This window comes from Actinoplanes sp. NPDC048988 (assembly GCF_043197815.1).
GTDB lineage: Bacteria > Actinomycetota > Actinomycetes > Mycobacteriales > Micromonosporaceae > Actinoplanes.
This window is the reverse complement of record NZ_JBICTW010000013.1, coordinates 173037-229638: the sequence shown is the minus strand read 5'-3', so window position 1 is coordinate 229638 and position 56602 is coordinate 173037. Positions and strand designations below refer to the sequence as shown.

Genomic DNA, 56602 nt, shown 5'->3' with positions numbered 1-56602 from the left:
GATCGTCTGATACTGCTGGTAGTGCTCGACGAAGAGGCCGTAGAACGTCACGTTGTCGCCGTCGACGATCAGGCCGTTGCGGCCGGTGTTGACGGTCCAGCCGACGGTGCCGCCGTTGCCGTGGTCGGCCCGCCAGATCCAGGCGTGGTCGCCGATCACGTTGTTGCTGTTGATCTGCATGCTGACGTTCGCCTTGCCGGCGATCGAGCCGCCGACCCGGATGAAGACGTCGGACAGCACCGTCGGGTTCGCCGCGTGCGAGGCCGACGAGCCGGCCGGGCCGACCTCGAGCAGCGTGTTCGAGCTGGTGGTGCCGGCGTCGAAGAGCACACCGGCCAGCCGTACGCCGTCGACGTCGGCCACGTGCATCGCGTCCACGCCGCCGACCGGCACGAACGTGGCCAGGCCGAGACCGAGCACCACCGTTCCCGCGCGGGTCACGTTCAGCGTCTGGTTGAGGTTGTAGACGCCCGGCGTGACCAGCAGGTTCTTGCCGGCCGCGAGGGCCGCGTTGATGGTGGCCGCGGTGTCACCGGACTTGACCACGTAGAACGTGCCGATCGGCAGCGACGTGCCCGCCGGGGTGCCGTTGGCCCAGGTGGTGCCGCTCGCGTTGGTTCGCACGGCGGGGACGAAGACCTGGTACGCGCCGGCGCTGTCCACGTACAGATAAGGCTTCTCCGCGATCGTCGGCGACGAGCCGATCGTGGTGTACGGCGGTGACGGGAAGCTCTGCGCGGGCGCCCCCGGGCTGCCGACGAAGACCTGGTTCCAGTTGGAGCCGTTCCAGCTGCCCATCTGCGAGTTGCGGGTCAGGAACTGCTGCTGCGAGCCCGACTGGATCTGGCCGTCGATCTTCGAGTCGGCGATGAAGCCGCCCGACGACCAGCCACCGTCGGAAAGGGCCAGGTTCCCGCGTACGTGCATGCGGCGGTACGGGGCGGCCTGCGACACCGCCCAGCGGTCGAGCCCGTCCGGCGGGGTCACCGACAGGCCCTCGGCCGAGCGCCAGAAGTTCTGGGTGGCGTTCTGCGAGCCGTCCGGCCACCAGTCGGCCTCGGCGTGCACGTGGCCGTTGATGGTCACCTGGTCCGGGTTGAGGCCGAGGCCGGCGACCTGGGTGAAGAAGCCGACGTTGGCGTCGACGTTGTAGCTGCCCGGCTTGAACAGCAGGGCGTAGCGCGCGTTGCCGAACTGGTTGCTCACCTGGCTGGTGAAGACGCTGTTCAGCTTGTTCTGGATGGTGGCCTGCGACATCGACGGGTCGAAGATCGTCACGTTGGGGCCGAGGTCGGGGTTGTTCGGGTTCGGCGGCACGGTCGTCGGGGGAGTGGTCGGGGTGCCGGAGTAGTTCCACTTCTGGTTGGCGCCGCCGCCGCACGTCCACAGTTGGAGCTTGGCGCCGTCGGCCAGGTTGTTGTCCTTGATGTCGAGGCACTTGCCGGCCTTGACGTTCACCAGGTCCTTGGCCGCGTTCAGCGTCCACTGCTGGCTGGTCAGCCCGGCGTAGCAGTCCCACAGGTGCACGACCGCACCGTCGGTGACGGCGCCGTTGGCCACGTCGAGGCACTTGCCGAGGCCGCGCACCGAGCCGTCGTCGCCGAACGTCCACGTCTGGTTGGCGCCGGGGGAGCAGGACCACATCTGCGGCTGGTTGCCGTTGGCGGTGCTGCCGTTCGTCACGTCCAGGCATTTGCCGTTGGCCGCGCTGACCACGGTGCCCGTCGACGCCGCGAAGGCGGTGGTCACACCGGCCACGCCGATGCCGGCCACGACGACGCCCAGGGTGGCGCCGATAAGTATTTTGCGCATTCTGTCCCCTTAGGCCGGGTTGTTGGCGTGCGTCAGCGTCTCCCAGGCCACGAACAGGTTGTTCGTGCCCTGCGGCCGCTTGGACTCGGTGTACGTCTGGGTGTTCGCCATGGCGTACCCCAAGCGGTTGGAGAGAGCGTTGAAAGCGACCTCCGTGACCGGGCCGAGTCCCTTGACCACCGACCCGCCGCAGATGGCCGACGGCACCGCGGTGCCGTTCTCGAACTTGGTGTGGAGCCCGAGGGCGTGCCGCTCCCGGTCGGCCAGCGACGGCCAGAGGTCCTCGCCCTGAACGCGGCTGGTCTCGGCGATGTGGCTGATCGCGGACAGGCCGTAGCCGGTGTGCGTGAAGTCGCGGCACGTCTCCTGCGACAGCCCGTCGACGAAGGTGCTCTGCCCCTGCCAGAAGCTGATCAGCTCGGACCGGGTGTCGACGCCGCCGACCGGCGGGTACTTGGGCTGGCTGCCGTCGGCGGCGACGTAGACGTACGCCTCGGCCCGGGCCTTGAAGCGGGTGATCGCGCGGTCGTAGCTCGCCTTGTCGTCGAGGTGGACGGCGATGCCGACGGCCGCCTCCATCATGGACAGCTCCCAGTTGCCGTTGCTGGAGCTGCCCTGGATGACCACGGGCAGGTACACGGTGCGCAGCATGGTGGCGAACCGGGCCTGGTTGGGCCAGCTCGAGTACGTGTACTTGATGATCTCGGCGGCGCGCGGCCAGACCGAGCCGGCCCAGCCGGTCTGCAGCGGGGCGTTGCTGTTGGTGTGCGACTTGATCGTGGCCGACCAGGCGTCCATCAGGGCGATGGACTTCTGGGCGTACGCCGCGTTGCCCGTGATGTACCAGGCCAGGGCGTCGGTGTACGCGGCGATGGCGTCCTCGCGCTCGTCAGTGCACCCGTTGTTGGGGTTGGAGTAGGAGCCGCACTCGACAGTCGCCCGCGGCGCGGGGGTACGCGAGAGCGAGGCGTAGCGGCTGGCCATCATCTGGTTGTAGGCGCTCAGCCAAGGCTGGGCGCCGGCGGTGACCTTGCCCTTGACGAAGTCGAGCTGGGCCCGGCTGACCAGGACGCCCGGATGGGCGAAGGTGATCGGGGCGGCGTCGGCGGTCACGAGGCGGACGCCGAAGGTCGCTGTCGCGGCGACCAGAGCCGTGAACGCGGCTAACAGGGCGCGTCTGCGCATAGGGGATCTCCCGGGTGGGGGTGGGGAACCGGAAAGTGACTTAACAGTTCCCACGGCACCGGGGCGCGGTCAAGCGGGCATCGATTGACTTAAGTCTCTCGTGACCGTTTCGTTGCCTTAGTTCGCTCCTTAGTTGAAGTATTTTCGGGCCGCGAACCTGAATAAATTTCGTAATGTCCGGTACATTGCCGGGTCATGAACGCTGACGTCATCGTCGTCGGTGCCGGTCTCGCCGGCCTGGCCGCCGCCCATGAGCTGATCCTCGCCGGCAAACGGGTCGCGCTGGTCGACCAGGAGAACGCCGCCAACCTCGGTGGGCAGGCGTTCTGGTCCTTCGGCGGGCTGCTGTTCGTGGACAGCCCCGAGCAGCGGCGCCTGCGCGTCAAGGACTCGTTCGACCTGGCCTGGAGCGACTGGCAGGGCAGCGCCGCCTTCGACCGCCTCGACGACGAGGACTCCTGGGCGGTGAAGTGGGCCCGGGCGTACGTCGAGTTCGCGGCCGGCGAGAAGCGGGCGTGGCTGTCGTCGCTGGGCATGAGCTGGCTGCCCACGGTGGGCTGGCCGGAGCGCGGCGACCTGCGGGCCGACGGCCACGGCAACTCGGTGCCCCGCTTCCACGTGACCTGGGGGACCGGCACCGGTGTGGTGGCGCCGTTCGTGCGCTCGGTCCAGTCGTCCCCGCTGGTCACGTTCCACTTCCGGCACCGCGTCGACGAGCTGATCGTCTCGAACGGTGCGGTCACGGGCGTACGGGGAAAGGTCTTGACGCCGTTCGACGGCGCTCGCGGGGTGCCGTCCCCGCGCGAGGAGATCTCCGATTTCTCCCTCACGGCCCAGGCGGTCGTCGTCGCCTCGGGCGGCATCGGGGCCAACCACGATTTGGTACGCCGGTACTGGCCCCCGTCCCTCGGCACGCCCCCACAGTCGATGATCACGGGCGTGCCCGCGCACGTCGACGGCCGGATGCTGGGCATCTCGGAGACGGCCGGCGCCCGCCTGGTCAACCGCGACCGCATGTGGCACTACACCGAGGGCATCCGCAACTGGGACCCGATCTGGCCCGGCCACGGCATCCGCATCCTGCCGGCGCCGTCGTCGATGTGGTTCGACGCGCTCGGCCGCCGCCTGCCGGCACCGTGCCTGCCCGGCTACGACACGATGAGCACGCTGCGGTACCTGCGGACGACGCCGGACATCGCGGCCTACGACCACTCCTGGTTCATCCTCACCCAGAAGATCATCGAGAAGGAGTTCGCACTCTCCGGCTCCGAGCAGAACCCGGACATCACGGCCGGCGACCGCCGGGCGTTCCTGAAGGAGCGCATCTTCGGCAAGGGCGCGCCGGCCCCGGTGGAGGCGTTCAAGCAGAAAGGCGAGGACTTCGTGGTCGCGTCCTCGCTGGAGGAGCTGGTGGCGGGCATGAACGCGCTGACGGACGAACCATTGCTCGACGTGGCGGCGATCCGCGACCAGATCGAGGCCCGCGACCGCCAGATGGACAACCCGTACAGCAAGGACGCCCAGGTCCAGGGCATCCGAAACTCCCGCCGCTACTGGGGCGACAAAATCGGCCGCACGGCCAGTCCACACCGCATCCTCGACCCGGCGGCGGACCCGCTGGTAGCGGTGCGGCTCCACATCCTGACCCGCAAAACCTTGGGCGGCATCCAGACAGACTTGAACTCCCGCGCTTTGTCGCCCACCGGCGCCCCGGTCCCCGGCCTGTACGCCGCAGGCGAGGCAGCAGGCTTCGGCGGCGGCGGCGTCCACGGCTACAACGCTTTGGAAGGCACTTTCCTGGGCGGCTGCCTCTTCAGCGGCCGAGCCGCCGGCAAGTCCCTGGCCGCTTCCCTCTAGACCGCCCCCGCCCTTCTACACCGGCCTCATCCACCACGCCCCATTCACGCGCGGTGTCGCTTTCACGCGCAGTGTCGGCTTCCCGCGTGGTGTCGGCTTCCCGCGTGGTGTCGGCTCCTCGCGCGGTGTCGCCTCCACGCGTGGGGGCGGCTTCACGTGGGGCTTCTCGCGCGGTGTCGCCTTTACGCGTGGGATCGGCTTCATGTGAGGGGGTCGGCTTCACGTGAGGGGGGCGGCTTCTCGCGTAGGGGTCGGCTCCTCGCGCGGTATCGCCTTCACGCGCGGCGCCGCGCTCAACTGCGGAGTTTCCCCCCGTCCGCAGCGCTGGCTGCGTCGGCGGTGTTCGCTCGCTCTGCCGGGTTCGCGCCGTCCGCCCTGCCGGCTTCGTCTGCCGCGCCGGCGGTGCCGGACGAGTCCACGCTGGCGGCGGTCCCGGATGAGCTGGCCAGAACAGCGGCGGCGCCGACCACGGCAAGGATGCCCAGCGCGGCAGGCACGGCCCAGCCGTGGCGGATCTCGTCACCCAGCAGCGGAACCGCCACGGCGGCCGGCACGATCACCTCGACCGCCCACAGCAGCGCGGTGACCGGCGCGACGCCGCCCCGGCGCAGGGCGGCCGCATAGGCCGCGGTCCCCGCGATCCCGCTGCAGACGACGACCCACAGCAGCGGCTCCGCCAAGGTCGAGACCCAGGGCGTACGAACGTACACAGCCCGCCCGGCCAGCGCGGTAGCCGAGTACGCGAGCCCGGCCAGCCCCGCCAGGAGCAGCCCTCGCCGATCGGTCCGGGCGGCGAGCAGCACCGCCACCCCCGCGATCACCGCCACGGCGAACCCACCCACGGTCAACACCACTGTCGTCCCGTGGGCCGGCGTCGAGGCCGGCTGTTCCCGGCTGGACAGCCCGATGACGGCGAGCGCGGCCACCATCACCCCGACGGCCACGTAGTCCCGCCGGCGCAGGCGCGTTCGCAGGACCACTCCGGCCAGCAGCACGGTCAGCCCGACCGACCCGGCGAGAACGGCCTGAACCACGTACACCGGAAGGCCCCGCAGAGCCCAGAGCGAAAGCAGCCACCCGCCGCCGTCCCCGGCCAGCCCGGCCAGGTAGAGCGGTGAGGCCGCCAGGGCGAGCACCGTCCCCGGCCGGCGCGCGGCCGCCGCCTGGAGCACGGATCCGCCCGCGTAGGCCACTGCGGCGAGCACAGCGATCAAAAGACTCACAAGTTAGAGAAGCACAAACCTCCTCGTTCCCGGCTATGGAAGTGACCAGCGTTGCTTCGCCGAACCGTCACAGTTCACGACCTGCACGCGGGCCCCCGACCACCGCCCGCCGGACGGATCGGTCAGGCACCCGTTGTTCGAGGCGTTGACCACCAGCTGCCCGGAGACCCGCCATTGGGCCGTGGTCCGCCCGTCGCAGCCGACGATCTGAATCGAGCCGTCCCCCACGACCAGCGCGCACTTGCCGGCCACCCGCAGGGTCCCGTCGGACGCGAAGGTCCACGTCTGCGCGAAGGACCGGTTGCACCCGAACACCTGCACGTGATTGCCGTCGAACGGCACCCCACCGTTGAGGTCGAGGCACATCCCGTTCTGCCCCCGGACGACACCGACCCGCTCAGCCGCCGGCGGCACCGGCGCGATCCCGGCGGGCACACTCGGCGTGGCACCGGTCCCACCCGGCACCGTGGTCGTCGTCGCCACAGGCGAGGCCGGCGAGGACGCGATGACCGGCGCCCCACTGGCCCCTGAGCTCGCCGGCGGCGTCGACGCGGCCGGCGCCGATTTCGTCCCGGCCGCCGTAGTCGGCCCCGACCCCGGCCCTGATCCGGCACCCGCGGTCGACCGCGTGCCGCCACCCGGCCCGCTTCCCGCCGCCGACGGCAGACCCGCATCGGCCGGCGCCGACCCAGCAGTCGCCGCAGGCCCGGAAGCCGGCGGCAGCGGCCCCTCGGCGAGCCCTGTCACCTGCGGCCGCACATCCGACCGCAGCGCCGCGTATCCCGCCGCCGCAGCCCCGAGCAACACCACCACGGCGGCCACGGCCACCACGACCAGCCGCCGACGACGGCCGCCCGGCCCTCTCAGCCTCCCCGGCCCTCGCAACCCGCCCGGTCCTCGCCGTCCGCCGGGCAGAATGATCACGGCCGTGGCGTCATCCGCGCCGTCCCGAGTCCGCCGAGCCTCAGCGTCTTTCGCCGCCGCCGGCCAGGTTTGCTCCGACCCGCCGCGGTCACCGCTGCCCGCCGAAACCCCCAGCGCGCCCGAAGCATCCGGCGCAACTGAGGTGTCCGAGGTGTCCGGCGCTTCGGAGTCGCGAAGCACGAACGGCCGGACAAGCAGCGGATCCCGCTCGTCACCCACGTCGTCGCCTGTCACGAAACCCCCGCCGCCGTCGAGCCCTCAAGAGACGATCGACCGACCAACCTACCCGCGATGATCGAGCCCACACCGCCCGCCGAACATCCGACTTTCCACCCGTTGCGCCCGCCCGGACAGCGAACGCCCTCGTTCCGTCGACAAGCCGACACAGGCACAGCCGTCACCACGCTCACTTCCCCGGCGGCGCTCAAGATCGCCAAAAACCTACCTCGTGACCCTCCACGCCCGACACTCGCACCCTTCGTGGAGTCAGCGTTTCCAGAAGGCCTTTCGTGTCGGAGCCGGACCGGGGTCAGCGGGCGGCGGCGTGGCCGCGGCGCCGGCGAAAGCGCTCAAGGTCTGGAGAGCGGCCTCCCACTTCTCGTCGACCGCGGTGTCGCCTCGCAGTAGTGCCACCAGGTCGGCCAACGGCCGGAACGTCTCGTCGCCGGCCGACCCGACCAGAACGTCGAGCCGGCTGGCCAGGTCGTCGAGCAGATCACGCCGCTCCCAGACCGGAAGCCCGGCCGCGTCGCGGAGGCGCTGGACCTCAGTCGCCGCCAGCGAGCGCATCTCGTCGACAGACGGAGCCGAACTGCCCGTACCGGCCAGCTTGGCGAACGACGCCCTCGCCCTCGGCGAGGCGAAGCCCGAGGCGGCAGCCGTCCGCCGGCCGCCGGGCGCGCCGCCGAGCACCGCCCCGGCGCCGGCACCGGCCGACGTCTCAGCGGCGCCGTCGAAGCTCAACAACGCGGGACCGGCCGGCGCCGGCGCGCCCGGCGGCATCGGCGGAGCGAACGACGCCGCCGCCATGCGAAGCATCGCCGGCGCGACGTCGCCCGGCCCCTCCCAGCCCTGGGGAAGCTCGACCGGCTGAGTCACCCGCCGGGTCTGGCCGCCCTCGTTGACGACCCGGCTGTCCACCGCGACGAACGCGGTGAACCGGCACAACACGCCGTACCGCAAGGAGGTGGCGACGATGCGCTGCTCGAGGCTTCGATCGCCGGCCGCGTACGCGTCTTCGAGGTCGCGCAGCCGGGCCCGCGCCCACTGTGCCGTGATCGCGCTTTCCGACCGTTCCTCCAGGGCGATCGTCGTGCTGAACTCACGGTCGTCGCGGGTACGGCCGGTCACCGTGAACCGCCCGCCGGTGGCCGAGCCGGCGTAGCGGCCGCTCACCACGAGGGGGACTCCCGGGTAGATTCCCGGCAGCCGGGCCGGGGTGCGCTCGTCGTCGATCAGGCGCAGTCCCTCGGCGCTGACCCGCAGGCCGGACACGACCGGCGAGCCGATCCGGCGATGGATGTGCTCCATCGCCTCGTCGAGCCGGTCCTCGCTCTCCACCAGTTCGGCCCGGCCCGCGCCCAGGGCGGCCAGCCGGCCCAGGAATCCGGCGTTGACCGCGCGGTCGATGCCGATCGTGTGGATGCGGGTGGTGCCGATCAGCGGCGTGATGTCGTGGACGATCTGGTCCTCGTTGCCGACCTGGCCGTCGGTCACCAGCACGAGCACACGGTCGCGGTCCTCGCTGGCCCGGAGCAGCCCGAGTCCCTGCGACAGCGGGCTGAGCAACTCGGTGCCACCGCGGGCGCCGGCCCGGGCGAGGTGTTCCACGGCCCGGAAGCGGTTGCGGTCGGACGCCTCGACCAGGCCCTCGCCGAGGTCGTCGGGCCGGTCGACCTGGTGGTCGAAGGTGAGCACGGCGAAGCGGTCGGCGCCGGTCAGTGTGTCGACGACGCGGGCGGCGGCGCGGCGCGCGGCCACCATCTTCCACCCGCCCATGCTCCCCGAACGGTCGAGGAGCAGCACCACGTCCTTGGGGCGGGCGGGCGCGGCCTCGGCCGGCGGTAGAACCACCAACTGGTACACGCCGCCGGGCTCCTCGGCCCTCTCGTCGGGCACGCCGATCGCGGTCTCGCCGCCACCCGCGTACGGCAGCCGCAGAATGAAGTCGCGGTCGGCCCGTTCGCCGGGCTTGATGCTCAGCGTGCCGTCCTGGTCGACGACGGTGTGCAGGCTTGACGTGACCTGGCCCAGGGTGAGGCCGGCGGGGTCGATGTCGACGCCGACTGACAACCGCAGGGGGTTGGGGAAGCCGGGCAGCAGAACCGGGGGAGTGATGCGGGAGGCGTCCGGCACGGCATCGGTGTCCTGCGCCTGCCCGTCACCGGCCGACGGGCCGGGCAGCGGGGTGCCCGGGATGTAGCGCGGGGCCACCACGAGCGGGAAGCGGAACGTGGCGGCGCCGTCCTCGAACGGCAGCGGGCCGACGAGGCTCAGCCGGATCGTCACCCGCTCGCCGGGCAGGATGTTCCCGACCCGCATGGTGAAGACGTCGGGCCGTTCCTCCTCGGCGATGGAGGCGCGCTGACCGGCGGCGACGGCTTTGTCGTACGTCTCGCGAGCCGCCGCCCGCTCCTGCAGCTCCGCCTCGATCGTGCGCTCGTCGGCGGTCATGGTCATGCCGGTCACGGCCGCGCGGTCGGGCAGCGGAAAGACGTAGGTCGCCTCGAGCGCGACCTCGTGCACGTTGACGAATTCGGTGACCACGACGGTACGGGCGCCCAGCCCGCTGATGTGCGCGCGGACGTCGAGGCGGTCGAGTGGCAGGGCGCCGCGGTCGGTGCGCAGGCAGCCGAAGCCGGAGTCGGGCAGGATCCGCACGCGGCTGATCTCGCCGGGGCTCATCGGGGCGACGGAGAAGGTCATACGGAACTCCCATCAATAAGGCCACGTGCGGCGAGCAGATCGATCAGTGGCGCGGCGGCCGCGGCGATGTCGTCGCGGTCGCGCTCGGTCAGGGGGCGGGGGACGATGAGCAGGACGCCGCCCTCGAGGGCGACGCCGGAGACGGGCTGGGCGGTCGCCCGGCGCGCCGGGCGGTCCCTCGCCTCTTCGACGATTGGCGGCGGTCTGTGGAAGGCCTGCTGCCCGGGCGGGTCTGTCCAGAAACGCGGGCGGGTCTTGGTGGCGTCGGGCGGTGGGCCGTCGCCACCCTCACCGTCACTGTCACCGAGCAGATGCTCCGGGATCTGAGCGGCGACGCGCAGGGCCTCCGGGGAGATCCAGGCGAACTCGGCCTGAATCTGCGCGAGGCTCTGGCCCAGTGCCTGGCGGCGCTTGATGGTCACCAGCTGTTGCAGGTGCCGAGGACCGTAGAGGGCGGTGCGCCCCCGCATGCCCGACGGCTTGTCGACCAGGCCGATGGTCGTATACCACCGGATCGCCCGCCGGTCGGGCACGTCGCGGACGCGGGCATTGGGCGCACCGGGGTATTCGGCCGCGAGGGCTTCGCGTACCCGTTCCACCAGCTCGTCGATCGTCCACATGCCAACGAGTTTGACACTGTCATCGTGACAGTGTCAATGTGTGTGCATGACCCGATCCGCCGGCAGTTGGGCGCCGCCCCGCCTGATCAGCCTGTCCCACCTCAACGACCCCGACACCACCGTCGTCTATCCCGGCGACCCGGCTTTCGAGCTCGAGACGGTGGCCACCATCGGACAGGAGGGGTTCTACCTGCGCCTCGTCCACGAGGGCGAGCACACCGGCACCCACTGGGGTGCGCCCGGCCATTTCAGTTCCGGCCAGCCGCTGGCCGACGAGCTCGACCTGGAGGACCTATGCCTGCCGGCGGTGCGGATCGACGTGCGGGAGCAGTGCGCGCGCGACGCGGACTACGAGGTGACGATCGCCGACGTCGAGGAGTGGGAGCGGCGGCACGGCCGCATCCCGGACGAGTCGATGGTGATCATTTGGACCGGGTGGGACCAGCGCTGGGGCACGGAGGCCTTCCTCAACGCGGATGCCGGAGGAGTGCTCCACCAGCCGGGCTTCGCCCTCGAGACGGTGCGCTGGCTGATCGACACGGGCCGGCTCGGCCGCAGGGGTGGCACGGGGACCGACACCTTCGGCCCCGACCCGGGCCGGGACACCGGTCTGGCGGTGTCCCGGTTGGTCTATCAGCGTCATCGGATCAGCCTGGAGTGCCTGGCCAACCTGGCCGCGCTCCCGCCGACGGGCGCCTACGTCCTCTGCGGCGGCCAGATCAACAAGGCCGGTTCCGGCTCGACCGCGCTCATCTACGGCTTGCTGCCGCCTGGCTGAAGCACGCCGTTGACCGTCAGGCGGTATGGCGCGTACTGCTTGATCTTCTCGGTCGGCTCGTCGTAGGACACGATCGCCACCACTTGGGGATAGGAGGCGAGCCGGGCGAACTCGTCCAGCGTCACGATCTCCACCCGGTCCTCGCCGAGCCCGACGAGCCGCACGTGCCAGTTGTGCACCGCGACGGGCCTGATCGACGTGGGCGAGGTCCATCCGTCCAGCGTGGAGCCATCGCTGAGCGTCTGCCCGTCCAGCGTGATCGTGCCGATCCGCCATCCGCCCCGGCTACCGCCGGCGTCAGTCACGAACCGCAGACCCAAAAGGACGTTCTTTCCCGCGTACGAGGTGAGGTCGTACCGCGCGGAGACGACACCGTTGCTGGTTCCGGTGATCCCGAAACCCAGCGGCCCGACACTGGTGCGGTCGCCGCGCAGCGCCATGTAGGTACGCCCGCCGTCGGTCGACACTGTCACATAGCCGTAGTCGTATCGGTCCTCCAGCGCGTAGGAGGTCTCGAGCGTCAGCGCGGGCTTGCCGGCCGGGACAGTGACGGCCCGGACGGCGTGCGAGTCGAGGTCGTCGGTGTTGCCGGAGAAAAGCGTCTTCTCGGCCACCCGCCAGCCGGTCGGCAGCGGTGGCAGGTGCGTGGCCCCGGCGAAGCTGAGCGACCGGACGGGTGTCGGCAACGGCACGTAATCGGCGCCGTTGGGTGCCGCTCCGGGCTCGGCGTACAGGGCCTTGTTGCCGAGGTTGACCGTCGATCGCAAGCTTTTGGCCGTGACCTTCCCGGCCTCCGTCCCGATCACCGTGCCGCCGGGCTCGCCGGCGATCCGGTCGACCAGCGTCATCGTCTGAAAGTCGTGCAACACGTCGTACAGCGGCACACCGGTCGGCAGCGCCGCCTGGATCGCGGCCAGGCCCTGGCGCATCCCGTCGCGGTGCAGCAGCGAGATCGTCCGCAGGCCGAACCGGTCCCGCAGATACAGCATGAGCTGATAGACGAGGCCGTAATCGGCCAGCACCTCGCTGGGCGTGCCCTCATCCCACAGATTCGGCGAGTTCTGCGGGCCGCCGCAGTCGCGCGGGTTCGCGTTGTACTTCGTCTTGACGGGGCCGAACCCCTGGAAACACATGATGTGCGTGTCGTTGCCGGGCTCGTCGACCTTGGAGCGGGCGTCCACGTAACCGACGAGGGTCTGCGCGAAATCGGCCAGCCCCTCGTTGAGCCACTTGGCCTCCCGCGGGTCGGCGTAATACTCGAGCAGGTGCTGCCACTCGTGGGCGAACGTCGACTCGTACATCCGCGGCCGGGCGGGCCGGCTCGTGCACAGGTCACCGGCCGGATCGTGCGCCGGGTCGGCGCCGAGGCGGTGCTTCCAGTCGTACGCGTCGATGGTCATGACGTTGCGATCGAACAGCTCGTTGAGCTGCGACGAGAAGAATCCGGCGGTGTAGGTGACCGCCTTGGGGAAAGTGAAGAAGTTGGCGTCGCGGACGTTGTCGACCAGGGTGACCGTCTTGTCGCCGTCACCGGTGAAATCGCCGGCCGCCGTGGCTTTCGTGCCGTCGCGGCTGGGTGGCGTGCTGAAGACCGCGGTCTCCAAGGGGTAGATCTTCCGGTCGAACTCGTCGATCAGATCGGCCACCTGCGCGTCGGTGACCTCCACCGAGTTCTTGCGGCAGTCCGTCGCCGGGAAGGCGAGGTCCTCGGCCACCCACACCTCGATGTGCCGGCCGACCGCCCGCAGCGTGTACTTCTTGCCGTAGAACTGGCCGCTCGTGTCGTCGAGTCCCAGCCAGTTCCGCGCGGTGCCCACCGGTGGTGTCGGCTTCGGCTCGGCCGCCGCCCGGGACCGCACGTGCGGCCGATATCGGGGTTCCTTCGGCAGCACCCGCCCGTCGAAGGTGAACTGGGTGCGGTCGAGCTCGCGGGTGTCCGCGGCCGCGCCGGCCTGGTCCCGATCGGCCATCGCGGGACTGGGTGCGACGGCCAGGGGGATGAGAAGGGCGATCGCCGCAAAGGCTGCGAAGCGGACGCGGTCCATGAACGGGGACGCTACCCGTCACGTGCCGGGCGGACCGGCAACATGCGGCTATTCGAACACCGAGTGGTCGCGATCGCCCTCGGCGCGGCGGCGAGCCCGCCGACGCAGCTGGACGACGACCATGTCGACCACCGCCACGACGGCCCAGGCGAGCAGCAGCCAGCCCGGAACCGTCCAGCCCGAGCGGAACAGCAGGATCGCCAGCACCGTGCACACGACGAAACCGAACGCGGCGAGGACGAGCCGCAGGTTCAGCGCGCTGTAGGGCTGATCGACCGTGCCGCGACGGCCGGGCGGCTGGGCACCGATGGGCATGCGCCACGGTACCCCCGCCCAGCCGCCGGCAAACTACGAGACCTCGCGGCGCAGGACGCGCCACACGCCGAGAGCGAGCGGCAGCACCACCCACACCGCGGCGGAGACACCGACCCGGGCCCACTCGCCCGAGGTCATGCCCGGCTCCGACATGGCCGTCGTCGTGGTGTTGATGTCGATCCACTCGGCCGCGGTCCGCAGGGCCTTGATCGTCCCGCCGAGGATGCTCCAGACCATCGGCACGGCGAAGAAGGCGACGATCGCCAGCGGCGTGTTCAGCAGCAGGGCACCGAAACCGATGCCCATCAGAACGAAGATCACCTGCAAGGCGACGCCTTGCCAGATCACCGAGCCGTCGATGGTCCAGGAGCCGTCGCCGCCGAGGGCCGCCCCCAGCAGGTTGGCCACGGCGCTCAGCGCCAGCGCCGCCGCGGTCGACGCGACGGCGATCAGCACCCCGGCGATCAGCTTGGCCCCGATGACCCGGCCGCGCGCCGGCACCAGGGTGAACGTGGTCAGCGCGGTGCGCTGCGACCACTCGCCGGTCATGGACAGGATGCCCAGCACCGGCAGGAGCACGGACGAGGGCAGCAGGCCGAACTGGAAGAACTCCTGGAACGTCTGCTCCTCGTCGGGCGCCCAGCCGATCATGATCGCCGAGGTGGCGGCCGTGGCGAAGGCGATCACGATGAGCAGCCACAGCCCGGCCCGGGTGTCGGCCAGCTTCCGCAACTCGATCACGGTGAGCCGGCCGATCGGCACCGGACGGGTGCCGGCCCGCTCGATCTGCGGCGGGGTCTCGAGCACGGCGGTCATCGGACAGCCTCCTTCACGGAATCACCGGCGGTCAGGGTGAGGAACATCTGCTCCAGCCCGCCGCTACCGGCCGGGCGGAGCTCGATCAGTACCAGTCCGGCGTCGGCCGCGGCCCGCCCGATCGCCTCGGCGCCGGCCTGGACGACGACGCCCCCGTCGGTCGTCTTCGTCCCGGCCAGACCGGCGCGCTTGAGCACCAGGTCGAGCCCGGCCGGGTCGAGCGCCCGGACCAGGGTGCCGGAGGCGGCGAGCAGCTCCGCCTTGTCGCCCTGGGCGACGATGCGGCCGCCGCCGATCACGACCAGGTGGTCGGCGACCGCCTCGACCTCGCGGAGCAGATGGGAGGAGAGCAGTACCGTGCCGCCCCGGTCGGCGAACTCCCGCAGCAGGCCACGCATCCAGAAGATGCCTTCCGGGTCGAGGCCGTTCGCCGGCTCGTCCAGAATCAGCACCGCCGGGTCGCCCAGCAGGGCCAAGGCCAGTCCGAGCCGCTGCCGCATGCCGAGCGAGTACGCCCGTACCCGGCGCTTGGCGGCCGTCGCGTTGAGCCCCACCCGGTCCAGCGCGCGGGGCACCTCGCGGGTGTCGACGCCCATGGTGAGCGCGGCCAGGCTGAGGACCTCGCGGCCGGTCCGCCCGGCATGCTGGGCGGAGGCGTCGAGCAGGACCCCGACGTGGCGGCCGGGGTTGCCGAGCCGCCGGTACGGGAGCCCGCTCACGGTAGCCGTTCCGGACGACGGCGGGGTGAGGCCGCAGATCATGCGCATGGTGGTCGACTTGCCGGCGCCGTTCGGCCCGAGGAAACCGGTTACCGTGCCCGGCTCGCAGGAGAACGACACATCGTCGACGGCGGGATGGTTGCCGTACCTCTTGGTGAGATGTTCGACCGTGATCATGCTTCCAGCGTGGCGGTGCCGGCCGGGCCGGCGCGTCGGCCGGAGGTCGCCGGCAAGAAACCTTGGTAGGGGCCGAACACCTACTTTGGTAGGTATCGGCCGACGCGCACCGGCTCGTAAAGTCGCCTTCGTGGGAATGCTGAAGCCTGAGTATCAGTGGCTGTTACCGGCCGGGCTGGAGTCGGCCGTCCCGACGCGCCGATCCACCCGCGACTGGGTGATCGATCTGCTCTGCTTCACGCTTGGTTACGGTTTCACGCTGCTCGTCACGATCGACCTGTTGCAGACCGACCCGAGCGTGGTGCCGGAATGGGACGGGGCGACGATCTGGATGATCTGGCTCGACTTCGCGGCCGGCACCATCGCGGGGCTCGGCCTGTGGTGGCGGCGTGGCCGCTGGCTGATTCCGCTGGCCACGTTCGCCATGCTGGTCTCACTGTTCTCGGTGGCCGCGGCCATCACCTGCCTGATCGTGCTGTTCACCGTGGCGGTGCATCGCCGGTTCGTGGTCATGGCGGTGTTCGCCGGCGCGGCGGTGCTGACCAACGCCGCCTTCCCCGTGCTGCGGCCCGAGGGCAAGGACCCCTACTGGGAGTCGACGGCATGGGGTGCGGTCATCATCGTGATCGTCTGCCTCTGGGGCATGGTGGTCCGCTCCCGACGCCAGCTGGTGCTGTCGCTGCGCGACCGCGCGGAGCGCGCCGAGTCGGAGCAGCAGCTGCGGGTGGCCCAGGCGCGCTCGCTCGAGCGCAACCGGATCGCCCGCGAGATGCACGACGTGCTCGCCCACCGCATCTCGCTGCTGAGCCTGCACGCGGGCGCGCTCGAGATCAAGCCCGACGCGGCGCCGCATGACGTGGCGACCGCCGCCGGCGTCATCCGGGCCAGCGCCCACCAGGCGTTGCAGGACCTCCGCGAGGTGATCGGCGTGCTGCGGGCCGAAGGGCACGAGGGCGCGCCCGAGCCGCCCCAGCCCACGCTCGGCGCGCTGCCCGCCCTGGCCGACGAGTCGCGCTCGGCGGGAGTCAAGGTCCGCTTGGATGTACGGATCGAGCCCGCCACCGTGCCGGACGGTACGGGCCGGACGGCGTACCGGATCGTGCAGGAAGGCCTCACGAACGCTCGCAAGCACGCGCCCGGCACGACGGTGGAAGTCGCTGTCGACGGCGCCGCGGGCGATGGCCTGACCATCAACATCCGCAATCCCTGGCCCCTGCTGAACCCGTCGGTCGCCATCCCCGGCACAGGGACGGGGCTGATCGGCCTCACCGAGCGGGCCACCCTGGCCGGTGGTCGCCTGAAACATGGGCGCACCCCCGACAACCAGTTCGCGCTCACCGCGTGGCTTCCGTGGCCCTCGTGAGCTCCGCCCGCGGCCCGATCCGAGGAGTGCGTCGGTGAGTGACAACGCCGGGCCGGCGGGGGAGGCGATCCGGGTGCTGGTCGTCGACGACGACGCGCTTGTTCGGGCTGGGCTGACGATGATCCTGTCGGCGGCCGCCGACGTGGCAGTGGTGGGCGAGGCCTCGGACGGTGCCGAAGTGCCGGGGGCCGTGGCGGCGCACCGGCCCGATGTGGTGCTGATGGACATCCGGATGCCGAAAGTCGACGGGCTCGCGGCGACCGAGACGCTGCGGGCGCGGAGCGGGGCGCCCGAAGTGATCGTGTTGACGACGTTCGACGCGGACGAGTACGTGTTGCGGGCCTTGCGGGCCGGGGCCAGCGGGTTTCTGCTCAAGGACACGCCGCCGGTGGAGATCCTGCGGGCGGTTCGGCGGGTGGCGCAGGGTGAGGCGATGCTGTCACCCACAGTGACGCGGCAGCTGATCGCGCATGTGGCGGCGCCGGCGCAACCGTCGCAGGTCCGTGCCGCCGAACGGCTCGACCGGCTCAGCGAGCGGGAGCGGGAGGTCGCTCTCGCGCTCGGGCAGGGGCGGTCGAACGCGGAGATCTCCTCCGACCTGTACATGTCGATCGCCACCGTGAAGGCGCACGTGTCCCGCCTCCTGATCAAGCTGGAGCTGAACAACCGCGTCCAGGTCGCCCTCCTGGTTCACGACGCCGGCCTCGTCTGAGCCCGGCAAGCCGGAGAACGGGCGCCGCGACCGCGCTGGGCGAGGCGAAGCGGACCGCGCATGCGCCGAGTGCGCCTGTGCCCGACGGCAGTCGCAGCGGGCCTGCTGTGGACGAAGCGGGTGGGTGGGAGCGCAGCGGGCCGGCTGCGTCTGAGGCGGGGGCGCGGCGGGTCGGCCGTGTCCGAAGCGGGTGGCGGGGCGCAGGTGGCCGGCCGTGTCCGAAGCGGGTGGGCGGGAGCGCAGCGGGCCGCCGGCGTCCGGAACGGGTGTGCGGGGGCGGCGGGCCCGCTGTGTCCGAAGCGGGTGGGCAGGGGGTGGCGCGGCGGTTGCTCGGCCGTCTGTGGCGGCGGGGCTCGCGATGCGGCCAGTGGACAGCGTGAAGTGGCTGCGTGAAGTGTTCTCTCATGTCACCCGATCGAGTGACAAGTGCTGGTGGTGGGGTTCGTGGGGAAGGGGAGGCTGGGCTGCGTCAACGGTGTTGATTCGGGGTGGAGCTTTGTATGCCGGGTGGTGCATGTGACTCAGTGCGATCTCGTGCGCACGATGTGAAACTGTCGCGCAGCGGGAAGGATCCGGGAGCTGGAGGGCCATCATGAACCACGGTGAGCGGCGGCTGCAGGACACGCTCGGTACTCGGGAGCGGGCGGACGCCTTTGCGGAGCGGCAGACCCTGCACCGCCTCAATGACAGGATGCGGCAGTTCATCGGGCGGCAGGAGATGATGTTCCTGGCGACTGCTGATGCCGGTGGGGAATGTGACAGCACCTTCCGGGCCGGGCCGGCCGGGTTCGTGCGGGTGCTGGACGAGGAGCACCTCAGCTGGCCCGAGTATCGGGGCAACGGGGTCATGGCGAGTCTGGGCAACATCACCGAGAACGGGCACGTCGGGCTTCTCTTCGTCGACTTTCAGGACTCGATCGGGCTGCACGTCAACGGCACGGCTGAGATCGTCGAGGACCCCGGTGTGCAGGATGATGTGCCGCCGGGGCTTCGGGCGCAGGTGTGGGTCGTGGCCCGGGTTCAGGAGGCCTACATCCACTGCGCGAAGCACATTCCGCGCATGATGCCCGTTCCGCGGCAGCGTGGGCGGGAGGCCGCCGTTGAGCAGCCCAAGAAGAGCGACTACTTCGTGCCGGCCCCGGCCCGGCTGCGCCCGATTCCGCCGGCCGACGCGGCGGCGTGAAGGCCAGCGGCGCAAAAGCCAGCGGCGTGAGGGGCTGCGGGCGTGAGGGGCTGCGGGCGTGAAGGGCTGCGGGCGTGAGGGGCTGCGGGCGTGAAGGGCTGCGGGCGTAAAGAGCAGTAGCGGAAAGGGCGGTGGCGCCCCACTTGCACTGGGGGCGCCACCGGGATGCCGTCAGCGGGCCGGCGACAAGGGCCAGAGAGGCTCCTGGGCCAGGCGCTCTGATTCGCGCAGGACACGGAGGATGTTGCCGCCCGTGAGTTTGTCCAGTTCCGGGCCTGACCAGCCACGGCTGGACAGTTCGGCCAGCAGGCGCGGGTAGCCGGAGACGTCGCGCAGGTCGTCGGGGAGTTCCGTGGTGCCGTCGAAGTCGCCGCCCAGGCCCACGTGGTCGACGCCGGCCACGTCGCGGGCGTGCTCCACGTGGTCGGCCACCAGCGTGGCGGGTACCGGCGGGCGGGGATTGGCCGACAGCCACGGGGTGAACGACGGGTGCTCCATCGGGTCGGGGCCGGGCCAGTCCTGGACCGCCGACGGCTCCTCGCCGGGGCGGGGCGCCCGGGGCCAGCCCGCCACCGGCAGGCCCAGTCGGGCCAGTTCCTCGTCGGCGGCGGCCGACCAGGCGCGGGCCTCGGCCGAGACGAACGGGGCCACGAACGTGAGCTGGATGACGCCGCCGTTGTCGCGCAGGCGGGTCAGGACGTCGTCGGGGACGTTGCGCGGGTGATCGTGCAGGGCCCGTACGCCGGAATGGCTGAAGATCACTGGGGCGAACGCCGTGTCCAGGGCCGCGTGCATCGTCACCGGGGCGACGTGGGACAGGTCGACCAGCACGCCGATGCGCTGCATCTCGCGGACCACCGCTCGGCCCTCGTCGTTCAGGCCGCCCACCTGGGGTTCCCGCACCGCCGCGTCGGCCCAGGACAGGTTCTCGTTGTGGGTGAGAGTCACGTACCGTACGCCCAAGCGGGCGAACGACCGCAGAACGCCCAGCGACGACGCCAGGCTGTGGCCGCCCTCGATGCCGATCAGCGACGCGATTTTTCCGGCCTCGATGGCGCGGGTGACGTCGTCCGCGCTGTAGGCGATGGCGAAGTCGTCCGGATACGCCGCCACCATCCGGTAGACCGCGTCGACCTGCTCCATGGTCGCCACGACCGCCTCGGGCTCGCTCAGGTCGCCGGGCACGTACACCGACCAGAACTGCCCGCCCACCCCGCCGGCCCGCAGACGGGGGAGGTCCGTCTGCAACTCCGGCCGCGGCTCGTCGAGCCCGTCGACCGCGTATCCGTAGCGTCCGCGCAACTGCATGGGCAGGTCGTTGTGCCCGTCGATGATCGGCATCATCCTGTCTGGCTACCTGAGCGAGGCCGAGAAGCGCAAGTTGAGGAAAACCGCCTCCGCAACCTGACCGCACCGTCCGGGGCACCGGGCGCGCACCGGGCGGCCTGGAATCTCTTTCCCATGCCCGGCCACGAAGGTGCCGGACACAGCGGGGGAGTTCGTCAAGTTGCGTCGTTCGAAGCTGCAGAGGTATTCGGTCCTGACCGCCGTGCTCGCTGGTGCGGGCGCCACCGCCCTGACCGGCACCACGGCCGTCGCCGGCACCAGCGCGACGATCAAGCTCGCCGCCGGTGACGACACCTACGTCTCCACGGTCCGCACCGGCACCGTCTTCGGCGCCGAGGACAAGCTGGTCGCCGGCGTGATCGGCAAGGAGACCAAGACCTCCTTCCTCAAGTTCGCGGTTCCGGCCGGCACGAACGTCGCGTCGGCCCGCCTGACCCTGACCGCGCAGGCGAAGTTCGCCGGCCAGCTCAGCGTCCGCAAGGTGACCAGCACCGCCTGGACCGAGGGCAAGCTGACCGGCGCCACCGCGCCCACGCTCGGCGCCGTCGTCGGCACCGCCACCCCGAGCGGCACCTTCTCCGTCGACCTGGGCAAGTCGATCACGGGCCCGGGCACGTACGCGTTCGCCCTGACCTCGGCGTCGTCGGCCATGCGCTTCAACTCGGCCGAGGCCAAGACCGGCGCCCCGGTCCTCGAGGTGACCACGGAAGGCGACACGTCGCCGCCAGTGCCGGCGGCCGGAAAGGACTGCACGACGGGTGACAAGCTCGTCCCCACCTGCGGTGTCCTCTGGGGCGCGGCGGCCGGCGGCTTCACCGACGCCCCGCGCGACCAGGCCCTCAAGGACTGGGAGAAGCTCAGCGGCCGCACCTCGACCATCTTCCACACGTACCACAAGGGCGACGAGCTCTTCCCGACCAAGGCCGAGATCGCGATGACCGCGGACGCCGCGAACCCGCGCGTGCTCCTGACCAACTGGAAGATCGCGTACGGCTCGAACTGGGCCAAGGTCGCCAGGGGCGAGCAGGACAAGCGCATCGACGCTTTCGCCGCGCGCGCCAAGGCGTACGGCAAGAAGTTCTTCCTCGCCATCAACCACGAGCCGGAGAACGACGTCGTGGCCCGGGCCGGCTCGGGCTTCGAGGCGAAGGACTTCGCCGCGATGTACCGCCACACCATCGAGCGGCTGCGGGCCAAGGGCGCCACCAACGTGATCAACGTGATGGCGTACATGGGCAACGAGAAGTGGATGGCGCAGAGCTGGTGGAAGGACCTGTACCCCGGTGACGACGTCGTCGACTGGATGGGTCTCGACTCGTACGTGAGCGCCGAGAAGGGCTACTACCACTACGGCAAGTTCAACGACCTGCTCGACCGCGCGCCGACCGGCGGTGGCCTCGGCTTCTACGAGTGGGCCACCACCAAGCACGCCGCCAAGCCGCTCATGGTCGCCGAGTGGGGCGCCTACCACCGCGTGGGCAAGACCGCCGACAAGGCGCCGGTCTACCAGAGCGTCCTGCCCGAGCTGGCCAAGCGGCCGGCCATCAAGGCGATCGTGTACTTCGACACCGCCAGGGACGACGAGGGCGACCGCGACATCAGCATCAACAGCACCGCCCCGGCGCTCGCCGCGTTCAAGAAGCTCGCCGCCGACCCGGTCTTCCAGGTCAAGCTGGGCTGATACAGGCGTGGTGGGCGAGGTCAACCGAATCCCAGGTGTCCTGTGACACCCATTGTTCACACTCGTTTGACTTCCCGTAGTGCTCCCTTTCCGTACCGTTAACCACTGACGTGGGAATGCTGGAAAGGGGGTCCGCCATGGCGAAGAAGTCCAAGAAGGACAAGAAGGACAAGAAAGACAAGAAAAAGAAGAAGAAGTAATCTTCGCGCGGCGGCTCTCCCCAGGGAGCCGCCGCGTTTGTCTCAACTGCCCCGCCCGGATCCCGATCATGCGGGCATGCGGATCCGGGTGGCCCTCGGCTTCGTCGACGCGCTGCTCATCACGACGTCCCTGTTCGTGATCTGCTGGAACCTGGTCATCCAGCCGGCGCTCGCGGCCGGTCATCCGTACGCGATCAGCCATCCGGTGGCCGACGTGATCCTGGGCACGGTGGCGCTGTGCGCGCTCGCCCTGGTGCCGTTTCTTCTCGATCCTGTTGATCGTGGCTCGACGCCGACGCGACGGTCCGCTTCCCGAGCTCGTCGATCGAGCGGATCTTCGGATACCGCGTCGGTGACTCGGTCGGCGTCCGGCTGACCGACGTCACCGGCCCGCTGGTCGCGGAGAAGATCGCCGAGGTGATGCGGGGCGCGACGACCACGTTCGAGGTGATGATCCGCCATGCCGACGGGGTCGAGCGCCGAGCCGAGATGACCATCACGAATCTGCTCGACGACCCGTACATCAAAGGTCTGGTCCTGAACACCCGTGACATCAGTGAGGCCAGCGGCCTCCAGGAGCGTCTGCGCCACGACGCCGGTCACGACGCGCTGACCGGCCTGGCCAACCGCAGCCTGTTCCGCGAGCGGCTGGCCGCGGCCGTCGCCGAGGGCGAGGTGGCGATCCTCTTCCTCGACCTGGACGGCTTCAAGGAGATCAACGACAGTCTCGGACACGCCGCCGGCGACCAGCTGCTCGTGCAGGTGGCGCGGCGGCTGCGCGCCGCCGAGCCGCATCTGGTCGCCCGCCTCGGCGGCGACGAGTTCGCGGTGATCGTGCCGACCGGCTCGCCGGTGGACGTCGCCGACCGCGTCCTCGGCGAGCTCGAAGCCCCGTTCGTGATCGACGGGCGCGAGGTCCGCGCGGGCGCGGGCATCGGCATCGCGTCCTCTGTGGACGCGAGCGACATCGAACAGTTGCAGCGCAACGCCGACCTAGCCATGTACCGGTCGAAGGAGGCCGGCGGCGGCAGATGGACGGCGTACCACCCGAGCATGCACGACGCGCTGATGCGGCGGGTGTCGCTCGCCGACGACCTGCGCCATGCTCTCGACCGCGACGAACTGGTCCTGCACTACCAGCCGCCGGTCGACCTGCGTACCGGCGAGGTAGTGGGTTTCGAGGCGCTGGTCCGCTGGCAGCATCCGGTGCGCGGCCTGGTTCCGCCGCTCGACTTCATCGGCGTCGCCGAGTCGACCGGCCTGATCGGGCCGCTGGGCCGCTGGGTCATGGCCACGGCATGCCGACAGGCGGTGGCCTGGGGCGGCGTGCACATGGCGGTGAACGTCTCGGTCCGCCAGTTCGAGACGGGAGACCTGGCCGGCACGGTCGCCGAGGTTCTGGCCGAAACCGGCATGCCGCCGCACCTGCTCACCTTGGAGATGACCGAGAGTGTCCTGCTCACCGACACCGAGGAGCTGAGCATCCTGCGCGACATGGGCTGCGACTACGCCCAGGGATATCTGCTTTCCCGCCCGCTGCCGGCCTCGGAAGCCCTGAAGTTTCTCGCTTGCCCTTTCGAACTAGCCTCCTAGGAAGTTGTACGCGTCGTCGGCCACCCCACCGCATCGGCGCCCTTCCGGGCCCGGCGAAGCGGACTGAGTGCGACACCGGGCCGTAGCGCCGGCATCCGGGCTGAAGACTCTGGTCACCCTGGCCACCCGAAGCCGTGGGCCGGCGGAGCCCCGCGTCCGGCGGGACGCGGGGCTCCTGTACTGCATTCGGCCGGTCCGGAGGATCAGTTGGTGGCGGTCTGAGTCAGGTCGTAGACGGTGGTGTTGCCGACCGTGGTGGCGGTGTAATGCTCGGCCACCCAGGCAGCGATCTTGCCGGCCTCCGTGGTGGTGCCGCCCATGCCGCCTCCGCCCATGCCGCCGCCGGAGATGTAGTAGTGGATCTGGCCGGCCGCCACATAGGCCTCGAACTGCTCCAAGGTCGGTGAGGCGTCGCCGCCGTTCCAGCCGCCCAGGGCGATCACCGAGGTGCCGGTGGCCAGTTCGAGATCGGCGGCGGAGGTGGCGCCGCTGACGGCGGCGCTCCACTTCGTGGTGCCGGCCTCGAGGAGGGCGTTCAGCTCCGAGTTGCTGCTCGTGCCGCCACCACCGGGCCCGCCGCCCGCGGTGGCGCCGTCGCTGGCCGCCTCGCCGCCGGTCGCCTCGCCGCCGGTCGCCTCGCCGCCGGTCGCCTCGCCGCCGGTCGCCCCGTCGCCGGTCGCCCCGTCGCCGGTCGCCCCGTCGCCGGTCGCCTCGCCGCCGGCCGACGAGGGTCCGGCCGGCGAGCCAGTGGATGACGAGCTGGACGAAGAGGACGAGCCGGGTGGGGTGCCGTTGGGAGTGAAGGCGCCACCCCGCGTACCGCCACCGAAACCGCCACCGCCCATGCCGCCGGCGGCGGACGACGGGCCCGACGTGGGGATCGAACCCGTGTGAGCCACCGTGGCCGTCGCCGCCGCGTAGGCGGCGCCTCCCGCGCCGGCCGAGAGGATCGCCGCCACCAGGGCGACCACCCCCCAGCGGCGCAGCCGTGACGCCGGCACCAGCAGCGCCACGGCGAACACCGCGCCCAGTCCCAGCGACGCCCAGCGCAGAATCGGCAGCCAGTCGGCCCGGCCCAGCAGCACCCAGCCCCACACCGCCGTGGCCAGGACCATCGCCGCCAGCATCACTCGGCCCCACACCCGGGTCCGGTAGAGCCACAGCACTCGCCCGCCGGCGCCCACCAGCGCCGCGACGCCCGGAGCCAGCGCCACCGTGTAGTACGGGTGGATCGTGCCGCTCATGTACGAGAACGTCAGGCCGGTGACCAGAACCCAGCCGCCCCACAGGATCATCGCCGCGCGGGCCCGGTCGGTGCGCGGCGCCGTCCACGTCGCCGCCAGCACCGTGACCAGCGCGATCAGCGCCGCCGGGAGCAGCCACGAGATCTCCAGGCCCATCGAGGAGCCGAAGAGGCGGCCGATGCCGGTGGCGCCGCCGAACGACGTGTTCTGGCCGCCACCGCCACCCCCTCCGTTGCCGGAGCCACCCAGGATGCGGCCCAGGCCGTTGTAGCCGAGCGCCAGCTCCCACAGCGAGTTGTTCGTCGACCCCGCGATGTACGGGCGGGACGACGCCGGCCACAGTTCGACCAGCAGCACGTACCAGCCGGCCGAGACGATCAGGGCGAGGCCGGCCACCAGCAGGTCCCGGATCCGCTTGCCCAGCCCCGTCGGCGCCGCCACCAGATAGACCAGCGCGAACGCCGGCAGCACCAGGAACGCCTGCATCATCTTGGTCAGGAAGCCGAAGCCCAGCAGCACGCCGGTCAGCGCCAGCCACTTCCAGGACGCCTTCTCGACCGCCCGGACCGTCGTGTAGGCGCCGGCCGTCATCAGCAGCACGAGCAGGGCGTCCGGGTTGTCGTAGCGGAACATCAGCACCGCGACCGGGGTCAGCGCCAGCGCCGCCCCCGCGGTCAGGCCGGCCGCCGTACCGAACCAGCGCTTCACCGCCGCGTACAGGAACCAGACGCTGGCCACGCCCATCAGGGCCTGCGGGGCCAGGATGGACCAGCTGTTCACGCCGAAGATCCGGGCGGACAGGCCCATGACCCACATCGCAGCGGGTGGTTTGTCGACCGTGATGGCGTTGCCCGCGTCGAGCGAGCCGAACAGCCACGCCTTCCAGCTCTGCGATCCGGCCTGCGCGGCCGCGGCGTAGAAGCTGTTGCCGTATCCGGAGGCGCTCAGGTCCCACAGATAGAGGACGGCGGTCGCCGCGAGCAGCACCAGGACAGGCCACCGGCGCGGTCTGCGAGGGGCCGGGGCCTCGTGCCGGGGCGCGGCCGCCGCTGGTCGTTCCATCAAGGTCGTCATGGCGTCCACGGTCGGCGGCGGGGCCGTGGCGGCTCTGTGGCCGGTCTGTGTGCCGTCTATGAGGTAGTGATCTCCACTGCGTCGCCGTCGCCGCGCTGCGATTCGTGCCAGGATGAGGATGAGAGTCCGGGTTTCGAGCGAGAGACAAGGTCAATGAGCGAACACGTTTCCGACAGCGCCGAATGGCAGGCGCTGCAGGGCCAGGCCGAGAAGTTCTCGGCGGTGCACCTGCGCGACCTGTTCGGCAGCGACTCGAAGCGCGCCGAGCGCTTCACCGCCACGGTGGCCGACCTGACCGTCGACTACAGCAAGAACCTGGTCACCGACGAGGTGGTGTCGGCGCTGCTGGCGCTCGCCGGCAAGGCGAAGCTGACCGAGCGGATCGCGGCGATGTTCGCCGGCGAGCACATCAACGTCACCGAGGACAGGGCCGTGCTGCACACGGCGCTGCGTCTTCCCCGTACGGCCAAGCTCGTGGTCGATGGGCAGGATGTGGTGGCCGAGGTGCACGAGGTGCTCGACCGCATGGGCGCGTTCAGCGACAAGGTGCGCTCGGGGGAGTGGACCGGCCACACCGGTCAGCGCATCCGGACGGTCGTGAACATCGGCATCGGCGGTTCCGACCTGGGCCCGGTGATGGCCTACGAGGCGCTGAAGGCGTACAAGGCGGCCGAGATCGAATGCCGGTTCATCTCGAACATCGACCCCACCGACCTGTACGAGAAGACGCACGACCTCGACCCGGCGACCACCCTGTTCGTCGTCGTCTCCAAGACCTTCGGCACCCAGGAGACGCTGACCAACGCCACCGAGGCCCGCAACTGGCTGCTCAAGGGCCTCGGCGGTGACAACGCGGCGGTGGCCAAGCACTTCGTGGCGGTCAGCACGAACGCTTCCCGCGTCGCCGACTTCGGCATCGACACCGCCAACATGTTCGGCTTCTGGGACTGGGTGGGCGGCCGTTACTCGCTGCCGTCCGCGGTCGGCCTGTCCGTCATGATCGCGATCGGCAAGGAGCAGTTCGCCGACATGCTCGGCGGCTACCACACCGTCGACGAGCACTTCCGCACCCAGCCGCTGGAGAGCAACGTCCCGGCGCTGCTGGGCCTGCTCAACGTCTGGTACGACACGTTCCTCGGCGCCCAGTCGCACGCGATCCTGCCGTACTCGCAATATCTGCACCGCTTCGCCGCGTACCTCCAGCAGTTGACCATGGAGAGCAACGGCAAGTCCGTACGTCTCGACGGCAGCTCCGTGGGTTACCAGACCGGCGAGGTCTTCTGGGGCGAGCCCGGCACGAACGGCCAGCACGCGTTCTACCAGCTGATCCACCAGGGCACGAAGCTGATCCCGGCCGACTTCATCGGTTTCAGCCAGCCCAACCACGACATCGGCGAGATGCACGACCTGTTCATGTCGAACTTCTTCGCCCAAACGGGTGCGCTTGCTTTCGGCCGTACGCTCGAGCAGGTCCTCGCCGAGGGCACGCCGGAGCAGATCGCGCCGCACCGGGTGATGCAGGGCAACCACCCGACCACGACGATCATCGCGCCGAAGCTGACCCCGGCGGTGCTGGGCCAGCTGATCGCCCTGTACGAGCACATCACGTTCACCCAGGGCACGATCTGGCAGATCAACTCGTTCGACCAGTGGGGCGTCGAGCTGGGCAAGGTCATGGCCAACCAGCTCGCTCCGAAACTGACCGCCTCGTCGGCCCCGGCCGCCGACGACGACTCGTCGACGAACAACCTGATCCAGCTGTACCGCGCCGGCCGCGGCCGCTGATTTCTGTCGTACCCGGGGCCTAGGGTCGTCGTCATGGATTCCACGACGGCCCTGGGCCTTCGCATGTCAGCGCTGTTTCCGCCCGCTCTGTCGTCGGTGGCCGAGGTGGTGGAGTGGTTCGGCGCCATGCAGGCGCAGGATGTGAACAGTGGCCTGTGGTCCTTCGGCGCCCGGCTGCCCGGTTTCACACTGGCCGACGTCGAGGCCGCCGTGGAGAGACGCGAGGCCGTGCGCACGTGGCCGATGCGCGGCACGGTCCACTTCGTCCCGCCCGCGGACGTCCATTGGATGCTCGATCTGATGGGTTCGCGGGCGCTCGCCGGCGCCGCCAAACGCCGGGAGACCATCGGGCTGTCGGAGGCCGACGCCGACCGGGCGGTCGACATCCTGGGCGCGGCGCTGGCCGGGGGAGGGCGCCTGACCCGCGCCCAGTGCCTGCAGGTGCTGGCCGAGAGCGGCGTCGCGACCACCGGCCAGCGGGGCTATCACCTGCTTTGGTACGCGGCCCAGCGCGGCGTGACGGTGATCGGCCCGCACATCGGCAAGGAGCAGACCTTCGTCCTGCTCGACGAGTGGGTGCCGTCCCCGCGCCGCCCGTCCCGGGAGGAGGCGCTGGCCCTGATCGCGCTGCGCTACTTCCGCAGCCACGGTCCCGCCACCCGCAAGGATTTCGCCGGCTGGACCGGCCTGACCATGACCGACTGCAAAGCCGGTATCGCGGGGGCCGAACTGGACACCGTGGACGTCGACGGCGTCGAGATGGTCGTCGCGCCCGGCTTCTCCTCCGCCGCGGTCGCGCAGTGGTGGGCGCTGCCGGGCTTCGACGAATACATGCTCGGCTACAAGGACCGCTCTCTGATGGCCACGCCGGAACAGTTGGCGGCGATCATTCCGGGTGGCAACGGGATGTTCCAGTCGACGCTGGTCCGTGACGGCCGCGTCGTGGCGACCTGGAAGCGGGCGATCACCGCCAAGGGCGTCACGATCACCGTCACTCCATTGGTGTCCTTCACCGCGAAAGATCACCGGGCGGCCGAGGAGGCGCTGGCCGTCTACGCGTCCTACCTGGGGATGCCGCTGACTGTTAAGAACCCTTGATATTTATGAAGGTGAACTCCATGATGTGGGTGTCGCACGTCACGCACGCATCGAGGGAGTCGCCATGGGTGTCCGTCGTCTTGTGTTAGCGCTGGTCACCGGGGTGGCGGTGGCGGCCGGCTCGACGGTGCTGGCCGCGCTCCCGGGCTCGGCGGCCGTCGCCTGCTCCGGGGTGACGTGGAGCGAGGGGCCGACGTACACGGCCGGGCAGCAGGTCACCTACAACGCGCACCTCTACCAGGCGCTGGTCACGCACACCGCCTGGGCCGGGACCGGCTGGAACCCGGCCTCGACGCCGACGTTGTGGAAGGACCTCGGCGCGTGCACCGGCGGCCCTACCACGACCCCGCCTACCACGACCCCGCCTACCACGACCCCGCCTACCACGACCCCGCCCGTCACGACTCCGCCGGCCACCACCCCGCCCGCGACCGGTTGTGCGGTCAAGGGGCGGCCCGCCGGCAAAGTGCTCCAGGGCTACTGGGAGAACTGGGACGGTGCCTCCAACGGCGTACACCCGGGAATGGGCTGGATCCCGATCAACGACAGCCGGATCACGCAGCACGGCTACAACGTGCTGATGGCGGCCTTCCCGGTGATCCGCTCCGACGGCACGGTGCTGTGGGAGAACGGCATGGACGCCGGGGTCAAGGTGCCCACGGCGGCCGAGATCTGCGCGGCCAAGGCCGCCGGCGCCACCGTCCTGATGTCGATCGGCGGGGCCACGGCCGGTGTCGACCTGAGCTCGGCCGCCGTCGCCGACCGGTTCGTCGCCACGATCGTGCCGATTCTCAAGCAGTACAACTTCGACGGCATCGACATCGACATCGAGACCGGCCTCACCGGCAGCGGGAACATCAACACCCTGTCGACCTCGCAGGCCAACCTGATCCGCATCATCGACGGCGTGCTGGCCCAGATGCCCGCGAACTTCGGCCTCACCATGGCCCCCGAGACCGCCTACGTCACCGGCGGCAGCGTCACCTACGGCTCGATCTGGGGCTCATACCTGCCGATCATCAAGAAGTACCTGGACAACGGCCGGCTCTGGTGGCTGAACATGCAGTACTATAACGGCTCGATGTACGGCTGCTCCGGTGACTCCTACTCGGCCGGCACGGTGCAGGGCTTCACCGTGCAGACCCAATGCCTCAACAACGGCCTCACCATTCAGGGCACGACCATCCGGATCCCGTACGACAAGCAGGTCCCGGGCCTGCCCGCCCAGCCCGGTGCCGGCGGTGGTTACATGACGCCGTCGCTGGTCACCCAGGCCTACAACAGCGTCCCCGGCATCAAGGGCCTGATGACCTGGTCGATCAACTGGGACGGCTCCAAGTCCTGGACGTTCGGCGACAACGTCAAGCGTCTCCAGGGCCGCTGACCCGACAGGATCTGATCACCGGCCCGGACCGTCCCCGGGCCGGTGATTCTGTTCAACGGCCGGCGATCTCCGAACGCATCAGCTCCATCAGCCGGCCCAGCCAGTTGGCGCCGCTCGAGTTCCCGTACTTCGAGGCCCAGTCGTTGTAGAGCAACCGCGCGTCACCTGTGCCGAGCAGCGTCGCCGCTATTGCCGGGTGGCGCTAGTCTCCGGTCCGTCCGCCACCCGCTGCGCCCGGCTTTCGGCAACACCGGCCTCGCTCCGGCGGAAATAGCCGAGCGCCTGCTCCCGGAGCTCCGGGGTCACCGTGAGCGTGTGGTCCGGGTGCCGGGCCGGAATCGTCGCGCCCGGATCGGCGAGCAGGATCCGCACCGGTACGTCGTTCTGGTCCATGTCGCCGAGCATGTAGATCCGCCTGTGTTCGGGCACCGCCCGGTACAACTCGCGAACAATCTCCAGGTTGGCCCGGGTCGGGGCGGCGGCATACGCCAGCAGCGCGTTCCAGCAGCGCCGGGAGGAGTCCGGCCGATCATTGAGATCGTCAAGCTCGTCGGCGAGCTCGCCGATCACCATCTCGGGCGTCAACCACGACTCCAGTGCTGGCACGGTTCCCCTTGCCGTACCGGCGATGATCAGCGATGCCCCTTCGGGCGGGGTCAGGGTCAGCGTGCCGTCGTCGAACGCGGCGCGGAGACCGTCGAGATCGGTGGATCCGAACCGCCAGAGGACGACGCCGTCCGCGAAGACACCGAGCGTGCTGAGCGCGTAATGATCGCCTCGGTTGACGAAGACGAGGCGTTGTCGCCCCTCGATGACGTCGTCGCCGACCGTGCGCGACGTCGGGGTGCTGTCCGGCATGCCGGCGAGCCTAACGGCACGCGGGGCCGGCCCCGGCTGCTCGGCACCGCGTCTCCATCACCCCTGCAGACACAGATGCACGATCCCGGGGCGAATCACCGGCGCTCGGCGAGCGGGAGGTCGATCACGTCAAGCGCCTCCAGGACCGCTGAGCAGATCCCGCACGATGTCCGCGACGTCGCCGGCGCAGCCCCACGAGGTGCTGACGCCGGCGCCCCCGTGCCCGTAGTTGTGGACGAGGTGACGGCCGCCGCCCCGATTCTCGGCCTCCAGCCGCACGGTCGGCCGCATCGGCCGCAGCCCGACCCGGTGACCGAGCAGCGGCGCGTCCGCGACCTCGGGGAACACTGTCGCGCAGCGTTCGACGATGCGCCGCGCGACCACCGGGTCGGGCGCCAGGCTCTCCGAGCCGAAGGTCGCGCACCCGCCGAGCAGGAGAGCGTCGCCCTGCGGAATCAGGTAGGTCATCTCCTCGACGAAGTCGGTGTACTCGAGGAAGAAATGGTCCAGGCCCGGGTTGCGCACCACCACGAGCTGCCCGCGGCACGCCGTCACCTCCGGGTCCGGAACCAGTTCCCGCGAACCCAGCCCGGTGCAGTTGACCACGATCGGCGCCTCCGCGAACCCGTCCTCGAGCCGGTCGAGCCGTCCGGGCACCACCTCACCCGTGAACCGCTTCGCCAGCCAGGACAGGTACACCGGCATGTCCGTGATCGGTGACTCGTAGCGCCAGCCGGTCACGAACCCGGCCGGCAGATCGTCCGGGTCGCACGCGGTGGCCCATTCCGGGATCGCGACCGGCGTCCGGGACGCCTCCACGCCCGGCGTCACCCGCACCCCGGCCGCGGGGTCGGCGGCCAGCCCGGTCAGGACGTCGAAGGTGGTGGCGGTCCACCGCCGTACGTCCGGGTGGTCGGCCAGCTCCGCGTCCCAGATCGCCCCGGCCGCGGCCGAGGTCGTGTCCGCCGACACCGACTCGGCCCGGACCCGTACCCTCAGGCCCTGCTCCCGCAAGCGGATGGCGGTGGTCAGGCCGACGACGCCGGCGCCGACCACGAGAACGTCGAATCTCACACTGCCGAGGTTATGTCCTTCACCATCGAGGCGACGTCGTCCGCGCAACCCCACGACAGGCTGACGCCGGCCCCGCTGTGCCCGTAGTTGTGCACGATGTGCCGGCCGCCGCCCAGCTCCTCGTGCTCGACGCGCACCTCGGGCCGCGACGGCCGGATCCCCGTGCGGTGCCCGAGGATCTCGGCGCCGCCGATGGCCGGGAAGATCTCGCTGCACCGCCGCACGATGGCCTCGGCGATCCGGATGTCGGGCACCGGGTCGGCCTCGCCCTTCTCGGCGCTGCCGCCCAGCAGCAGCACGTCGCCCTGCGGCAGCAGATAGGTCATCTCGCCCAGCTCGTCGGTGTGCTCGGCGAAGAACTCGGTCAGACCCGGATTGTGTACGGCGACGAGCTGCCCCCGGATCGGCTGGACCGTCGGATCGGGCACCAGCTCGCGGGCGCCGACCCCGCTGCAGTTGACCACCACGTCGGTGTCGGCGAACGCGTCGCCCAGGCTGGGCAGCCGCCGGCCGAAGACGAGCTCCCCGCCCGCGGCGATCAGCCGGCGCTGCAGCTCGTGCAGGTAGGCGGGCATGTCGATGATCGGGGCCGTGTAGTGCCATCCGCTGGCGAAACCGCGTGGCAGGTCGGCGGGGGTGCAGTCGCGGTAGCCGGGCAGGCCCACCGCCCAGCCCGGGGTGGGGATCGCGACGCGTGAGGCCTCCACGCCGTCGATGACCCGGACACCCGGGAAGCCGTTCTGTGCCAGCTCGGTGAAGACGTCGTAGGAGCGGGCCGCCCAGTGCTCGACCCGGTCGTGTTTGGCGTAGATCGGGTCCCAGATGGCCCCGGCGGCGGCCGAGCTGCTCTCGCGCGGCTCCTGCTCGGCGCGCAGACGAACGCGGACACCGCTCTCGGCCAGCAGCACACCTGTGGTCAGGCCGGAGACACCGGCGCCGACGACGAGCACATCGGGTCGGTCTGAGGTCACCTTCCGAAGCTAACTGTCATCGATCCCGTAAAGGGGGGACGTGAGAATTTCTCCGGCGACTGCCGCTTTTGGCGTCCGGTCCTTGCCACCTGCCACAATGGATGGTAGGCAATGCCACGTAACGTCGACGTTCGATCACGCACGGTGTTGCAATCCGCCGACCTTTGGGTTCCAATCGAACGGCGGATCCACCGTCGAAGGTTGGGGGCCTGGACGTGGTCATCGTGGGCGAGGTCCACACCGGGCTGCTGCGCGGGCGCGACCCGATGAGCGCGAGCGCGGCGGCGCTGCTGGTCGACCTGGTGGCCGGCGAGCCTGTGCTGCGCCTGGATCGCCCCCGCGCGTACGCCCGCTCACCCGAGCGTCCCGTCGGCGTCGACTGCCCTCTCGGCGTGCCCGCACCCGCCCGTCAGGTGCGCGGCATCGGCACCGTCCTGCAGGGCGCCGCCATCACCGGCGGCCACGTCGTGCAGGGCACGGCCTGGGCCACCCTGGTGCCGGTCACGGGCAGCGCACGCCAGCCCTGGTCGCACTACCTGGCCCGGCCCGGCGTCATCGAGACCGTCGGCCGGTGCCGCCCGGCCGAGCTGGCCGCCGGCTTCGCCGCCGCCGAGCGGGCCCCGAACGCCCTCGACCTGGGCGAAATCGCGGCCCGGGCGTCCGACGTGGTGCAGAGCGCGGTCCCCGACGGCGGCCGGTCCCGCGACCGGTTGCGCCTGCCCCGGACCCGGCTGCGATTCGTCGTCGAGCGGTCCGAGACCGCCGCCCCGCCCCGCTTCGACGTGCACGACGACCAGCTGCGCCTGCTGCACGTGCACGCGGCCGATGACGTCGACGCCCGGCTGCTGGTGACCTTCGCCGAGGACCTGGCCCTGCACGACTGGCTGCTCACCTCGGTCGACGGCATCGTCGACCGAGCGGCCATCGGCGCCCTGCCGCTCGACGAGTCGCTGCGCCGGCTGCGGCCCGCCGTCGACTACCTGCTGCACCTGTGGCTGCCCGGCGGGCGCGGCGGCGAGCCGGCCGAACGGCTCTGGGAGGTCGTGGAGAGGCGGGCCGCGCTGACCCGGCAGTGGGTGCTGCTGCGCGACCGCATCCGCGACCAGCTCGCGCTCGGGGCGGTGGCGGCCCTGTCCGCGGCGACACCGCGGTGAGCACCCTGTCGCGCCAGTTCGGCGAGGGACCCGGCGTCCTGCGGACGGCGCTGGCCACGCTGGCCACCGGCGGCCTCACCTACCTGATCACCAACGGGCTGGACCAGCCGCAGTCGGTCTGCCTGACACTGTCCGTCCTGATCGGCGGCATTGTGGTGATCATCCGCTTCCTCATCGAGTTCGAGAAGCGCCTGGCCGTCGTCGAGCGGCTGCAGAAGGACGGCATGGAGGACATGAAGAAGCTGGTCGGCGACGCCTTCACCGAGATCAGCGAGGCCACCGCGCTGTTCGGCCTGATCGAGGCCTCGGCCCTGCAGACCGACCTGGTCACCCAGCTGGTGCGCAACTCGACGAACATCTCGCCCGACTCGCCGCCGATCGTCTACCAGTTCGTCCAGGCCAAGATCAAAGAGACGTCCGACTTCCTCAAGCAGCTCGCCGAGGGCGGCACGGTCACCTACTACGGCGAGGACCGCGACTGGCTGCTCGGCCTGACCCGGCACGCCACCGAGAGCGTCGACGCGATAAGCCTGGCCGCCGTCGACCACGACCTGTGGCAGAGCGAGATCGGCCAGCGCTACCTCGACGCCCAGCGCCGGGCGGCCCGGGCCGGCAAGCGGGTGCGGCGCATCTTCGTGCTCGACGTGCCGGACATGGAGCACGAGCCCAGCCTGCGCAAGGCCTACCAGGAACAGCGCGAGATGCTCATCGACGTCCGCCTGCTGGACCGGGCGGCGGTGCCCACCCCGCTCCAGGTCCAGCTGCGCGACCTCATCATCTTCGACGACACCCTGGCGTACGAGACGACACCGACCACCAACGACCCGCAACTGGCGCAGGTGGCCGAGACCCGCCTGGTGTTGACCGACTCGCGGGTCAAGGAGTGCGCGCAGCTCTTCCGGGAGCTGTGGGACGTCTCCCGTGAGCTCGACCCGCACCCTCAGAGCAGGGCGTAACCGATCCGGCCCACCGTCTCCTCGGGCAGGTCGAGACCCTCGGCCCGGGCCCGGTCGCGCACCTGCGCCGCGGCCACCGGATCGATCGCCACGGCGCCCAGGATGGTCCGGACGGCCAGCTCGATCGGCAGGAACCGGGCGTCCATCGCGGTGAAGGACCGGTAGGCGCGAAACGGCGCCGCCTGCGGGTTGAGCCGCACGACGGGCGGCATCCGATCCCACTCGGCCGGCAGCTCGCCCGGGGTGCCCGGCTCCGGCTCGGCGATCGGCTCGCCCAGCCGGCGCACCAGGCCGAGACGCTGCAGCTGCCACACGGCGGCCAGGAACGGGCAGGACCACAGGCGGTCGCCGTCCGGCCGGTCGCTCCACAACTCGACGTCCACGAAGATCGAATGGTTCTGCACGGCGCTCTGCCGGGCCGGCTGCCACTGCCGCGGCGCCGCCATCGCCGAGGTGGGCGCGGACGGGGACCGCTCGCCGTTGCTGAGCCAGCCGGTGATCTTGGTGGCCGGCCGGCCGTTCGCCCCCTCGGCCGGCTCGTCGACCAGATGGTCCTGCACGAGACGGGCCACGTCGACGTCGCCGGCGCGGGCGCAGCCCGACTCCCGGGCCACGTAGTCGATCGTCAGCCCCTCGGCGCGGGCCGCCTCGACCAGCATCGTGACCACGTCGCGGGGCGTGGAGAACCGGGTGAAGTAGTCGTCGATCAGGAAACACGTGCTGATCCGGGGCCGGCTGCGGGTGACTGCGGCCTCGGTCATGCGGGAGGCGGTCTCGGCCCACGGACGTACGCGCCGGAACTGCTCCCTGAGGTTTTTCTCGCCGCCCTCGAAGTCGTCCATGTAGAGATGGCCGAGCTCGAGCGAGAGGTGCGACAGGGCCACCGAGCGGGTCACAGGCCGACCCACGCGCTCGCGTCGACGATCTTCTTGGACAGGTCCTCGAAGGCGGCGACCGTACGCTCGTTGGCCGTGCGGTGCAGCCACACGTCATCGTTCGAGATCAGCTGCTCCTGCCATTGCAGCACCGGATCGAGCGGCACCTCACCGATCATGTTGAGCCGGCCGACGCCCTTGCGCGAGGCCAGATCCTGCAGGCGCCGGTTGCAGACGTCGAGCCAGGCCAGCTGCTCGGCCCGCAGGCCGGCCTGGTCGGGGGAGGAGGGATCCAGTACGGCCGTACGCACGAACCGGATCGACTCGCGCAGCTGGGCGGTGTCGTGCCCAAGATGCCCGGCGGTCTCGATGATGCCGTACCGGCCGAAGACGAGGCCGCTCGCGGCGATGATGTGCTGCCGGGTCCACCGGTGGAACACCAGCCAGCGCGCCTGCACGTCGCGCAGCGCCGCGTGCTGGGTGGCGGCCAGCACGATCTCCGTCGCGTAGGAGCGCCCGGCGCTGAGGTCGACCAGGATCAGGTCGTACTCCTCGTCGAGCCGCTGGAACAGCGTCACGCACCGGTCGACGATCCCCGGCGCGGAACTGAACTCGCCCCGCCCGGCGTCCCCGGGCACCAGGGTGAGCCGCCCGGCCCCGGCCGGCCGGCTGCGCAACGCCTCACGCTGCGAATCGGCCCACACGTTGATCCGCCGGGGCTCGGGCGACCCCTCGAGCAGGTAGGTGTGCAGGCCGCCGGACTCGACCCCGGCCAGCGCCTCGGGCAGATCGAAGATCGCCCCCGACGTCGGTGACCCGAAATCGAAGTCGAGATAGCACGCGTCGTAGCCCTGCAGCGCGTGCCGGTAGGCCAGGTTGCTGCTGGTCACCGACCGGCCCGTGCCGCCCTTGTCGGACGTCGCGAAGAGCAGCACCTCAGGCCACCCCGCTGTCGGCCCGCCGGGCCGCGGACAGCCGGTCGAGCTTGCGCAGCACCTCGCCGGCGAGGGCCATCGCGACGCCGGGCCGTTCCCGCCGTACCGAGCCGGCCCGCCGCAGCTCCGTGCCGATGCGTTCCAGCTCGACCCGCAACGTCTCGCCCCGGGTGGTGGTGCCGTTGAGCAGCTCACGGTTGTAGAGGTGGTCGGCCTCGTTGAGCATCTCGGCCGCGACCTCGGCCAGCAACAGGCTGCCCAGCGGCGGGTTGTTGATCAGGCGGGCCGCCGCGACCAGGCAGTCCACCACCCGCTTGGTGTAGTACCAGGACACGTCGCGGACGTCGTCGGGAAGGTAGTTGTAGGCACCGGCCGGCCGGTCCCAGAGCCCGTGGTCGTCGCCCTCCCGCAGCATCCGGGCGCGCAAGTGATCCCAGATGGCGTCGGCCAGGTCGAACAGGCGGCTGCGGATCGCGCTGTCGTCCAGCATGCCGGCCAGCGTCAGCGCGCGCCGGAACAGCGTGGGCGAGATGTCGGCGACCGTCCAGGCCAGCCGTGGCCCGCCGATCTCCTCGGTGCCCTCCAGCGGGAAGTGCAGGCCGGGGTATTGCACGTTGACGGCGGTCTCGGGTTGCGTCGAGCGGCGGGTGATCCGGCTGCGGTTGGCCAGTTCCTCCAGGACGCCGGCGACCCGGCTCAGCTCGGCGTTCGAGGCGCGCACGGCCTGCATGTCCTGGATGACGATGCCGCCGACCAGCAGGCTCGAGTAGTCGAACTCGATGCCGTCGGTGGTACGCCAGGGCAGGTCCTCCAGCGGCCAGCGTCCCGAGCCGAAGGTCGCGATGGTCGCCCAGTACGACCGGGTCAACTCGAACCGCAGCTGCAGCGACTGCGCGAGACGGGCCTGCTCGGTGTCGAGCAGGCCGAGCAGGCGGGTCCGCTCCGACGACAACGCCTGAATGGCGTCCATGGCGACGGTCGTGAAGTAGAGGTACGGCGCGTTCTGCGCGACGCCGGTCCGCTGCTCGCCGATCTTCGCGGTGGTCTCGATCTCGGGCGCGTCCCGGACGATGCCCCACGACCAGCCGCACTCGAAGAGCCGGTTCGGATTGTCGAGCTCGCTGCCCTCGGCGGCGCCGGATCCGATCTGGACGTCGTCGCGCAGCCGGGCGTTGATCTCCCGCAGGGTCTCGCGCAGCTCGTCGATCACCTGATGGGCCGGCCGCCGCTCCTGGTTGACGGTGCGCAGCAGCTCACGCCCGGCCGCGCTCTCGACGGTGAAGACGTTCACCGCGAAGCTGCGCAGCAACCCGGCCATCGCCGCCGACAGCCGCAGGCTGGCCGCCCGCTCCAGCTTGTCGACGCTCTCCAGCAGCTGCGGCCGGGTGACCACCTGACGGAAGATCTTCGTGAACCCGATGGTGGCCAGCATCAGGGTGACCGAGATGGAGAACGAGTCGACCACGTCGAGCTCGCGCTGCTCCCGTTTGACCTCGGCGTTCTCGTCCTCGGGCAGGAAGTACGTGTCGCCGGAGAACAGCGGCGTGCCGTCCGGCGCGGTGTACCGCTCGATGTAACCGTTCAGGGCCCGCAGCAATGTCTGCGGGATCTGCAGGTTGTCGCCGAGCGGCTTGAGCGCCTCGAGCACGTCGTTCGCGACAGCGTCGGGACGGTCGAGACGGAACATCGGTATCTCGGTGGCCGGCGACATGATGCACAGCAACTGTTCCGCGTCGCTGATCGAGTTGCTGCCGTTACGCCCGCCCGGAAGCCAGTCGTCGTCGTAATAGGACACCCGAGCCATGGCACGCCAGATGTCCAGAAGCTGCTGGCGAGGCTGGATCTGCATGGTTGCGCCGTCACCTACCCGTCCGTGGGCCTGTGTGGAGGGACGCTACTTCTTCCGGCCGGTGGCCACCATCATTCCGCAGTAGCCATCGCGGAGGTCGTTGCTCTCCACCGTCTTAATGTCCACGTTGCGCGCAACCGGGGCAAGAGCCCGGACGACGTCCTCCTCGGCGATCGAGCAGGCGGGGAAGCGCAGACCGGAGACGACATAGCCGGAGGAGTTGCGCATGAAGGCGGCGGCGAACGGCGCCCCCGCGTTCAGCGAACGGACGAACCGGCGGGTGGCCTCCTCGAACTTGTTCATCCGGACGGTGATGGACTCGGCGACGAAGAACATCGTGCCCATGTCGTACTGCCCGGGAGCCAGGGTGAACACGTTGCCCTCGACCACCTTGGCCTGGCGGTGCAGCAGGTCCCACGGGTTGTTGACGCGTTCGTAGTCCGGGCGGCCCACCGAGACGGCGTCCCAGAACTGCTTCCACGACTCCCGCGGCCGGGCGATCTCGTTCTTCAGCCACTCGCGGTTGGTGAAAGCCCGCTCGAAGAGTGTCACTCCGGAGGAGTACGGCAGCATGGTCAATGCCGGGTACAGGTTGGCCCCACTGCCGACGTCGATCGCCAGCCCCGACTTGTTGCGCGGAATCGCCCGCTGGAAGTAGTCGGAGACGATCTCGATGATGCGGCTGTCGTCCGCGCGCAGCTCGCTGTAGTTGTGGTTGAAGTAGGCCTGTGAGTCGAAGTGGTCCCAGTCCACGTCCTGATCGCCGACGGGCATGGTCGGCGTCACCACAGGATTGATCGGGGGCACAGGCGGTCCTTCCGGCGTTCCGTAGTCGACACGGCCGGCGACACCATCAACTGTATGGCCGACCCTAGTCACCAGTCTCGGGGTTGCACATTAAGACATGCCCCGTCCCTTAAGCGATACGCCTCTCGGGCAATCTCTGGTTGGAAATTCGACTCTTTTCGCCCGTAACCCTTCTCCGATTCCTGCCTGTAACCGCCATCCTGCACCGTGTGACCGTTTCCGCGCCACCAGTGTCACCCGTTCGCGAGCGCCTGGGTTGTCACGGGCTCCCTCGGCGGGCTGCCTCCAGGCGACCCAGCGCGTGCAGGACGCGATAGGCGTAGGACGCCGCGACGCCCGGTCGCTCGGGCAGGTTTTCGCGGGCCGCGCGCGTTGCCGCGACACCTTGCGGGCGGCGGCGACGAGGCAGTCGACGACTCGCTCGGTGTACCCCCAGTCGAGTCGCCCTTCCGCGGCGCCCGCTTGCGAGAACACTCCCGCCGGAGAGTCCCACAGACCTTCGCCGGGGCTGTCGGGCCGCCGCCGGAGCGCCAGATGGTCCCCGATCCTGTCGGCGAGATCGATGGCCGCACGTCGTAATGCTCCGCTGGGGCTGATGGCGGCCAGCTCCACCGTGCGTTTGAGAAGCGCCGGGGCAATGTCCACGAGATTCCACGTCAGCTGTGGGCTGGTCGGCGTCTCGCTGCCGATCAACGGAAAGCTCATGCCCTGGTAATGGTTTCGCGCGGCGCCCACGTCGTCACCCGGCATGCGGGCGGTGACGCCGTTGCGCTCCGCCAGCCGCTCAAGGATGGTCAACAGCCGGCGCAGCCTGTCCTCGGCGGGTCTCTCGCCCGTCATCTGCGACAAGACCGACCCGGCGACCAGCAAGCTGTAGTACTCGCTTTCACGGCCGTCGGTCGTCCTCCACGGCAGATCCTCGACCGGCCAGGCGCCGTCGGACTCGAGGGTGGCGATGGTCGCCCAATGCATCCGGACGAGCTCGGCACGCACCCCCAACTGCTGAACCAACCGGAGTTGCTCGGGGTCGAGCCATGCGGGCAGCATGGTGCGGTTCGCCGCCAACGCCCGCGCCGCTTCCAGGGCGACCGTGGTGAAGTACAGATCGGGCGCGTTGTGGGCGACCCCCTCCGGCTGGCGGCCGATGACGGCGCTGGTCTCGATCGGGGAGGCCCCGCGAACGACGCCCCAGGACCAGCCGCATTCGAAGAGCCACCGGGGGCCTTCGATCGTCACGTCATCGCGCAGCCCGGCTAGGACCTCGCGCAGCGCCTCGTGCAGCTTCTCGGCAGTCTTCTCCGGCTTCTGGCGACCCTGGTCCGCCATCCGCATCAGGTGGGATCCGGCGACGCTGTCCAGGGCAAAGGTGCTGACCGTGAAACTACGAAGAAGGCCCACCATCGCGGCGCTCAGCCGCCTGCTGGCAAGGTCCTCCAAGGTGAGGGCTTGTTCGGCGGCATCGGATTTGGCGACCCGCTGGTGATCCCGCGTGAACCCGATGATCGCCAACATCAACCGCACGGATATGGCGTACGAGTACACCACATCCCATTGATCCTGCTCGGGGCTCGGCTCCATGCCGTCAACGCTGGAACGGAGATACGACCCACCGGAGAAGACGGGAGTGCCGTCCTGGCCGGTGTAGCGGTTGATGTAGGCCGTCAGTATCACGAGCAGCCGCTGCGGTATTTCGATCGCCTCACCCAGGTCGCGCAGAGCGTCCTCGACGTCCGGGCTGAGCAGGTCCGGCCGGCTGATCCGCAGCTGATCGAGCTCTGTGGACGGCGACATGAGGCAGAGAAGCTGCTCGGCGTCGCTGATCGAGTTGCCGCCGCCCGGGCGCCATCGATTCCCTTCGAGCGATGCCCTGACCGTGTATCGCCAGATGTCGAGTATCTGCTGCCGTGGCTGGATGTGCATCGGTGCGCTGTCACCTGCCCAAAGTCGAGTCGGTTCTGAGGCTAGTGGCGTTTATCCGTCTTCCCTGGGCTTGGCGGCGTCCCACAGCTCTTCGAATCGGTGCCGGCGTTTCTCGACCAGCCGGCGGTCGACCACCAGGGCGACGTTGGCGATCAGCGGGGTCACGTTCTTCTTGAGGGTATGGGCGGTGTGGAACTCGTAGCTGATCTGCTGGTCGAAGACGATGAAGTCCTCGAGATCGCTCTGGTGGAGGAAGTAGACGTTCTCCGGGCGCAGGACGCGGGTCTCGACGCCGATCCTCTGATGCGGTTCGAGCAGCTTCCCGAGCTGGTCGACGTCGGTCGCGTCCTCGGTGAGCAGGAACAGCCGCCGGACGCGGACGCCGCGCTCGATGGCCTGGCGCTGGCGGTCGAGGTAGCGCAGGCCCAGGTCGCTCTCCCAGAACTCGCCCTCGTCGACGAAGCCCCGATGCCGGTCGAACGACGTCATGCTGGTGGCGTCGATGCTGCTGCCCGCCGACTCGGTGAGCCCGAGCAGCCAGTCCGGGTCCTCGCCCTCGTGCTCCGCCCGGCCCGATCGAAGCCCGTCGAGCAGATCCGCCAGGTCGCCGATCTGACGGCGCGCGAACAGACGCGGCAGGGCCCCGGCGGGATCCATCCGGCCGGCGGACTCCACCAGCCGCACGAGGCTGTCGCCCCCGAGGCGGTCCTGCGCGCCGGCCAAGTGCGCCGCCGCCTCGCTGATCGTCGACACCGACTCGATCACCGCGCGGGATCGGTCGGCGACGTCGATCAGGAACTGGACCATCAACGCCACTCCGGCCACGAACACCGCCAGGGTGATTCGCCATATCTCCGGCTGATCGGCGATTCCGGTCAGCAGATAGGCCAGACCGCCGGTGACGGCCGTGACCACGATCTTGGTGAACACGTGCGGCCCCCCAGGTTGTCGCGCGCTGCCTCTTCGAGTGTGACCCCCGCCGCAGCGCAAGTTCTTTGATTTTGAAATAGTTGACCGATCAAAGAGGTTGTGGGTGGCAGCGACGGGATGTACGGAGTCCCGGAGGACAAGGAGCGGGTCATGCAGTTCGGAATCTTCAGCGTCAGTGACATCACGACGGACCCGACGACGGGCGTGACCCCGACCGAAGGCCAGCGCATCAAGGACATCGTCACCATCGCCAAGCACGCGGAGGAGGTCGGCCTCGACGTCTTCGCGCTCGGCGAGCACCACAACGAGCCCTTCTTCTCCTCGTCGCCGACCACCACCCTCGCGTACATCGCCGCCCAGACGACGACGCTGCAGCTGAGCACCGCCACCACGCTGATCACGACCAACGACCCGGTCAAGATCGCCGAGGACTTCGCGATGCTGCAGCACCTGGCCGGTGGGCGCGTCGACCTGATGATGGGCCGTGGCAACACCGGGCCGGTCTACCCCTGGTTCGGCAAGGACATCCGGGCCGGCATCCCGCTCGCCATCGAGAACTACGCGCTGCTGCACCAGCTGTGGCGCGAGCACGTCGTCGACTGGCAGGGCAAGTTCCGCACCCCGCTGCAGAGCTTCACCAGCACCCCGCGCCCGCTCGACGACATCCCGCCGTTCGTGTGGCACGGCTCGATCCGCAGCCCCGAGATCGCCGAGCAGGCCGCCTTCTACGGTGACGGCTTCTTCGCCAACCACATCTTCTGGCCGGCCTCGCACACCCAGCGGATGATCGAGCTGTACCGCTCGCGGTTCGCCCACTACGGCCACGGCGACCCCGACCAGGCCATCGTCGGCCTCGGCGGCCAGGTGTTCATGCGCAAGAACAGCCAGGACGCGGTCAAGGAGTTCCGCCCGTACTTCGACAACGCCCCCGTCTACGGCCACGGCCCGTCGCTGGAGGACTTCACCCGCGAGACCCCGCTCACCGTCGGCAGCCCGCAGCAGGTCATCGACCGTACGCTCGGCTTCCGCGACTACGTCGGCGACTACCAGCGCCAGCTGTTCCTGATGGACCACGCCGGCCTGCCCCTCAAGACGGTCCTCGAGCAGCTGGACCTCCTCGGCAGCGAGGTCGTGCCCGTACTGCGCAAGGAGTTCGCCGCCCTCAAGCCGGCCCACGTGCCGGACGCACCCACCCACGCGTCCCTCCTCGCCGCCAAGCTGGAGAAGGACAGCAAGGAAGAGGTCCAGGCATGAAGCAGCGCAACCTCGTCGTCGTCTCGGCCGGCCTGAGCCAGCCCTCGTCGACCCGCCTGCTGGCCGACCAGCTCGCCGCGTCCGTGGTCTCCGCCGCCGCGGACGGCGACGTCGAGCTCACGGTTCAGGTCATCGAGCTGCGCGACCTGGCCCACGACATCGCCAACCACCTGCTCACCGGCTTCCCGCCGGCCGCGCTCAAGGACGCCCTGGACGCGGTGGCCGCGGCCGACGCCCTGATCGCCGTCACGCCGATCTTCACCGCCAGCTACAGCGGCCTGTTCAAGTCGTTCTTCGACGTCCTCGACAAGGACGCGCTGGCCGACAAGCCGGTCCTGATCGCCGCCACGGCCGGCACGGCCCGCCATTCGCTGGCCCTGGAGCACGCTCTGCGCCCGATGTTCGCCTATCTGCACGCCGTCGTCGTCCCGACCGCCGTCTTCGCCGCCAGCGACGACTGGGGCGCCGACTCCGCCGACGGCACGCTGCGTTCCCGCATCACCCGCGCCTCCGCCGAGCTGGCTCGCGAGCTTGCCTCCCGCGAGCCCGTCACGGTGGTGGACCCGTTCGCCCTGACGGTCGATTTCAAAGATCTGCTGTAGTACGCGTCGTCGTCCACCCCACCGCAAGCGAGGCCGCCCCGGGTATTCCGGGGCGGCCTCGCTGCCACTCAAGGCCGTGACGCCCGTCTCGCGTGTGGCGGTGGTCAGGCTTTCAGCACATAGCGGTGCTCTCCCGAGAGCACCAGCTCGCCGCGCTGGTTGTGCACGGTCGCCCGGGTGGTCACCCCGCCCGTACCGTCACCCGGCTCCAGCCCGATGATGGTCAGACTGGGGTAGAGCGTGTCCCCGGCGTTGACCTCCCGAGCGTCGCCCCGGGCGCCGTGAACGCCAGCATCCGCGGCCCGTGCACCACCGGCGCCCGGTGCCCGTGCGCTTGGGCGTACACCGCGTCGTAGTGAATCGGATGGTTGTCCGCCGACACGGCCGGAAACGCCGACGCGTGCGCGTCGGTCACGGTCCGGCTGGGCGCGTTGAACACCTCACCGACCCGAAGGTCCGCGAACGTCCGGGCCGCAACGACGGTGTGCTGAGCGGGATCGAATGTCGCCATGCGCCCAGCCTGCCCACCGCACCCGGTTCCGCCATCGGTCGGTTTACTGCCGAGGGCCGAACGCCGTCGTCCCGCCCGGGTCAGCGACGGGCCGCGAACGTGATGTCGCCGCGGGTCTGCGCCCGGATGTGGTCGCTGGCCAGCATCGCGTGCGGGAAGCCGAGCTCGACGGCGCTGGCCCGGTCCAGCCGAGCGAGCTGGGCCGGGGTGAACTCGACGTCCAGCGCGCCCAGGTTCTCCCGCAGCTGCGACGACGTGCGGGCACCGATGATCGGGGAGGTCACCGCGGGGTTCTCCAGGGTCCAGGCCAGCCCGACCTGGGCGGGCGTGCGGCCCAGCTCGACGGCGATCTCCTTGACCACGTCGACGATCGCGAGGTTGCGTTCGGTGACCCCGCCGAGCGCCACGTTGAAGCTCTTGCGGGCGCTGTCGGCGGCTGTGGTGTCCGGCGCGGTCAGGTCCTGCCGGCCGTATTTGCCGGTGAGGACCCCGCCCGCGAGGGGCGACCAGAGGACCGTACCCAGTCCGAGTTCCCGGGCCATCGGCAACAGGTCCCGCTCGCCGGTGCGTTCGACCAGGTTGTACTCCAGCTGCAGCGCGACCAGTGGCGACCACCCGCGCAGGTCGGCGATGGCCTGCATGCGCGAGATCTGCCAGGCCGGGGTGTTGGAGATTCCCACGTACAGGACCTTGCCCTGGCCGACCAGGTCGTCCAGGCCGCGCAGGATCTCCTCCACGGGCGTGGTGAAGTCCCAGACGTGAAGGTAGAGCAGGTCGATGTAGTCGGTTCCCAGCTGTCGCAGGCTGGTCTCGACCGCGCCGGTCAGGCTCTTGCGGCCGGCGCCGCCGGAGTTCGGGTCGCCGGGGGTGCGCAGTGTCGTGTACTTCGTGGCCAGCACCAGGCTTTCCCGGCGGTCGCGAGCGAACTCGCCCAGCATCCGCTCGGAGGTGCCGTTGGTGTAGGTGACCGCGGTGTCGATGAAGTTGCCGCCGCGCTCGACGTAGAGGTCGAACAGCCGGCGGGCCTCGTCGCGGCCGGCGCCCCAGCCCCAGTCGTTGCCGAAGGTGGCGGCGCCGAGCGCGAGCGGCGAGACCCACAGTCCCGAACGGCCCAGCTGCCGGTAGGTGTCAAGGGTGAGTGACATCAGATTCTCCTGAGCGGATGATGAGCGGTGGGAAGGCGGGGGACCGGTCAGGCGCCGAGGCCGTAGCCGCCGGCGACGACGATGTCCTGGCCGGTCACGTAACCGGCCGCGTCCGAGGCGAGGAAGGCGACGACCTCGGCGACGCGCCGGGCGCCGATCCCGACGGTGATGACCACGGAACCGCCGTCTTCGATCAGCGGAAGCGTCTTCTGGAGGGTGAAGTACTGGCCCTTGAAGTTGATGGCGACCTGCTCGTCGAACGAAGCCTCGGTCACCTCGGTCACCGGTGCCGGCCAGGTCCCGCGCGTCGGCGCGGGTCACGAGCGCGTCGGGGAGGGCGGCCCTCGCCTGGGCGATCGTGTCGGGGTTCTGGCCCGTGACGGCGACCCGATATCCGCGGGCGTGCAGCAGTTGCGCGGTGGTCAGGCCGATTCCCGACGTCCCGCCGGTGATGAGCGCTGTGGGCATGGTGACTCCTCGACTCTAAACGGGGATGTCCCCGCTTATCGTCGCCTAGACTAATCGGGGAGTCCCCCGGTTTGCCAAGCCCGTCCGGCCCGAAACTGCGAATGTGATGACGATGACCTCTCGACCCGCCGGCCTCCGCGCCGACGCCCGCCGCAACCGTGAACACCTGATCGCCACCGCGACCGAGGTGTTCGCCTCCGGCGACCGGACGATCTCGCTCGACGCGATCGCCAAACGGGCCGGCGTCGGCAGCGCCACCCTCTACCGGCACTTCCCCACCCGCGAGGACCTGGTCGAGGAGATCTATCGCGACCAGATCCGCCCGCTCCGCGACGAGGCCCGCGCCCTTTTGGCGAGCGAGCCGCCGGTGGGCGCGCTGCACGCCTGGATGGGCCGGTTCGCCGCCTGGGCCACCGAGCGGCGCGGCCTCGGCGAGGCCCTGGTCGCCATGAGCGCCACGGGCCGGTTCGGCACCGGCCCGGTCTGCGACGAGGTTCAGCAGATCCTCGGAGAACTCTTGGACGCCGGAGCGCGGGCCGGGCAATTGCGCGGCGACATCGACCCGATCGACGTGGGGAGCATGCTCGCCGGCCTGCTCTCCGTGGCCGGTGGCCCGGAGCACCGCGAACAGCTCGACCGCATGCTCGCGATCCTCATCGACGGGCTCCGGATCCGGGCCGGCGCGGCCACCGGCCGCGCCGGCCAGGGGCTCAGATGAAGCGGCCGCCGGGGAGGAACTGGGTGGGCTTCAGGGGGCGGTCGGTGATGCGGACGTCGCCGATCCAGCCGTAGAAGCCCTGCTCGTACTTCAGATCGTACGAGGTCGCGCCGATCACGAACGGGCGGCCCACGGTGGCGATGCCGTGCGCGGGCTGGGTGGGGTTGCGGGCGATCTTCGAACCGTTCACGTAGATGATCGAGCGGCGGCCGTCGTTGACGATGGCCACGTGCTGCCAGACACCGGTGGGCAGGGCGTGGCTCCACGAGGTCGGGTTGTGGTCGCCGTCCTCGGTGTAGAGCACGTACTGCAGGAAGCGCTCCCCGGACAGGTTCAGGCTGCACGTGGGCTCGAGCTCGTCGTAGCCGCTCTTCTTGCCGGCGTCGACCGCGCGGCCCTCCCAGCTGAAGACACCCATCCAGCTGTGGTCGCCGACGAACGGCTCGGGCAGCTTGATGAAGGCCTCGATCGTGTAGCCGCCGAGGAACTTCGCGCTGTTGATCGGGGCCTTGTCACCGGTGTGCAGGATCGCGCCGCGGTTGGGGTTCTTGCCGCCGGCGAAGTACAGGCTGGCGTGCGCCGGCGCGCCCACGTGGTGGTCCTGCGAGAGCGACACGTCGCCGGTGGCGAGACGCCGTACGGTCAAGTGGTTGCCCTTGCCGCTCAGATCCCGCACGACGGCGCCGTCGGCGACCGACTGACCGGCCGTGTCGAACCGCCAGTAGGCGGCGGTGTGCCGGTCGACGACCCGCGCGGCCGGGCGCGGCGCGGGAAGCGCCGGGGGAGCGAAGCCGGCGAACCGCTCATCGAAGTCGATCTCGAGGCTGAACCGGTCGACGTCGCTCGTGAGCTCGATCGTCTCGGCCTCCAGCGGCGTGCGCGGCGACTTCGACAGGAACCAGGGCGAGAACGTCTCCACGTCGATCCGGTTGCGGACCAGGTCGAAGTGGTAGAGCCGGATCATCGCGGCGCCGCCGTAATAGCGGTCCTGGTAGTTCGTGATGTGCACGTGGACGTCGTGCCCGGCGTCGTTCTTGAGCACGGTCCGCCCGGGCGGCCAGTAGTGGCCGTTGAGGGTCAGGAAGATCTGGTCGTTGCCCTTGATCAGCTTGTCCCAGAGCCGCTGGCCGTTGCCGGACAGGTACGCCTTCCCGCCGTCGTCGGCGTAGGCCAGGTCGTGGGTGGTCACGATCGCCGGCGTACGGGAATGGGCCTGGAGAATGCCCTGAGCCCACGTGAGGCCGCCGTCGGAGATGCGCCAGTCGAGCGCGAGGATCAGCCACTGGCGGCCGCCGGCCTCGATCAGGTGCGCGCTGTTGTAGCCGTCGGCCGAGGCGCCCAGGAAGGTCTTGCGGCCGCGGAACCGCGCCGGGCCGAAAGTGGACAGGTAAGCGGTGGTGCCGCGCTGGTCGTTGGTCGAGCTGTTCACGTCGTGGTTGCCGGCCAGGACGCTGTACGGCAGCCGCCCGTCGATCTTCTTGAACGTCTCGCCGGCCAGCTTGATCTCGGCGTCGGTGCCGTGCTCGGTGACGTCGCCCAGGTGCGTCAGGAAGGCGATGTTGTCCTCGGCGCGCTGCTCGAGCAGGTAGGAGAACGTCTCGCGCAGCGGCGCCGGGTCGGCGCTGTCGGCGTCGAACAGATACTGCGTGTCGGGCAGCACGGCCAGGGCGAAGCGCGGGCCGGCCTCGTCGAACTTGCCGGCGGACGAGTGAGCCGAGGCCGGGGTGGCGCCGAGGGCCGGTGCCACCAGGGACACTGCGGGCGCGGCCACGGCCGCGCGGAGAAGGTTACGTCGTTCCACGACCGCGAATATGGCGGCCCAACCCTAAACCCCGGCAAACACCCGGCAAGATCTTCACGCGTTCCACGCGTCGATCGCGGGCCGCCCGTGCTCGAAGGCCAGCGTCGACAGCGTGGCGGTGCCCAGCTTGAGCCGCCCGGCGAACTCGGCCGGCTGCTCGACCCAGCGGGCGCCGGCCACGCGCAGCGCGTGCCCGTGCCCGATCAGGGCGACGTCACCCTGGTCGAGGAACGTGCGCGCGTGCTTCAGCACCCGGTCGATCCGGGCGGCGATCTGCTCCGGCGACTCACCGCCGGGCGCGCCGTCGGTGAACAGCCACCACTCAGGATCGGTCTCGTGGATCGTGGCGGTGGTGATCCCCTCGTACTCGCCGTAGTTCCACTCGGCCAGATCCTCGGTCGTCTCGGTCACGGTGAGGCCGGCCAGCTCCGCGGTCCGCAGTGCCCGCTTGCGCGGGCTGGAGATCACCGCCGCGAACGTACGGTCCTTGACGCGCTCCCCGGCGGCGCGAGCCTGCCGCTCGCCCTCCTCGGTGAGCTCGAGATCGGTGTACGACGTGTGGCGCCCGTTCGCGCTCCACTCGGTCTGCCCGTGCCGGATGAGCACGATCTCGCCCATGGTGTGACTCCTTTGTCCGCCCGCGTTCTTTGTACCCCGCGAAACCGCGGACAAAGGCCCGGTCTTCCGTTCCCACGGGTGCCGTCCACCACACCAAGATCAGCGCACCCGCAGGCCACTCCTGCCGACGGTGCGGCCGGCCAGCTCCCGGTCGAGGGTCTCCTGCGCGTCGCGCATCGCGGCGGCGTACCCGGGCTCGGCCAGCCGCCGCATCCCCTCCTCCGCGGTGACCTGCTCGACCACCGCGCTGATCCACCAGATGTTGCCCCACTCGTCGCGCACCCGCCCGCCGCGCTGCCCGAACGCGTGGGTGGCGCCGGCGGTGACCACCCGAGCGCCGGCGGCGGCCGCGCGATCCATCGCGGCGTCGGCGTCGGGCACGAAGACCCGCAGCAGCGACGGCATGGCCGGCCACTCGGGACGCCGGTCGAACGCGAGCAGAACGGTGTCACCCACCCGGATCTCGGCGTGCCCGATGGTCCCGTCCTCGAGGGGCACGCGGGCGAGCTCGACCCCGTCGAACACGGTGGCGACGAAGTCCAGGAGCCGCCCGGTGTCCGGCGTGACGATCCAGGGCGCGACAGTGGTGTAGCCGTCCGGTGCGTTTCTGGTCATGACCCCGACGCTAGGCGGATTTCAGGCCAGCTTCTGACCTGAGGCCCGGACCAGTGCGGGTACGACGTAGCCGAGCAGCGCCAGCCCGGTTCCCACCCCGGCGACCAGGCCGGGCGCGACCGAGCCGGCGAGCCCGGCGATCAGCGCGACGAGGGCGACCGCGCAGACGACGGCGCCCAGCACGCGCAGCCGGGGACTGCCCAGCACCGGCGCGAGCGGAAAGAAATGCAGCCCGACCACGGCCGAGACCAGGGCCGGGGCGTACGCCGACTGCCCGGCCAGCGACAGCAGAAGCGCCCCGGCCCCCGCCGCGGCGAACTCGGTCAGCACGATCAGCAGGTAGCGCCGATCGGCCGCACGGTCGCGCGGTTCCCGGCCCTCGCGCCCGGCTCTGAGGAGAATGGACAGTCCCCACCCCGCGGTCAGCAGGGCGGCCACGCTGGCCACGACCGAAAGCACACGCAGCGCACCGCCGGCCGCCGGAATGCTGAACCAGACTGCCGCGAACAACCCCAGATAGAGGCCGGCGAGGCCGGTCCGCCGCCGAGTCGATGAGTCCACTGTGAGCGCCTTTCCCGAGCACACCGCCACCACCGGGCGGCCCGCCGAGCGTACGGAAGATCACGTCAGTCCGCAGTCCGCCGAAGGTGGTCCGGCGGCGTGACCGTAATTCTCATTGATCTTGTTGGGGCGGTGCTCCTACGATGCGGCGTGAAGTTCTCCACGACGGTGTTCCTCGGGCCCGTGAGCCGCGAGCTTGTCATGCCGGCTCTGACGGCGGCGCTCGCTCCGTTCGACTACAACGGAGAGATCCGCGAGCCGTTCGACCCCAACGCGGTGTGGGATCGGTGGTGGCTGCCCCGAACGAACCGGCTGCCGCTGCGGCCCGAGCGGGCCGGCGACGTCCGCGCCCTGCGTGTCGACGGCGACGACCGGGAGCGGGCCGCGGTCGCCGCGCCCAAAGGGATCATCGACTTCGAGGCCCTTCGCCGGTCCGCCCGCGACTATGCGGCGGCGGGGTGGGACGCCTGGGCCGGCGTCGTCCGCGCTCATCCGGCGCCGTTGCCGCTGGCGCACTTCGAGGCGGTGTACGCCGACGAGCCCGGGCAGGCCCAGCGGGAGTGGCCCGCCCAGCCGGCCGTTCAGGAGGTCGCCCGGCACGCGGAGACTCAGGAGCACCCGTACTTCACCTTCTCGCTCCTGACCGCGGATCCGGTGGCGGTCTTCGCGGGCGATCGGGAGCACTACCTCGCCGGCATCGCCGCCCAGGCCGTCGCGACGTACGCCTATGTGACGCTGGACGGACAGTGGCTCACTCAGTTCACCGATGATCGCGGATGGCCGGCCCATGTCCGGGAGATGGACCGCTACCTCGACTCAGTGCCGGACGACTGCGTCATCGCTTCGGTCCAGTGCCATATGTGAGGCGGTCCCGCCCGCTTTGGGCAGCGCGAACGACAGGGCCACGGCGACCGCGGTGAAGGCCAGGGTCCACCAGAAGGCCACGTCGAAGGAGCCGGAGTTCGCGAGGACCACGGCCAGGAGGGCCACGCCGACCGAGCCGCCGACCTGTTGGGCGATGCGGGTGACGATGCTGGCGTGCGGGATCTTCTCGTGGGGAAGGCCGACGAAGGCGACCGTCATCAGGGGGATCAGGACGATGCCCAGGCCGAGACCTCGTACGAACAAAGCGGTCATCAGCGGCCAGATCGCGGTGTGCTCGCCGGCGAAGGCGAACGGGACCGTGGCCAGGCCGACCAGGGCGAAGCCGGCCATGGCCACGGCTCGGGGGCCGACGCGGTCGAGCAGGCGGGTGGCGGCCACCCGGGAGAGCAGTGAGCCGACGCCCTGCGGGATGAGCAGCAGGCCCGCTTCGAGGGCGGTGCTGCCGCGCGACTGCTGCCAGTAGAGCGGGAGCAGGAACATCGCGCCGTAGAGGGCGGCCCCGGACAGGAACAGCAGTGACGTCGCGGCCCAGGTGTTGCGGGAGCGCAGCACGTCCAGGTCGACCAGCGCGGCCGGGCCGAGGCGCACCGCGCGCAGGACGAAGGCGGTCAGCAGGGCCGCGCCGGCCGCCAGTGGGATCAGCACGTCGGCGCGCACGAACGAGCCGGACGCGTTCGACAGGCCCCACAGCAGGGCGACCAGGCCGGGGGAGAGCAGCGCGAAGCCCCGCGCGTCCAGGCGTACGCGCCGGGACGGGGTGTCGGACGGGATGAGCCGCCACGCCAGGAGCAGGCCGAGCAGGCAGAGCGGGACGTTGACCAGGAACAGCCAGCGCCAGCTGGCCGCGCCCAGGATCAGGCCGCCGATCACCGGGCCGAGGATCGGGCCGACCGCGGCCGGCAGGGCCACCACCGAGACGACGCGGTTGCGGTCGGCCTCGCCGGTCGCCTGCACGACCATCGTGGTCATCAGGGGCAGCATGGCGCCGCCGCCGGCGCCCTGGATCACGCGGAACGCGATGAGGCTGGGCGCGTTCCAGGCGAACGCGCAGAGCACCGAGCCCACCAGGAACAGGGCGAGCGCCGCCATCCACAGGCGTTTGGCGCCGACCCGGCCCTGGAGCCAGCCGACCACCGGGATGACCACGCCGAGCGCGAGCAGGTAGGCCGTGCTGACCCACTGGATCGTGCGCACGTCGGCGTGCAAGTCGGTCGCGAGCTGGTGCAGGGCCACGGCGACGATCGTCGAGTCGAGGATGACGGCCACGCCGCCGGCGATCACCGCCGCGGCGACACGGAACGGGTTGGTCATGACTAACCGCCTTAAGATACGTACCTGTATCTAACGACTTCACGGTAGGGCGGTGCGTTAAGATACGCAAGTGAGTCTTAAGACACGGCGGCGCGGCGCCGAGCTGGAGGGCGCGATCCTCGACGCGGCGTGGGAGGTGCTGGTCGAGCACGGCTACTCCGGCTTCACGTACGAGGCGGTGGCCGCGCGCGCCGGCACCAGCCGCCCGGTGCTCTACCGGCGCTGGCCGCAGCGCGAGGACCTGCTGCTGGCCACCCTCGGCAAGGGGTGGCTGGACCAGCCGATCGAGCTGCCCGACACCGGGAGCCTGCGCGAGGACGCCCTCGAGCTGCTGCGCCGGATCAACGCCGGCCGGGCCCGGATGATGATGACGCTCACCGTGCAGCTGATGGACTACTTCCGCGAGACCGGCACCAACTTCCGGGAGCTGCGCGACACGCTGCGCGGGCCGGGCCGGCCGATCGGCTTCGAGATCCTGATCGAGCGGGCGGTCGAGCGCGGCGAGCTGGCCCGCGGGCCGCGGTCGCCGCGCGTGGTGAGCCTGCCCATGGACCTGCTCCGGCACGAGATGCTGATGACCCTGAGCCCGGTGCCGGACGAGGTGATGGCCGAGATCGTCGACGACGTGTGGCTGCCCCGGCTATGAGGCGCGGGCTCGCGCTGCTCGTGGCCGGCGCGTTCTTCATGGAGATCCTGGACGCCACGGTGATCGCCCCGGCCGCCCCGCACATCGCGGCCGACCTCGGCCTGGCGCCGGTGACGATCAACGTCGCGATCACGGCGTACGTGCTGACCCTGGCCGTTCTCATCCCGATCAGCGGCTGGCTCACCGAGCGCTTCGGGGCCCGGCGGATCTTCATGACGGCCGTGGTCGTCTTCACCCTCGCCTCGGCCGGATGCGCGCTCGCGGTGAACCTGCCGATGCTGGTCGGCACGCGCATCCTGCAGGGTGCCGGCGGCGCCATGATGGTGCCGGTCGGCCGGCTCGTCGTCATCCGCACCACCGCGAAGAAGGACCTGGTGCGCGCCATCGCGTACCTGACCTGGCCCGCGCTCGTGGCCCCGCTGATCGCACCCGCTCTCGGGGGCGTGCTCAGCACGTACGCGAGCTGGCGGTTGATCTTCGTCGTGAATCTGCCCCTGGGGCTGGCCGCGCTGCTGCTGGCCCGCCGGCTGGTCCCGGACGTGCGGGCCGAGAACGCCGGGCGGCTCGACTGGCGGGGTTTCGCGCTGGTCGCGGCCGGGCTGGCCGCGCTGGTGGCCGGGCTCGAGGGGGTGGCCGGGACGCGGCCGCGCTGGCCCCTCGCCTCGGCCGAGCTGATCATCGCGGCGGTGACCCTGTCGGTCGCCGTGCGCTATCTGCTGACCACCGGCAGGCCCCTGCTCGACCTGCGCGTCCTCAAGGTCGCCACCTACCGCGTGACGGCCCTGGGCGGTTCGGTGTTCCGCGCGGTCATCGGCGCGGCGACACCGTTCCTGCTGCCGCTCTTCTTCCAGCTCGGCTTCGGCTGGTCCGCCGCTCAGGCCGGTCTGACGATGATCGCGCTGTTCGCCGGCAACGTCGGCGTCAAGCCGGCGACCACCCCGATGATGCGCGCGCTCGGCATCCGTTCGATGATGCTGATGGCCGTTCTGGCCTCGGCGGCGATCCTGGTCGCGGTCGCCTTCACGACGAGCGGCACCCCGATCGTCCTGCTGCTCGCGGTGCTGCTGCTCAGTGGCGTCTTCCGGTCGATCGGCTTCACGACCTACAACACGATGGCCTTCGCCGACGTCCCGGCCGAGCGGATGACCGGCGCCAACTCCCTGATGTCGACGATCCAGGAGGTCGGTTCCGGCTTGGGGGTGGCTCTGGGTGCTTTGCTCGTACGGCTGGGGGCGTCGCTCACGAACGCCGAGTTCCGGTTCGCGCTGATCGCGCTGGCGGTGCTGCTCACGCTCCCGGCACTGGAGGCGATCCGACTGCCCCGCAGCGCCGGGAACGAGGTGGCGGGCCGGGCGGCCTAGGCTGCGTTCCGCGGGGCGCGGCGCGACAGCAGATCCTGTAGCGCCCCCAACATGGTTTCTCGGGTGATCACTACGAGTCTCTCGTAGGGAGCCACCCCCGCGTCCGGCGGCAACATGTGCCGCATCTCCGTCGTGCGATCTGTTCCGATGACGGCGAAATTCCCGTCAGCCAGCTCGAAGACGTCCGGACACGTCCCGTTTGTCAGACTCCCACGTTCCGACGGCGGACGGCCCAGCCGCCACTTGATGGGCGATGCCGTCAACGCGCCGGCCGCCATCCGCTGAGTGGCGGGTGGCACGCCCGAATGCTCCTCAGCAACAGAATCCATACCCGAGTCCATTCATGAATCTATTTTCTTCGATGCACGTCCGTCGCTGGGTGCAAGCCAAACGCGACGGAAGTTGCCCAGCATCAGAAGAACGCCTCCGCCGATGCGGGGTTACGGGCCCGCCAAAAGAATCTTGGGGAGCGATTAGGGAGTGCCCGTGTTGAATGTGGCCCTCCCCGGCTTGCACCCGGGGAGGGCTTCACACACCGCTCGGACTCGGGTTAAGAGGAAACAAGCGGCTGGGGCGAAAACGACACATTTGGCCGTTTTGTCCCACTGGGGACTATTAACGGACACGCCTGCGCGCGGTTACGCCCTGGCGGGTCAGAGTGGTGCTCATTGCCGTCAAGACATCGCACCCTGTGTGCGTGACGTCGATCGGGTAATGGGTCACTTTCGTACTATTCCGGAATAGCACCGCAGATCGACCCGGTATGCGGCTGGACGGCCGATGCCACGCTCACCGTATGACCACCTCGTTGGCACCACTTCCGCGCGTTCCGCGCCGGCTGGGCGGCTGGCTGATCGTCGGCAGTCTCTGCGTGACCTTCATCGCGACGATCGTGGCATTCCCCCTCCTCATTCAGGGCTTGGTGAATGATCGTGATTGGAGGCTTCTTTCCGACGCGGGCCAGGCATACGGCGGGATTTCCGCGATCGTCGCAGGCCTGGGGCTGTGCGGAATTGCGGCATCCGTTGCCCTCCAGGTGCGGCAGACGCGGCTGGCGCAGGCCATCAGTGCTCGCGAGAGGCATTTCGAACTCGTCAAGCTCGGCCTCGAAAACCCCGCCCTGAGTTATCAGGTGGGCGACGAGACGATCGAGACGTACAAGAAAAAGGTATTGATAAACCTTTGGGTCTCGCATTGGCTTCTGGTCTGGGACATCGGCGAGGCGGACGAGCGATTTCTGCACGCCGCCCTTGATGATCTTTTCAAGGAAAGCGCCGCCCGGGAATGGTGGCGACAGCGGGGCGAGAGCTTCTCGATGCTGGACACCCGGCGGCATCGGCAGTTCATGACGATCGTGAGCCGATGCCACACGGCCGCGGAACGGGCCGCGCAGGTCGCGCCGCCCGCCCCGGACCACGGGAACGCTGCCTAGGAGACCGTGGCGCGGATGTCGCCCAGGCCGCGGGCCACCAGGAACTCGCCGCCGTCGGCCAGCCGGTCCCAGGCGCCGGCTTGCGCGTTCCACTTGCGCCACAGGCGGCGATCGGTGTGGACGGTCACCCGGGCCGACTCGCCGGGGGCGACGGTCACGGATTCCCAGCCGACCAGGCGTACGGGCTCGTCCGGCTCGACCGGGCGCAGGTAGACCTGCACCACCTCGCGGCTCGGGCGGGTGCCGGTGTTCGTGACGGTCGCGGTGACCGACGGCGCGTCGCCG

50 protein-coding genes and 1 pseudogene (2 of these 51 only partly in view) are annotated in these 56602 nt (G+C 70.3%); 20 read left to right on the top strand and 31 right to left on the bottom strand.

From position 1 onward, the window contains the following. Both ACGFJ7_RS33005 and ACGFJ7_RS33000 read right to left on the bottom strand, forming a co-directional pair. Nucleotides 1-1812, bottom strand: partial view of a ricin-type beta-trefoil lectin domain protein gene (locus tag ACGFJ7_RS33005; protein WP_392645654.1) — the 5' portion only. The gene continues 351 nt to the left of window position 1, outside the view; 1812 of the gene's 2163 nt are visible here — the first part of the coding sequence; its start codon is at nucleotides 1810-1812; its stop codon lies beyond the left edge, outside the window. A gap of 9 nt (nucleotides 1813-1821) precedes the next feature. Then, the gene (locus tag ACGFJ7_RS33000; protein ID WP_360253595.1) at nucleotides 1822-2997 is read right to left on the bottom strand and encodes an alginate lyase family protein; all 1176 of its coding nucleotides are present in this window, start codon (nucleotides 2995-2997) and stop codon (nucleotides 1822-1824) included. A gap of 195 nt (nucleotides 2998-3192) precedes the next feature. On the opposite strand from ACGFJ7_RS33000, the gene ACGFJ7_RS32995 reads away from it, so the two are divergent. Continuing rightward, entirely contained in the window at nucleotides 3193-4854 is a 1662-nt protein-coding gene (locus ACGFJ7_RS32995; protein ID WP_392645652.1) for an FAD-binding dehydrogenase, read from the top strand. A gap of 293 nt (nucleotides 4855-5147) precedes the next feature. Here ACGFJ7_RS32995 and ACGFJ7_RS32990 read toward each other — a convergent pair whose 3' ends face one another. The 4 genes from ACGFJ7_RS32990 to ACGFJ7_RS32975 form a co-directional block, all read right to left on the bottom strand. Continuing rightward, nucleotides 5148-6059 (bottom strand): hypothetical protein, encoded by a 912-nt coding sequence (locus ACGFJ7_RS32990; RefSeq protein ID WP_392645650.1) that lies wholly within the window; start codon nucleotides 6057-6059, stop codon nucleotides 5148-5150. Between the two features lie 51 nt (nucleotides 6060-6110). After that, entirely contained in the window at nucleotides 6111-6491 is a 381-nt protein-coding gene (locus tag ACGFJ7_RS32985; RefSeq protein ID WP_392645648.1) for a ricin-type beta-trefoil lectin domain protein, read from the bottom strand. A gap of 996 nt (nucleotides 6492-7487) precedes the next feature. Continuing rightward, complete coding sequence (locus ACGFJ7_RS32980) at nucleotides 7488-9926, bottom strand: VIT domain-containing protein (protein WP_392645647.1); 2439 nt, start codon at nucleotides 9924-9926, stop codon at nucleotides 7488-7490. After that, on the bottom strand, nucleotides 9923-10546 hold the full coding sequence (locus tag ACGFJ7_RS32975) for a MerR family transcriptional regulator (protein WP_360253585.1): 624 nt from the start codon (nucleotides 10544-10546) through the stop codon (nucleotides 9923-9925). The genes ACGFJ7_RS32980 and ACGFJ7_RS32975 overlap by 4 nt, the downstream gene beginning before the upstream one ends. Before the next feature lie 46 nt (nucleotides 10547-10592). Between ACGFJ7_RS32975 and ACGFJ7_RS32970 the strand changes: the two genes are divergently transcribed. Continuing rightward, complete coding sequence (locus tag ACGFJ7_RS32970; protein WP_392645645.1) at nucleotides 10593-11324, top strand: cyclase family protein; 732 nt, start codon at nucleotides 10593-10595, stop codon at nucleotides 11322-11324. Here the strand turns inward: ACGFJ7_RS32970 and ACGFJ7_RS32965 are convergent. From ACGFJ7_RS32965 to ACGFJ7_RS32950, 4 genes are read right to left on the bottom strand one after another with little or no spacing between them, the layout of a single operon-like run. After that, nucleotides 11300-13369: a peptidase M6 immune inhibitor A gene (locus tag ACGFJ7_RS32965; protein WP_360253581.1), complete on the bottom strand. Its 2070-nt coding sequence runs from the start codon at nucleotides 13367-13369 to the stop codon at nucleotides 11300-11302. The genes ACGFJ7_RS32970 and ACGFJ7_RS32965 overlap by 25 nt on opposite strands. Before the next feature lie 48 nt (nucleotides 13370-13417). Next, nucleotides 13418-13684 (bottom strand): hypothetical protein, encoded by a 267-nt coding sequence (locus ACGFJ7_RS32960; protein ID WP_360253579.1) that lies wholly within the window; start codon nucleotides 13682-13684, stop codon nucleotides 13418-13420. Nucleotides 13685-13717: 33 nt separating this feature from the next. Further along, on the bottom strand, nucleotides 13718-14500 hold the full coding sequence (locus ACGFJ7_RS32955; RefSeq protein WP_360253577.1) for an ABC transporter permease: 783 nt from the start codon (nucleotides 14498-14500) through the stop codon (nucleotides 13718-13720). Further along, nucleotides 14497-15396, bottom strand: a complete 900-nt coding sequence (locus ACGFJ7_RS32950) for an ATP-binding cassette domain-containing protein (protein WP_360253575.1) — start codon at nucleotides 15394-15396, stop codon at nucleotides 14497-14499. Before ACGFJ7_RS32950 ends, ACGFJ7_RS32955 begins: the two co-directional genes overlap by 4 nt. A gap of 136 nt (nucleotides 15397-15532) precedes the next feature. On the opposite strand from ACGFJ7_RS32950, the gene ACGFJ7_RS32945 reads away from it, so the two are divergent. The 3 genes from ACGFJ7_RS32945 to ACGFJ7_RS32935 all read left to right on the top strand — a co-directional run bounded on the left by ACGFJ7_RS32945 (nucleotide 15533) and on the right by ACGFJ7_RS32935 (nucleotide 18654). Continuing rightward, nucleotides 15533-16759: a histidine kinase gene (locus tag ACGFJ7_RS32945; protein ID WP_392645720.1), complete on the top strand. Its 1227-nt coding sequence runs from the start codon at nucleotides 15533-15535 to the stop codon at nucleotides 16757-16759. 34 nt (nucleotides 16760-16793) lie between these two features. After that, nucleotides 16794-17471, top strand: coding sequence for a response regulator (locus ACGFJ7_RS32940; protein ID WP_392645642.1), 678 nt, complete (start codon nucleotides 16794-16796; stop codon nucleotides 17469-17471). A gap of 592 nt (nucleotides 17472-18063) precedes the next feature. Beyond that, nucleotides 18064-18654 carry a pyridoxamine 5'-phosphate oxidase family protein gene (locus ACGFJ7_RS32935; protein ID WP_360253569.1) on the top strand — a complete coding sequence of 197 codons (591 nt, stop codon included), beginning with the start codon at nucleotides 18064-18066 and terminating at the stop codon, nucleotides 18652-18654. A 171-nt stretch (nucleotides 18655-18825) separates the two neighbouring features. Here the strand turns inward: ACGFJ7_RS32935 and ACGFJ7_RS32930 are convergent, their stop codons facing one another. Further along, the gene (locus tag ACGFJ7_RS32930) at nucleotides 18826-19998 is read right to left on the bottom strand and encodes a dipeptidase (protein ID WP_360253567.1); all 1173 of its coding nucleotides are present in this window, start codon (nucleotides 19996-19998) and stop codon (nucleotides 18826-18828) included. A 163-nt stretch (nucleotides 19999-20161) separates the two neighbouring features. On the opposite strand from ACGFJ7_RS32930, the gene ACGFJ7_RS32925 reads away from it, so the two are divergent. From ACGFJ7_RS32925 to ACGFJ7_RS32915, 3 genes are all read left to right on the top strand, one after another. Beyond that, nucleotides 20162-21682: a DNRLRE domain-containing protein gene (locus ACGFJ7_RS32925; RefSeq protein WP_392645641.1), complete on the top strand. Its 1521-nt coding sequence runs from the start codon at nucleotides 20162-20164 to the stop codon at nucleotides 21680-21682. A 276-nt stretch (nucleotides 21683-21958) separates the two neighbouring features. Continuing rightward, nucleotides 21959-22258, top strand: a complete 300-nt coding sequence (locus ACGFJ7_RS32920) for a hypothetical protein (protein ID WP_392645639.1) — start codon at nucleotides 21959-21961, stop codon at nucleotides 22256-22258. Beyond that, complete coding sequence (locus ACGFJ7_RS32915) at nucleotides 22207-23475, top strand: putative bifunctional diguanylate cyclase/phosphodiesterase (protein WP_392645718.1); 1269 nt, start codon at nucleotides 22207-22209, stop codon at nucleotides 23473-23475. The genes ACGFJ7_RS32920 and ACGFJ7_RS32915 overlap by 52 nt, the downstream gene beginning before the upstream one ends. 203 nt (nucleotides 23476-23678) lie before the next feature. Here the strand turns inward: ACGFJ7_RS32915 and ACGFJ7_RS32910 are convergent, their stop codons facing one another. Then, nucleotides 23679-25793, bottom strand: a complete 2115-nt coding sequence (locus tag ACGFJ7_RS32910) for a glycosyltransferase family 39 protein (RefSeq protein WP_392645637.1) — start codon at nucleotides 25791-25793, stop codon at nucleotides 23679-23681. Nucleotides 25794-25946: 153 nt separating this feature from the next. On the opposite strand from ACGFJ7_RS32910, the gene pgi reads away from it, so the two are divergent. The 3 genes from pgi to ACGFJ7_RS32895 all read left to right on the top strand — a co-directional run bounded on the left by pgi (nucleotide 25947) and on the right by ACGFJ7_RS32895 (nucleotide 30060). Beyond that, a complete protein-coding gene (gene pgi / locus ACGFJ7_RS32905; protein WP_360253558.1) occupies nucleotides 25947-27578 on the top strand; it encodes a glucose-6-phosphate isomerase in 1632 nt (543 codons plus the stop codon). Between the two features lie 33 nt (nucleotides 27579-27611). Further along, the gene (locus tag ACGFJ7_RS32900; RefSeq protein ID WP_392645636.1) at nucleotides 27612-28676 is read left to right on the top strand and encodes a winged helix DNA-binding domain-containing protein; all 1065 of its coding nucleotides are present in this window, start codon (nucleotides 27612-27614) and stop codon (nucleotides 28674-28676) included. A gap of 64 nt (nucleotides 28677-28740) precedes the next feature. After that, the gene (locus ACGFJ7_RS32895; RefSeq protein ID WP_392645634.1) at nucleotides 28741-30060 is read left to right on the top strand and encodes a glycosyl hydrolase family 18 protein; all 1320 of its coding nucleotides are present in this window, start codon (nucleotides 28741-28743) and stop codon (nucleotides 30058-30060) included. 186 nt (nucleotides 30061-30246) lie between these two features. Here ACGFJ7_RS32895 and ACGFJ7_RS32890 read toward each other — a convergent pair whose 3' ends face one another. The 3 genes from ACGFJ7_RS32890 to ACGFJ7_RS32880 form a co-directional block, all read right to left on the bottom strand. Then, nucleotides 30247-30918 (bottom strand): hypothetical protein, encoded by a 672-nt coding sequence (locus ACGFJ7_RS32890; RefSeq protein WP_392645633.1) that lies wholly within the window; start codon nucleotides 30916-30918, stop codon nucleotides 30247-30249. A 129-nt stretch (nucleotides 30919-31047) separates the two neighbouring features. Continuing rightward, on the bottom strand, nucleotides 31048-31992 hold the full coding sequence (locus ACGFJ7_RS32885) for an FAD-dependent oxidoreductase (RefSeq protein WP_392645631.1): 945 nt from the start codon (nucleotides 31990-31992) through the stop codon (nucleotides 31048-31050). Further along, nucleotides 31989-32963: an FAD-dependent oxidoreductase gene (locus ACGFJ7_RS32880; RefSeq protein ID WP_392645629.1), complete on the bottom strand. Its 975-nt coding sequence runs from the start codon at nucleotides 32961-32963 to the stop codon at nucleotides 31989-31991. Before ACGFJ7_RS32880 ends, ACGFJ7_RS32885 begins: the two co-directional genes overlap by 4 nt. 224 nt (nucleotides 32964-33187) lie before the next feature. Between ACGFJ7_RS32880 and ACGFJ7_RS32875 the strand changes: the two genes are divergently transcribed. Next, nucleotides 33188-34117, top strand: a complete 930-nt coding sequence (locus ACGFJ7_RS32875) for an SCO2521 family protein (protein ID WP_392645627.1) — start codon at nucleotides 33188-33190, stop codon at nucleotides 34115-34117. Then, nucleotides 34114-35073, top strand: a complete 960-nt coding sequence (locus ACGFJ7_RS32870) for a DUF6879 family protein (RefSeq protein ID WP_360253544.1) — start codon at nucleotides 34114-34116, stop codon at nucleotides 35071-35073. The genes ACGFJ7_RS32875 and ACGFJ7_RS32870 overlap by 4 nt, the downstream gene beginning before the upstream one ends. Here the strand turns inward: ACGFJ7_RS32870 and ACGFJ7_RS32865 are convergent. The 6 genes from ACGFJ7_RS32865 to ACGFJ7_RS32840 all read right to left on the bottom strand — a co-directional run bounded on the left by ACGFJ7_RS32865 (nucleotide 35058) and on the right by ACGFJ7_RS32840 (nucleotide 42389). Continuing rightward, entirely contained in the window at nucleotides 35058-35969 is a 912-nt protein-coding gene (locus ACGFJ7_RS32865) for an SCO2522 family protein (protein WP_392645626.1), read from the bottom strand. The genes ACGFJ7_RS32870 and ACGFJ7_RS32865 overlap by 16 nt on opposite strands. Then, nucleotides 35966-36883 carry an SCO2523 family variant P-loop protein gene (locus tag ACGFJ7_RS32860; RefSeq protein ID WP_360253540.1) on the bottom strand — a complete coding sequence of 306 codons (918 nt, stop codon included), beginning with the start codon at nucleotides 36881-36883 and terminating at the stop codon, nucleotides 35966-35968. Before ACGFJ7_RS32860 ends, ACGFJ7_RS32865 begins: the two co-directional genes overlap by 4 nt. A 1-nt stretch (nucleotide 36884) precedes the next feature. Continuing rightward, nucleotides 36885-38732: an SCO2524 family protein gene (locus ACGFJ7_RS32855; protein ID WP_360253538.1), complete on the bottom strand. Its 1848-nt coding sequence runs from the start codon at nucleotides 38730-38732 to the stop codon at nucleotides 36885-36887. 45 nt (nucleotides 38733-38777) lie between these two features. Then, nucleotides 38778-39539 (bottom strand): SCO2525 family SAM-dependent methyltransferase, encoded by a 762-nt coding sequence (locus tag ACGFJ7_RS32850; RefSeq protein ID WP_360253536.1) that lies wholly within the window; start codon nucleotides 39537-39539, stop codon nucleotides 38778-38780. 90 nt (nucleotides 39540-39629) lie between these two features. Continuing rightward, on the bottom strand, nucleotides 39630-41459 hold the full coding sequence (locus tag ACGFJ7_RS32845) for an SCO2524 family protein (protein WP_392645624.1): 1830 nt from the start codon (nucleotides 41457-41459) through the stop codon (nucleotides 39630-39632). 51 nt (nucleotides 41460-41510) lie between these two features. Beyond that, a complete protein-coding gene (locus tag ACGFJ7_RS32840) occupies nucleotides 41511-42389 on the bottom strand; it encodes a DUF6879 family protein (RefSeq protein ID WP_392645622.1) in 879 nt (292 codons plus the stop codon). Between the two features lie 150 nt (nucleotides 42390-42539). Between ACGFJ7_RS32840 and ACGFJ7_RS32835 the strand changes: the two genes are divergently transcribed. Together ACGFJ7_RS32835 and ACGFJ7_RS32830 are read left to right on the top strand one after the other, a co-directional pair. After that, on the top strand, nucleotides 42540-43643 hold the full coding sequence (locus ACGFJ7_RS32835; RefSeq protein ID WP_392645621.1) for an LLM class flavin-dependent oxidoreductase: 1104 nt from the start codon (nucleotides 42540-42542) through the stop codon (nucleotides 43641-43643). Then, on the top strand, nucleotides 43640-44245 hold the full coding sequence (locus tag ACGFJ7_RS32830) for a CE1759 family FMN reductase (protein ID WP_360253528.1): 606 nt from the start codon (nucleotides 43640-43642) through the stop codon (nucleotides 44243-44245). Before ACGFJ7_RS32835 ends, ACGFJ7_RS32830 begins: the two co-directional genes overlap by 4 nt. A 223-nt stretch (nucleotides 44246-44468) precedes the next feature. Here ACGFJ7_RS32830 and ACGFJ7_RS32825 read toward each other — a convergent pair whose 3' ends face one another. From ACGFJ7_RS32825 to ACGFJ7_RS32810, 4 genes and pseudogenes are all read right to left on the bottom strand, one after another. After that, nucleotides 44469-44756 carry a MaoC family dehydratase gene (locus tag ACGFJ7_RS32825; protein WP_392645619.1) on the bottom strand — a complete coding sequence of 96 codons (288 nt, stop codon included), beginning with the start codon at nucleotides 44754-44756 and terminating at the stop codon, nucleotides 44469-44471. An 80-nt stretch (nucleotides 44757-44836) separates the two neighbouring features. After that, nucleotides 44837-45901, bottom strand: a complete 1065-nt coding sequence (locus ACGFJ7_RS32820) for an aldo/keto reductase (protein WP_360254028.1) — start codon at nucleotides 45899-45901, stop codon at nucleotides 44837-44839. Between the two features lie 47 nt (nucleotides 45902-45948). Beyond that, nucleotides 45949-46176: an SDR family oxidoreductase gene (locus ACGFJ7_RS32815; RefSeq protein WP_360254026.1), complete on the bottom strand. Its 228-nt coding sequence runs from the start codon at nucleotides 46174-46176 to the stop codon at nucleotides 45949-45951. Nucleotides 46177-46258: 82 nt separating this feature from the next. Continuing rightward, nucleotides 46259-46369, bottom strand: a pseudogene (locus ACGFJ7_RS32810) (SDR family NAD(P)-dependent oxidoreductase); the annotation flags it as partial. A gap of 112 nt (nucleotides 46370-46481) precedes the next feature. Between ACGFJ7_RS32810 and ACGFJ7_RS32805 the strand changes: the two are divergent. Then, a complete protein-coding gene (locus ACGFJ7_RS32805; RefSeq protein ID WP_392645618.1) occupies nucleotides 46482-47087 on the top strand; it encodes a TetR/AcrR family transcriptional regulator in 606 nt (201 codons plus the stop codon). Here ACGFJ7_RS32805 and ACGFJ7_RS32800 read toward each other — a convergent pair. From ACGFJ7_RS32800 to ACGFJ7_RS32785, 4 genes are all read right to left on the bottom strand, one after another. Beyond that, nucleotides 47080-48888: a LamG-like jellyroll fold domain-containing protein gene (locus tag ACGFJ7_RS32800; RefSeq protein WP_392645616.1), complete on the bottom strand. Its 1809-nt coding sequence runs from the start codon at nucleotides 48886-48888 to the stop codon at nucleotides 47080-47082. The two genes, ACGFJ7_RS32805 and ACGFJ7_RS32800, sit on opposite strands and share 8 nt — an antisense overlap. Nucleotides 48889-48942: 54 nt before the next feature. Beyond that, nucleotides 48943-49506 (bottom strand): histidine phosphatase family protein, encoded by a 564-nt coding sequence (locus ACGFJ7_RS32795; RefSeq protein ID WP_360253520.1) that lies wholly within the window; start codon nucleotides 49504-49506, stop codon nucleotides 48943-48945. A gap of 99 nt (nucleotides 49507-49605) precedes the next feature. Beyond that, complete coding sequence (locus ACGFJ7_RS32790) at nucleotides 49606-50121, bottom strand: VOC family protein (protein ID WP_360253518.1); 516 nt, start codon at nucleotides 50119-50121, stop codon at nucleotides 49606-49608. Nucleotides 50122-50142: 21 nt separating this feature from the next. Further along, nucleotides 50143-50682 (bottom strand): hypothetical protein, encoded by a 540-nt coding sequence (locus tag ACGFJ7_RS32785; protein ID WP_392645615.1) that lies wholly within the window; start codon nucleotides 50680-50682, stop codon nucleotides 50143-50145. A 150-nt stretch (nucleotides 50683-50832) separates the two neighbouring features. Between ACGFJ7_RS32785 and ACGFJ7_RS32780 the strand changes: the two genes are divergently transcribed. Beyond that, nucleotides 50833-51546: a hypothetical protein gene (locus tag ACGFJ7_RS32780; protein WP_392645614.1), complete on the top strand. Its 714-nt coding sequence runs from the start codon at nucleotides 50833-50835 to the stop codon at nucleotides 51544-51546. On the opposite strand, the gene ACGFJ7_RS32775 is transcribed toward ACGFJ7_RS32780, so the two are convergent. Then, a complete protein-coding gene (locus tag ACGFJ7_RS32775) occupies nucleotides 51499-52878 on the bottom strand; it encodes an MDR family MFS transporter (protein ID WP_392645613.1) in 1380 nt (459 codons plus the stop codon). The two genes, ACGFJ7_RS32780 and ACGFJ7_RS32775, sit on opposite strands and share 48 nt — an antisense overlap. 70 nt (nucleotides 52879-52948) lie before the next feature. Here ACGFJ7_RS32775 and ACGFJ7_RS32770 point away from each other — a divergent pair, with 70 nt between their 5' ends. From ACGFJ7_RS32770 to ACGFJ7_RS32760, 3 genes are all read left to right on the top strand, one after another. After that, nucleotides 52949-53524 (top strand): TetR/AcrR family transcriptional regulator, encoded by a 576-nt coding sequence (locus ACGFJ7_RS32770; protein ID WP_360253510.1) that lies wholly within the window; start codon nucleotides 52949-52951, stop codon nucleotides 53522-53524. Continuing rightward, a complete protein-coding gene (locus ACGFJ7_RS32765; RefSeq protein ID WP_392645611.1) occupies nucleotides 53521-54885 on the top strand; it encodes an MFS transporter in 1365 nt (454 codons plus the stop codon). The genes ACGFJ7_RS32770 and ACGFJ7_RS32765 overlap by 4 nt, the downstream gene beginning before the upstream one ends. A 796-nt stretch (nucleotides 54886-55681) precedes the next feature. Further along, nucleotides 55682-56317: a DUF6082 family protein gene (locus tag ACGFJ7_RS32760; RefSeq protein ID WP_392645609.1), complete on the top strand. Its 636-nt coding sequence runs from the start codon at nucleotides 55682-55684 to the stop codon at nucleotides 56315-56317. On the opposite strand, the gene ACGFJ7_RS32755 is transcribed toward ACGFJ7_RS32760, so the two are convergent. After that, nucleotides 56314-56602 carry the end of a beta-glucosidase gene (locus tag ACGFJ7_RS32755; protein WP_392645607.1) on the bottom strand. Its footprint extends 2087 nt past the window's final position, so only the last 289 of its 2376 coding nucleotides appear in the window; the start codon falls outside the window, past its right edge; the stop codon is at nucleotides 56314-56316. The two genes, ACGFJ7_RS32760 and ACGFJ7_RS32755, sit on opposite strands and share 4 nt — an antisense overlap.

Excerpts from the sequence above, each read along its gene's own strand:
- ACGFJ7_RS33000 (WP_360253595.1), bottom strand. The coding sequence starts at position 2,997 with ATGCGCAGACGCGCCCTGTTAGCCGCGTTCACGGCTCTGGTCGCCGCG.
- ACGFJ7_RS32995 (WP_392645652.1), top strand. The coding sequence starts at position 3,193 with ATGAACGCTGACGTCATCGTCGTCGGTGCCGGTCTCGCCGGCCTGGCC.
- ACGFJ7_RS32980 (WP_392645647.1), bottom strand. The coding sequence starts at position 9,926 with ATGACCTTCTCCGTCGCCCCGATGAGCCCCGGCGAGATCAGCCGCGTG.
- ACGFJ7_RS32975 (WP_360253585.1), bottom strand. The coding sequence starts at position 10,546 with ATGTGGACGATCGACGAGCTGGTGGAACGGGTACGCGAAGCCCTCGCG.
- ACGFJ7_RS32970 (WP_392645645.1), top strand. The coding sequence starts at position 10,593 with ATGACCCGATCCGCCGGCAGTTGGGCGCCGCCCCGCCTGATCAGCCTG.
- ACGFJ7_RS32965 (WP_360253581.1), bottom strand. The coding sequence starts at position 13,369 with ATGGACCGCGTCCGCTTCGCAGCCTTTGCGGCGATCGCCCTTCTCATC.
- ACGFJ7_RS32960 (WP_360253579.1), bottom strand. The coding sequence starts at position 13,684 with ATGCCCATCGGTGCCCAGCCGCCCGGCCGTCGCGGCACGGTCGATCAG.
- ACGFJ7_RS32955 (WP_360253577.1), bottom strand. The coding sequence starts at position 14,500 with ATGACCGCCGTGCTCGAGACCCCGCCGCAGATCGAGCGGGCCGGCACC.
- ACGFJ7_RS32950 (WP_360253575.1), bottom strand. The coding sequence starts at position 15,396 with ATGATCACGGTCGAACATCTCACCAAGAGGTACGGCAACCATCCCGCC.
- ACGFJ7_RS32945 (WP_392645720.1), top strand. The coding sequence starts at position 15,533 with ATGCTGAAGCCTGAGTATCAGTGGCTGTTACCGGCCGGGCTGGAGTCG.
- ACGFJ7_RS32935 (WP_360253569.1), top strand. The coding sequence starts at position 18,064 with ATGAACCACGGTGAGCGGCGGCTGCAGGACACGCTCGGTACTCGGGAG.
- ACGFJ7_RS32930 (WP_360253567.1), bottom strand. The coding sequence starts at position 19,998 with ATGATGCCGATCATCGACGGGCACAACGACCTGCCCATGCAGTTGCGC.
- ACGFJ7_RS32920 (WP_392645639.1), top strand. The coding sequence starts at position 21,959 with ATGCGGATCCGGGTGGCCCTCGGCTTCGTCGACGCGCTGCTCATCACG.
- ACGFJ7_RS32910 (WP_392645637.1), bottom strand. The coding sequence starts at position 25,793 with ATGACGACCTTGATGGAACGACCAGCGGCGGCCGCGCCCCGGCACGAG.
- pgi (WP_360253558.1), top strand. The coding sequence starts at position 25,947 with ATGAGCGAACACGTTTCCGACAGCGCCGAATGGCAGGCGCTGCAGGGC.
- ACGFJ7_RS32900 (WP_392645636.1), top strand. The coding sequence starts at position 27,612 with ATGGATTCCACGACGGCCCTGGGCCTTCGCATGTCAGCGCTGTTTCCG.
- ACGFJ7_RS32895 (WP_392645634.1), top strand. The coding sequence starts at position 28,741 with ATGGGTGTCCGTCGTCTTGTGTTAGCGCTGGTCACCGGGGTGGCGGTG.
- ACGFJ7_RS32890 (WP_392645633.1), bottom strand. The coding sequence starts at position 30,918 with ATGCCGGACAGCACCCCGACGTCGCGCACGGTCGGCGACGACGTCATC.
- ACGFJ7_RS32855 (WP_360253538.1), bottom strand. The coding sequence starts at position 38,732 with ATGCAGATCCAGCCTCGCCAGCAGCTTCTGGACATCTGGCGTGCCATG.
- ACGFJ7_RS32845 (WP_392645624.1), bottom strand. The coding sequence starts at position 41,459 with ATGCACATCCAGCCACGGCAGCAGATACTCGACATCTGGCGATACACG.
- ACGFJ7_RS32835 (WP_392645621.1), top strand. The coding sequence starts at position 42,540 with ATGCAGTTCGGAATCTTCAGCGTCAGTGACATCACGACGGACCCGACG.
- ACGFJ7_RS32830 (WP_360253528.1), top strand. The coding sequence starts at position 43,640 with ATGAAGCAGCGCAACCTCGTCGTCGTCTCGGCCGGCCTGAGCCAGCCC.
- ACGFJ7_RS32825 (WP_392645619.1), bottom strand. The coding sequence starts at position 44,756 with ATGGCGACATTCGATCCCGCTCAGCACACCGTCGTTGCGGCCCGGACG.
- ACGFJ7_RS32820 (WP_360254028.1), bottom strand. The coding sequence starts at position 45,901 with ATGTCACTCACCCTTGACACCTACCGGCAGCTGGGCCGTTCGGGACTG.
- ACGFJ7_RS32805 (WP_392645618.1), top strand. The coding sequence starts at position 46,482 with ATGACCTCTCGACCCGCCGGCCTCCGCGCCGACGCCCGCCGCAACCGT.
- ACGFJ7_RS32795 (WP_360253520.1), bottom strand. The coding sequence starts at position 49,506 with ATGGGCGAGATCGTGCTCATCCGGCACGGGCAGACCGAGTGGAGCGCG.
- ACGFJ7_RS32790 (WP_360253518.1), bottom strand. The coding sequence starts at position 50,121 with ATGACCAGAAACGCACCGGACGGCTACACCACTGTCGCGCCCTGGATC.
- ACGFJ7_RS32775 (WP_392645613.1), bottom strand. The coding sequence starts at position 52,878 with ATGACCAACCCGTTCCGTGTCGCCGCGGCGGTGATCGCCGGCGGCGTG.
- ACGFJ7_RS32765 (WP_392645611.1), top strand. The coding sequence starts at position 53,521 with ATGAGGCGCGGGCTCGCGCTGCTCGTGGCCGGCGCGTTCTTCATGGAG.
- ACGFJ7_RS32760 (WP_392645609.1), top strand. The coding sequence starts at position 55,682 with ATGACCACCTCGTTGGCACCACTTCCGCGCGTTCCGCGCCGGCTGGGC.